This window comes from Mucilaginibacter sp. P2_D11 (genome assembly GCF_056404435.1).
In genome coordinates this window covers 346,030-401,983 of record NZ_JBFUEA010000006.1, presented here as the reverse complement: position 1 = coordinate 401,983, position 55,954 = coordinate 346,030, and the positions used below count along the sequence as shown (strand labels likewise).

Annotated in this window: 54 protein-coding genes (1 of these 54 cut by a window edge); 23 read left to right on the top strand and 31 right to left on the bottom strand. The window is 48.0% G+C overall.

Annotated elements, in window-relative coordinates:
• Positions 1-271 precede the first annotated feature (271 nt).
• From AC1DXC_RS12165 to AC1DXC_RS12145, 5 genes are all read right to left on the bottom strand, one after another.
• On the bottom strand, positions 272-1,936 hold the full coding sequence (locus AC1DXC_RS12165; RefSeq protein ID WP_477459425.1) for an ATP-binding protein: 1,665 nt from the start codon (positions 1,934-1,936) through the stop codon (positions 272-274).
• A 5-nt stretch (positions 1,937-1,941) separates the two neighbouring features.
• Positions 1,942-2,268 carry a circadian clock KaiB family protein gene (locus tag AC1DXC_RS12160; protein ID WP_477459424.1) on the bottom strand — a complete coding sequence of 109 codons (327 nt, stop codon included), beginning with the start codon at positions 2,266-2,268 and terminating at the stop codon, positions 1,942-1,944.
• A gap of 17 nt (positions 2,269-2,285) precedes the next feature.
• A complete protein-coding gene (locus AC1DXC_RS12155) occupies positions 2,286-2,585 on the bottom strand; it encodes a circadian clock KaiB family protein (RefSeq protein WP_477459423.1) in 300 nt (99 codons plus the stop codon).
• Position 2,586: 1 nt separating this feature from the next.
• Positions 2,587-4,323, bottom strand: coding sequence for a circadian clock protein KaiC (gene kaiC / locus AC1DXC_RS12150; RefSeq protein ID WP_477459422.1), 1,737 nt, complete (start codon positions 4,321-4,323; stop codon positions 2,587-2,589).
• Between the two features lie 613 nt (positions 4,324-4,936).
• Positions 4,937-6,139: a GAF domain-containing sensor histidine kinase gene (locus AC1DXC_RS12145; RefSeq protein ID WP_477459421.1), complete on the bottom strand. Its 1,203-nt coding sequence runs from the start codon at positions 6,137-6,139 to the stop codon at positions 4,937-4,939.
• Positions 6,140-6,339: 200 nt separating this feature from the next.
• Here AC1DXC_RS12145 and AC1DXC_RS12140 point away from each other — a divergent pair, with 200 nt between their 5' ends.
• Both AC1DXC_RS12140 and AC1DXC_RS12135 read left to right on the top strand, forming a co-directional pair.
• On the top strand, positions 6,340-8,985 hold the full coding sequence (locus AC1DXC_RS12140; protein ID WP_477459420.1) for a PAS domain-containing sensor histidine kinase: 2,646 nt from the start codon (positions 6,340-6,342) through the stop codon (positions 8,983-8,985).
• A gap of 57 nt (positions 8,986-9,042) precedes the next feature.
• Positions 9,043-9,402 carry a response regulator transcription factor gene (locus AC1DXC_RS12135; protein ID WP_477459419.1) on the top strand — a complete coding sequence of 120 codons (360 nt, stop codon included), beginning with the start codon at positions 9,043-9,045 and terminating at the stop codon, positions 9,400-9,402.
• 139 nt (positions 9,403-9,541) lie between these two features.
• Here the strand turns inward: AC1DXC_RS12135 and AC1DXC_RS12130 are convergent, their stop codons facing one another.
• A complete protein-coding gene (locus AC1DXC_RS12130) occupies positions 9,542-9,985 on the bottom strand; it encodes a DUF983 domain-containing protein (protein WP_477459418.1) in 444 nt (147 codons plus the stop codon).
• Positions 9,975-10,856: an AraC family transcriptional regulator gene (locus tag AC1DXC_RS12125; RefSeq protein WP_477459417.1), complete on the bottom strand. Its 882-nt coding sequence runs from the start codon at positions 10,854-10,856 to the stop codon at positions 9,975-9,977. The genes AC1DXC_RS12130 and AC1DXC_RS12125 overlap by 11 nt, the downstream gene beginning before the upstream one ends.
• 296 nt (positions 10,857-11,152) lie before the next feature.
• On the opposite strand from AC1DXC_RS12125, the gene AC1DXC_RS12120 reads away from it, so the two are divergent.
• The 3 genes from AC1DXC_RS12120 (at position 11,153) to AC1DXC_RS12110 (ending at position 13,019) form a co-directional block, all read left to right on the top strand.
• On the top strand, positions 11,153-11,788 hold the full coding sequence (locus AC1DXC_RS12120) for an HAD family hydrolase (protein ID WP_477459416.1): 636 nt from the start codon (positions 11,153-11,155) through the stop codon (positions 11,786-11,788).
• Between the two features lie 42 nt (positions 11,789-11,830).
• On the top strand, positions 11,831-12,223 hold the full coding sequence (locus AC1DXC_RS12115; protein ID WP_477459415.1) for a hypothetical protein: 393 nt from the start codon (positions 11,831-11,833) through the stop codon (positions 12,221-12,223).
• Positions 12,224-12,341: 118 nt separating this feature from the next.
• On the top strand, positions 12,342-13,019 hold the full coding sequence (locus tag AC1DXC_RS12110) for a YoaK family protein (RefSeq protein WP_477459414.1): 678 nt from the start codon (positions 12,342-12,344) through the stop codon (positions 13,017-13,019).
• On the opposite strand, the gene AC1DXC_RS12105 is transcribed toward AC1DXC_RS12110, so the two are convergent.
• The 4 genes from AC1DXC_RS12105 to AC1DXC_RS12090 form a co-directional block, all read right to left on the bottom strand.
• Complete coding sequence (locus tag AC1DXC_RS12105; protein ID WP_477459413.1) at positions 13,020-13,340, bottom strand: hypothetical protein; 321 nt, start codon at positions 13,338-13,340, stop codon at positions 13,020-13,022.
• Between the two features lie 2 nt (positions 13,341-13,342).
• On the bottom strand, positions 13,343-13,831 hold the full coding sequence (locus AC1DXC_RS12100) for a ferritin-like domain-containing protein (RefSeq protein ID WP_477459412.1): 489 nt from the start codon (positions 13,829-13,831) through the stop codon (positions 13,343-13,345).
• Positions 13,832-13,893: 62 nt separating this feature from the next.
• Positions 13,894-14,163 (bottom strand): hypothetical protein, encoded by a 270-nt coding sequence (locus tag AC1DXC_RS12095; RefSeq protein ID WP_477459411.1) that lies wholly within the window; start codon positions 14,161-14,163, stop codon positions 13,894-13,896.
• Positions 14,164-14,243: 80 nt separating this feature from the next.
• Positions 14,244-15,020 carry a DNA-formamidopyrimidine glycosylase family protein gene (locus AC1DXC_RS12090; RefSeq protein WP_477459410.1) on the bottom strand — a complete coding sequence of 259 codons (777 nt, stop codon included), beginning with the start codon at positions 15,018-15,020 and terminating at the stop codon, positions 14,244-14,246.
• Positions 15,021-15,094: 74 nt separating this feature from the next.
• Here AC1DXC_RS12090 and AC1DXC_RS12085 point away from each other — a divergent pair, with 74 nt between their 5' ends.
• From AC1DXC_RS12085 to AC1DXC_RS12055, 7 genes are all read left to right on the top strand, one after another.
• The gene (locus AC1DXC_RS12085) at positions 15,095-15,664 is read left to right on the top strand and encodes a hypothetical protein (protein ID WP_477459409.1); all 570 of its coding nucleotides are present in this window, start codon (positions 15,095-15,097) and stop codon (positions 15,662-15,664) included.
• Between the two features lie 67 nt (positions 15,665-15,731).
• Entirely contained in the window at positions 15,732-17,345 is a 1,614-nt protein-coding gene (locus AC1DXC_RS12080; RefSeq protein ID WP_477459408.1) for an amidase, read from the top strand.
• Positions 17,346-17,457: 112 nt separating this feature from the next.
• Positions 17,458-17,853 carry a helix-turn-helix domain-containing protein gene (locus tag AC1DXC_RS12075; RefSeq protein ID WP_477459407.1) on the top strand — a complete coding sequence of 132 codons (396 nt, stop codon included), beginning with the start codon at positions 17,458-17,460 and terminating at the stop codon, positions 17,851-17,853.
• Between the two features lie 193 nt (positions 17,854-18,046).
• Entirely contained in the window at positions 18,047-18,811 is a 765-nt protein-coding gene (locus AC1DXC_RS12070; RefSeq protein ID WP_477459406.1) for an SDR family oxidoreductase, read from the top strand.
• A gap of 106 nt (positions 18,812-18,917) precedes the next feature.
• On the top strand, positions 18,918-20,039 hold the full coding sequence (locus AC1DXC_RS12065) for a sulfotransferase family protein (protein WP_477459405.1): 1,122 nt from the start codon (positions 18,918-18,920) through the stop codon (positions 20,037-20,039).
• A gap of 13 nt (positions 20,040-20,052) precedes the next feature.
• The gene (cysC, locus tag AC1DXC_RS12060) at positions 20,053-20,574 is read left to right on the top strand and encodes an adenylyl-sulfate kinase (protein ID WP_477459404.1); all 522 of its coding nucleotides are present in this window, start codon (positions 20,053-20,055) and stop codon (positions 20,572-20,574) included.
• A gap of 46 nt (positions 20,575-20,620) precedes the next feature.
• The gene (locus tag AC1DXC_RS12055) at positions 20,621-21,553 is read left to right on the top strand and encodes a DUF72 domain-containing protein (protein WP_477459403.1); all 933 of its coding nucleotides are present in this window, start codon (positions 20,621-20,623) and stop codon (positions 21,551-21,553) included.
• Here the strand turns inward: AC1DXC_RS12055 and AC1DXC_RS12050 are convergent.
• From AC1DXC_RS12050 to AC1DXC_RS12040, 3 genes are all read right to left on the bottom strand, one after another.
• Entirely contained in the window at positions 21,550-23,274 is a 1,725-nt protein-coding gene (locus AC1DXC_RS12050) for a tetratricopeptide repeat protein (RefSeq protein WP_477459402.1), read from the bottom strand. The genes AC1DXC_RS12055 and AC1DXC_RS12050 overlap by 4 nt on opposite strands.
• Before the next feature lie 272 nt (positions 23,275-23,546).
• Complete coding sequence (locus AC1DXC_RS12045; protein WP_133236895.1) at positions 23,547-23,768, bottom strand: PspC domain-containing protein; 222 nt, start codon at positions 23,766-23,768, stop codon at positions 23,547-23,549.
• A gap of 1 nt (position 23,769) precedes the next feature.
• Positions 23,770-25,056, bottom strand: a complete 1,287-nt coding sequence (locus AC1DXC_RS12040) for a DUF2851 family protein (protein ID WP_477459401.1) — start codon at positions 25,054-25,056, stop codon at positions 23,770-23,772.
• 332 nt (positions 25,057-25,388) lie between these two features.
• Between AC1DXC_RS12040 and AC1DXC_RS12035 the strand changes: the two genes are divergently transcribed.
• From AC1DXC_RS12035 to AC1DXC_RS12020, 4 genes are all read left to right on the top strand, one after another.
• Complete coding sequence (locus AC1DXC_RS12035) at positions 25,389-26,018, top strand: hypothetical protein (RefSeq protein ID WP_477459400.1); 630 nt, start codon at positions 25,389-25,391, stop codon at positions 26,016-26,018.
• Between the two features lie 207 nt (positions 26,019-26,225).
• Positions 26,226-27,545 (top strand): MFS transporter, encoded by a 1,320-nt coding sequence (locus tag AC1DXC_RS12030; RefSeq protein ID WP_477459399.1) that lies wholly within the window; start codon positions 26,226-26,228, stop codon positions 27,543-27,545.
• Positions 27,546-27,809: 264 nt separating this feature from the next.
• Positions 27,810-28,706, top strand: coding sequence for an NmrA family NAD(P)-binding protein (locus AC1DXC_RS12025; RefSeq protein ID WP_477459398.1), 897 nt, complete (start codon positions 27,810-27,812; stop codon positions 28,704-28,706).
• A 196-nt stretch (positions 28,707-28,902) separates the two neighbouring features.
• The gene (locus AC1DXC_RS12020) at positions 28,903-29,820 is read left to right on the top strand and encodes a helix-turn-helix domain-containing protein (protein ID WP_477459397.1); all 918 of its coding nucleotides are present in this window, start codon (positions 28,903-28,905) and stop codon (positions 29,818-29,820) included.
• 172 nt (positions 29,821-29,992) lie between these two features.
• Here the strand turns inward: AC1DXC_RS12020 and AC1DXC_RS12015 are convergent, their stop codons facing one another.
• From AC1DXC_RS12015 to AC1DXC_RS11970, 10 genes are all read right to left on the bottom strand, one after another.
• Positions 29,993-30,682: a DUF1345 domain-containing protein gene (locus tag AC1DXC_RS12015; protein ID WP_477459396.1), complete on the bottom strand. Its 690-nt coding sequence runs from the start codon at positions 30,680-30,682 to the stop codon at positions 29,993-29,995.
• Positions 30,683-30,720: 38 nt separating this feature from the next.
• Positions 30,721-30,924 (bottom strand): YwbE family protein, encoded by a 204-nt coding sequence (locus AC1DXC_RS12010; protein WP_191191717.1) that lies wholly within the window; start codon positions 30,922-30,924, stop codon positions 30,721-30,723.
• A gap of 90 nt (positions 30,925-31,014) precedes the next feature.
• Positions 31,015-32,361, bottom strand: coding sequence for an argininosuccinate lyase (argH, locus tag AC1DXC_RS12005; protein WP_477459395.1), 1,347 nt, complete (start codon positions 32,359-32,361; stop codon positions 31,015-31,017).
• Positions 32,362-32,420: 59 nt separating this feature from the next.
• On the bottom strand, positions 32,421-32,771 hold the full coding sequence (locus tag AC1DXC_RS12000) for a four helix bundle protein (RefSeq protein ID WP_294944749.1): 351 nt from the start codon (positions 32,769-32,771) through the stop codon (positions 32,421-32,423).
• Between the two features lie 128 nt (positions 32,772-32,899).
• The gene (locus AC1DXC_RS11995; RefSeq protein ID WP_477459394.1) at positions 32,900-33,964 is read right to left on the bottom strand and encodes a M20 family metallo-hydrolase; all 1,065 of its coding nucleotides are present in this window, start codon (positions 33,962-33,964) and stop codon (positions 32,900-32,902) included.
• A 74-nt stretch (positions 33,965-34,038) separates the two neighbouring features.
• Positions 34,039-34,395, bottom strand: coding sequence for a single-stranded DNA-binding protein (locus AC1DXC_RS11990; RefSeq protein ID WP_477459393.1), 357 nt, complete (start codon positions 34,393-34,395; stop codon positions 34,039-34,041).
• Positions 34,396-34,581: 186 nt separating this feature from the next.
• Positions 34,582-35,232, bottom strand: a complete 651-nt coding sequence (locus tag AC1DXC_RS11985; protein WP_477459392.1) for a response regulator — start codon at positions 35,230-35,232, stop codon at positions 34,582-34,584.
• Between the two features lie 515 nt (positions 35,233-35,747).
• The gene (locus AC1DXC_RS11980; RefSeq protein ID WP_477459391.1) at positions 35,748-36,998 is read right to left on the bottom strand and encodes a DUF2130 domain-containing protein; all 1,251 of its coding nucleotides are present in this window, start codon (positions 36,996-36,998) and stop codon (positions 35,748-35,750) included.
• Positions 36,999-37,200: 202 nt separating this feature from the next.
• Positions 37,201-37,809: a hypothetical protein gene (locus AC1DXC_RS11975; protein ID WP_477459390.1), complete on the bottom strand. Its 609-nt coding sequence runs from the start codon at positions 37,807-37,809 to the stop codon at positions 37,201-37,203.
• Between the two features lie 11 nt (positions 37,810-37,820).
• Entirely contained in the window at positions 37,821-39,461 is a 1,641-nt protein-coding gene (locus AC1DXC_RS11970; RefSeq protein WP_477459389.1) for a gliding motility protein RemB, read from the bottom strand.
• A 273-nt stretch (positions 39,462-39,734) separates the two neighbouring features.
• On the opposite strand from AC1DXC_RS11970, the gene AC1DXC_RS11965 reads away from it, so the two are divergent.
• The gene (locus AC1DXC_RS11965; protein WP_477459388.1) at positions 39,735-42,872 is read left to right on the top strand and encodes a glycosyltransferase family 117 protein; all 3,138 of its coding nucleotides are present in this window, start codon (positions 39,735-39,737) and stop codon (positions 42,870-42,872) included.
• Positions 42,873-42,967: 95 nt separating this feature from the next.
• Here AC1DXC_RS11965 and AC1DXC_RS11960 read toward each other — a convergent pair whose 3' ends face one another.
• Positions 42,968-43,459: a hypothetical protein gene (locus tag AC1DXC_RS11960; protein ID WP_477459387.1), complete on the bottom strand. Its 492-nt coding sequence runs from the start codon at positions 43,457-43,459 to the stop codon at positions 42,968-42,970.
• Positions 43,443-44,756 (bottom strand): alkaline phosphatase family protein, encoded by a 1,314-nt coding sequence (locus AC1DXC_RS11955; RefSeq protein ID WP_477459386.1) that lies wholly within the window; start codon positions 44,754-44,756, stop codon positions 43,443-43,445. Before AC1DXC_RS11955 ends, AC1DXC_RS11960 begins: the two co-directional genes overlap by 17 nt.
• A 191-nt stretch (positions 44,757-44,947) precedes the next feature.
• Between AC1DXC_RS11955 and AC1DXC_RS11950 the strand changes: the two genes are divergently transcribed.
• Both AC1DXC_RS11950 and AC1DXC_RS11945 read left to right on the top strand, forming a co-directional pair.
• Complete coding sequence (locus tag AC1DXC_RS11950) at positions 44,948-45,928, top strand: glycoside hydrolase family 5 protein (protein ID WP_477459385.1); 981 nt, start codon at positions 44,948-44,950, stop codon at positions 45,926-45,928.
• A gap of 63 nt (positions 45,929-45,991) precedes the next feature.
• A complete protein-coding gene (locus AC1DXC_RS11945; protein ID WP_477459384.1) occupies positions 45,992-46,447 on the top strand; it encodes a hypothetical protein in 456 nt (151 codons plus the stop codon).
• 134 nt (positions 46,448-46,581) lie between these two features.
• Here AC1DXC_RS11945 and AC1DXC_RS11940 read toward each other — a convergent pair whose 3' ends face one another.
• Positions 46,582-47,343 (bottom strand): MBL fold metallo-hydrolase, encoded by a 762-nt coding sequence (locus tag AC1DXC_RS11940; protein WP_477459383.1) that lies wholly within the window; start codon positions 47,341-47,343, stop codon positions 46,582-46,584.
• On the bottom strand, positions 47,340-47,612 hold the full coding sequence (locus AC1DXC_RS11935; protein WP_477459382.1) for a hypothetical protein: 273 nt from the start codon (positions 47,610-47,612) through the stop codon (positions 47,340-47,342). Before AC1DXC_RS11935 ends, AC1DXC_RS11940 begins: the two co-directional genes overlap by 4 nt.
• Positions 47,613-47,823: 211 nt before the next feature.
• Between AC1DXC_RS11935 and AC1DXC_RS11930 the strand changes: the two genes are divergently transcribed.
• Together AC1DXC_RS11930 and AC1DXC_RS11925 are read left to right on the top strand one after the other, a co-directional pair.
• Positions 47,824-48,957 (top strand): acyltransferase family protein, encoded by a 1,134-nt coding sequence (locus AC1DXC_RS11930; RefSeq protein WP_477459381.1) that lies wholly within the window; start codon positions 47,824-47,826, stop codon positions 48,955-48,957.
• A 406-nt stretch (positions 48,958-49,363) separates the two neighbouring features.
• Entirely contained in the window at positions 49,364-49,597 is a 234-nt protein-coding gene (locus AC1DXC_RS11925) for a hypothetical protein (RefSeq protein ID WP_477459380.1), read from the top strand.
• Position 49,598: 1 nt separating this feature from the next.
• Here the strand turns inward: AC1DXC_RS11925 and AC1DXC_RS11920 are convergent, their stop codons facing one another.
• The 3 genes from AC1DXC_RS11920 to AC1DXC_RS11910 form a co-directional block, all read right to left on the bottom strand.
• Positions 49,599-50,477 (bottom strand): diiron oxygenase, encoded by an 879-nt coding sequence (locus tag AC1DXC_RS11920; RefSeq protein WP_477459379.1) that lies wholly within the window; start codon positions 50,475-50,477, stop codon positions 49,599-49,601.
• Positions 50,478-50,674: 197 nt separating this feature from the next.
• On the bottom strand, positions 50,675-51,343 hold the full coding sequence (gene lolA1, locus AC1DXC_RS11915) for an outer membrane lipoprotein periplasmic chaperone LolA1 (protein ID WP_477459378.1): 669 nt from the start codon (positions 51,341-51,343) through the stop codon (positions 50,675-50,677).
• 169 nt (positions 51,344-51,512) lie between these two features.
• Entirely contained in the window at positions 51,513-54,086 is a 2,574-nt protein-coding gene (locus AC1DXC_RS11910) for an FtsK/SpoIIIE family DNA translocase (RefSeq protein WP_477459377.1), read from the bottom strand.
• A 334-nt stretch (positions 54,087-54,420) separates the two neighbouring features.
• On the opposite strand from AC1DXC_RS11910, the gene AC1DXC_RS11905 reads away from it, so the two are divergent.
• Both AC1DXC_RS11905 and AC1DXC_RS11900 read left to right on the top strand, forming a co-directional pair.
• Entirely contained in the window at positions 54,421-54,879 is a 459-nt protein-coding gene (locus tag AC1DXC_RS11905) for a SecDF P1 head subdomain-containing protein (RefSeq protein WP_477459376.1), read from the top strand.
• Positions 54,880-54,955: 76 nt separating this feature from the next.
• Positions 54,956-55,954 carry the 5' portion of a serine hydrolase domain-containing protein gene (locus AC1DXC_RS11900; RefSeq protein ID WP_477459375.1) on the top strand. The gene runs 324 nt beyond the window's last position, so 999 of the gene's 1,323 nt are visible here — the first part of the coding sequence; the start codon lies at positions 54,956-54,958; its stop codon lies beyond the right edge, outside the window.

Sequence of the window (55,954 nt, the reverse complement as noted above, 5' to 3'; positions counted from 1 at the left end):
AAAAGTGGACCTCAACCAAGGCATAGTCAGTGTGTGCACCAGGCCTGGGCAACTCTTTTACAGTTACTATCAAGGAATGATCAATAATAATATTGAACACCTTTCTATATTGAACCGGATAAAAAACGTTTTGCTAAAGATTGTATTCAAACTTATTCATTCGGACACCCTGTTTAACCAGGAAATCTTCATGAAAAACAAAGTCTCATGGCAAAAACATTTGCATATGTCATAGTAATCAGGATGACGGTTCTGTTAATGCGTGGAGAGCTTACTCCTCCGCCAGCGGCAGTTCTATATAAAAGGTGGATCCTTTGCCGGGTTCACTCTCTACGCCGATGCGGCCGTTGTGGTTTTGGATAATTTCGTGGGAGATATACAGGCCCATGCCCAGCCCGCTGGCCATGTTCTTTTTATCCTCTACGCGGTAAAAGCGTTCGAATATTCGGTTTTTTTGGTCGTGGGAGAGGCCGATGCCTTTGTCGATAACAGAAATGCGCACGTAGTCGCCATGCCGTGCGGTATCTATCTCAACAGTTTTGATTACGTGCGAGTATTTAACGGCATTATTCACCAGGTTCATCAGCACCTGCTCCAGCCGCTCCTGGTTGCCGCGGATGGTGTAGTGTTGGCCGGCATGGCTGCTGAATGTGAAATGCGGGTACATCAGTTGGGCGTTTTCCATGCAGAGTGCAATCAGGTCGTCTACGTCAACGTCGGCAATATTATATTCCAGCCCGCCGGCCTTTATCTTGCTTACGTCGAGCAAATCGTTTATCAGCGATTGCAGCTTGTTTAAAGATCCGCCTGCTTTGGTAATATAATTTTTTATAGCCGCCGGCAATTCCTCCTTGTTGTAGGCCGCCATTAATTGCAGGTAGCCCTTAAGGCTGGTGAGCGGCGTCTTAAGTTCGTGGCTGGCAATGCCTATAAACTCGTCCTTACGCTCCATTTCGCGCTTCTGGTCCTCAATATCGGTAGCGGTGCCCACCCAAAATATAATTTCTCCCTTATCATTACGCAAGGGTTGCGCGCGGTTTAAGTGCCAGCGGTAAATACCATCGTGGCGGCGGTACCGATTCTCTACCTCAAACATCTCGCCCGATTGCAACGCCGCTGCGTATTTTGCGTTAGTTTCTTCCAGGTCATCGGGGTGTATGAGTGTTTTCCAGCCAAAGCCGCCTGTCGTGGCAAAATCGAGGCCTGTATAGTCGTACCAGCGCTGGTTGTACGAGCTTATATTGCCATCAGGCAAGCTGGTCCAGGTCATCTGCACAATGGTATTGGTAAGTAGCTTAAAGTGCTCGCGGCTGATGGTAAGATCGTGCGTGCGTTCTTTAACCGTTACTTCCAATGATTCGTTAAGCGACTCGGTAGCCGAACGGGCCTCTTCCAACTGCTGGTTACGCAGTTTTAATTCTTTCTCGGTGGCTTTTAATATGGTGAGGTCTGTAATGATCAGGCTAAGCGCAATGCCGCCGTCCAACTCAATGGTGGTGCAGCTGAACAGGCAATGCATATCTTTGTCGCCACCGTCTTTTATGGTGATTTCTTCTTTACAATCTTCGTCCCAGCTACCGTTGATTACTGCCTGTAATTTTTCTTTCGCTTTATCGGGTACAAAGGATAGTATCGGCATGCCTATCACCTCCTCTAAGGGCGTATCAACCATAATGGCAAACCTGGTATTGCAGTATAAAACTATGCCTTCGCGGTTTATGGTGGCCGCGCCTTCGTTCATCTTTTCTATGAATACACGATAGGTTTGATCGGCAGTTTTTAGCGTGTATAGTTGGTGGCCTTCGGTATCTTTTACCACCAAAGCATCCACCTGGCCGGTGCGGATAGCCTGTATGGTATCGGTAGCTTCCTCCAGTTGCTGGCGCAGCTCTTCAATTTCGGCTAATAAGCTGTTATTTGAATGGTTTTGCTCCATGTATGTTAATTGATTTCGGGCAGGCCAAGCCCTTTTAAAACTTTATTGGTATTGCTCATGTCGCCAATCATGCGGCGCTCTTTGCCGGGGGCTTTTTTGATGAGCAGGGGCAGGGCTACGATATCTTCGTCCTGCGCCAGTTCGGGTTGCTGGTGTATGTCTATAATTTTTAATTCGTATTGCCCCGGGATATACTTTTCGCAAAGCGCATTCAGGTTTTCTACCGCGCGGATAGAGTTGGGCGATGCCCCGGTTATAAACAAACGCAAAACGTAGGCCGTAGCTTCCTCATTACCCTCGTAATCTGTAAATCCTTTATCCTGGTGGGCCATAATTATGATAGGTACAATTAAGCGGGGCGAATGTTCAGTCCAACAAGCACCTTTTCTTCGTTACTTAAGTCGCCAATGATTTTGCGGATAGGCTCCGGTACTTTGCGCACCAGGGTTGGGATGGCCAGTATCTGGTCGCCCTCGGCTAACTGCGGTTGCACCAGCAGGTCTATTACCTCTATGCGGTATTGCCCTTTCAGGTACTCCTCGCAGTACTTTTTAAGGTTGGCGAGTGCCGTTACCGATTTTGGGGTTTTACCGGCCACGTATAGCCGCAGTTCCCATTTTTTATCTTCTGTTATTTCGTCAATTTCCATTTTATTTTCCTCCGGTGGGTTTGGCGGTGGCTGCTTCGCCTCTCCGTATCTTTGTTATCTCTTCCCGGTTTTTTTCTAATATCTGTTTCTTCAGTTCTTCTTCCAGGTAAACTTTGTTCAGTTCTTCCTCTACCGACTCGTATTCGCTGTTCAGGCTGGCAATTTTTGCCTCCAGCACCTTGCGCTTGCGGGCAATCTCGCGGTCTTTACGGCCTATAGAATGGGTATGAATAGCGTCACCGGTTTGCTCCAGCAGTATTTGTTGTTTGCGCGCCGAGCCGGTAAGTACGCCATCCGGCCCCAGGTAAACATCTATCAAGTTTAAGCCTTCGTCGGATATCACGAACTCGCGCACCTGGTTGCTGTGCTTCATGCCGCGTGCTTTCATTACGTACAGGCCACGGTTGCGTTCGCCGTTGAATTCGATATCGCGTACCAACAGCCAGGAATCAACCAGCGACGATACGCCCTCATCGGTTTGCTCGTTTACGATGGTATTGAGCGATAGTGCGGTAAACATTACGGTTATCTGCTCGTCCTGCAAAAAATCTATCAGGCGCACCAGCATGTTCTTCACCTCGCTTACCGAGCCCACATTAATGAAGTTGGTAATAGGGTCCATGATAACCACGGCTGGTTTAAACTTTTTGATAACCTTGTGTATAGCTACCAAATGCATCTCCAGCCCGTACATATTTGGCCGTGTAGCGTTAAACTGCAGCAGCCCGGCATCAATATGTTTTTTAAGGTCTACGCCTATCGAGCGCATATTGCGCATAATTTGGTTTGGAGATTCCTCCATCGCGAAATAGACACACCGCTCTTTGCGGTTGCAGGCTTCATTGGCAAAATACGCAGCAATACTGGTTTTACCGGTACCTGCTGTGCCCGATACCAGCACGCTGCCGCCACGGTAAAAACCTTTGCCGCCCAACATTTCGTCTAAAGCGGGTATCCCGGTAGATACCCTGTCTGCTGATACCTGTTTTGCAAGTTTTAAAGAAGTTACCGGTAAAACCGAAATGCCATCCTCATCTATCAGGAAAGGGTATTCATTGGTGCCATGCACCGTACCACGGTATTTGATAATGCGCAGTCTGCGAGTTGATATCTGGTTGATAACCCGATGATCCAGCAGGATAACGCAATCTGATACGTATTCTTCCAGCCCCTGACGGGTAAGCGCGGCGCCATCGCCGCGTTCGCCGGTGATAATGGCGGTTACGCCTTTTTCTTTAAGCCAGCTAAACAGCCGGCGGATTTCTGCGCGCAAAACGCCTTGGTTACTAAGCCCCGAGAACAGGTTCTCCAATGTATCTAATACAACACGTTTGGCACCAATGCTATCTATAGCATATCCCAGGCGTATGAATAATCCTTCCAGGTCATACTCGCCCGTTTCTTCAATCTCACTGCGATCGATGTGTACATGATCTACGCGCAGCATTTTATCTTCCTGCAGTTTTTGAAGATCGAAGCCCAGGGAAGCTACGTTCATGGCCAATTCGTCGCTCTTTTCTTCAAAGGCCACAAAAACGCCGGGTTCGTTAAATTCAATGGCCCCGCGTACGATAAACTCTATCGACATGAGGGTTTTGCCGCAACCAGCCTCGCCGCATATCAGCGTGGGCCTGCCCGTTGGCAACCCGCCTTCGGTAATTTCATCCAGTCCGGTTATACCTGTTGGGGTTTTGGGCAGGGTTGGGTAGGCGGGTTTGTTTTGTTTGGTAATGCTCATTTAAGGATAATATAAATTCAAATGTGTCTCGTAAGAGTATAAATATAAGTTAGTACGCAACTTTGTTGCTTGTTTACGCCCTTTTGCTTATCCTGTTACGTTGTAAGTTGCTTATAAAAACATGCCGAATAAACTTATGTGGCTTATTAATGTTTGGTTTATCACATTTTATTTACAATATCCCGCTTAATTTAACTACCGATAAAATATGTTACATGAAGGTTGAGGAGGAGTGTACCCTATGGCTTTTAGTGCGAGTGGGGGTGTATATTTTTTGATACACATTAGGCTTTTTTTGCGCCTGTAAATGCTCTCTATACTTTAAATTCATTAAGCTGGCGCAGCCAGATTGACCGGCTTTTTAAATACCCCCCGGCAAAGCCCGCGCTCCGAATCATAAAGTGTTACTACTTGATTGGAGTTTCATCATAGGTAAACGGGGCGTTGTGCTAAGACCTTAATTGGTCAAGGGAATCAAGCCTAACCGCGGCGGGCAGTGCGCCTGAAACCCACAACAGTGCATGAGGATATCCGCAGGGAAGGGCGAGTCCTGATAGCTATCGGGATTGCCTGGTAAAATCTGACACGGAGGAGCCGCCCCAAAACGACGGCCCTATTTCTGCAACAGCGGGAGCGATACAAAAAAGGAAGCGCCCATATTTTTCCCTTCGCTTTTGGCCCAAATTTTACCGTTGTGGAGTTCTACTAAAATTTTGGCGATGGATAGACCCAGTCCATTGCTGATCTCTTTATTGGTGGGGACAGCACTCAAACGCGCAAATTTGGTAAACAGAATTTGCATATCCTTATCAGTAAGGCCTTGCCCCTGGTCTCTAAACTCAACAATGAGGTTGCCATTCTCTTCACTGGTACAAATGGTTATCCAGGTATTTGCATTGGCATATTTGATGGCATTGCTTAGCAGGTTTTCAAAAACTTCCTGTATGCGGCCCTTATCTATCCTGGCGGTACTTGTGCAATTAAGTTGCTGCAATATCTTTTGATGCTTTTGTTCGGCCATTACCTGCAGGTTGCCAACCACTTTTTCTATCAGGCTATTTGGTTCCACGTCTTCAAAGTTAAGCATCATCACACCGTTATCTATTTTGGCCAGGTTAAGTAGTTCGTTCAAATCATCCAGTATGCGTTTGCTGGCATGGGTAATTTTCCCGGCCATTGCTTTTACGGCCTCTTCTGTGGATTTTTGTTCGATCAGTTTGGCGTAAAGCGATATGGCGGTTAGGGGGTTTTTAATATCGTGTACCGCTATGTTCATCAGGTCGGTTTGCACGCGTACAATGTTGCGGGTGGTTTGGCGCAGCTCCAGTTCGTCGATAATAATTTCCGATAGGTTCTTCAGCATTTCCAGCTGTTTTTCTGTTGCTGCACGCGGAACTGCATCCACCACGCTTATGGTGCCCAACTGGTGGCCATCCAGCGTTTTAATTGGCGCGCCGGCATAAAAGCGTACTACGTTATCCGGTACAACCAGAGGGGTATGCTTCAGTGCAGGTTCCTGGTGTATATCAGTAAAAACGGTAGTATTGGCGCTTAGTACGGCAAGGGTAGCCATGGTGGCTTCGGGCAGTTCGGGCAGGCCGGCTACAGTGCCAACTTTAGCTTTAAAAAATACGCGGTCCTGGTCTACAAAGCTTACGAAAGCGCTGGGGGTATCAAAAATTTGGGCAGCAAGTGTTGCTATCTTGTCGAAGGTTTTATCAGCTGGCGTATCAAGTATCTCGTACTTATACAGTTTCCTTAAGCGCTCTTCGTCATTTAGCGGTATAAGGGATACCTGTTTTAAAAACGTATCCATATGGTATGTCAAAGAGTATCTAAGTGAAATTAATAAGGCAGATAAATGTACTGTTAATAAAATTGATATTGGTGCAATTATTTTTTGTTAAATAAATAACAATTTAAGTGTTGGTTTGTAGGTGTATCGGCATCTGTTTTTTAAAAAATAGCTTGCCCTTACACATAGCCGATTTTTAAGCCGATTTTTTTGTACTGATAATGGACCAACACAGCTACCAACAATGCCTGCCAGCCGAAAATATCTTTAAAACCCTGGTAGAGGAATCGCCCGGTCCGGTTGGCTTATATGTAGGGCGGCAGATGGTAATCCAACTGGCCAATAAAGCTATTTTAAAGGTTTGGGACAAGGATGAATCCGTCATCGGCAAAACTTTTCGCGATGCCCTGCCCGAGTTAGAGGGGCAGCCCTTTTTTCAATTGCTTGATGATGTGTACACCACTGGCGTTGCTTACGACGCTTACGGTGAAAGGGTAGACCTGTTTGTTGACGGGCGCATACAAACCTATTATTTCAACTTTACTTACCAGCCCTTAAAGAACCAACAAGGCGAGGTTTGGGGTATAATGAACACCGCATCAGATGTTACCGAACTGGTGCTTACCCGCCAAAAACTGGCCGAAAACCAGGAACGTACCCGCTTTGCGCTGGAATCGGCAGAGTTAGGCACCTGGGACCTGGACCTCGTAAACGATATTGTTACCTGGGATGCCAAATGCAAACAATTGTACGGCTTTGCGGATGGTGAGGAAGTTTTATCCTATAAAGAAGTTTTAAAATATATACATCCTGATGACAGGGAGCGGATAGATAAAACCGTGCAGGATTCGCTGATACCCGAGCGGGGTGGTTTTTATGATAGCGAGTTCCGCACCGTTGGTGCCGGTGATGGTGTTATCCGTTGGCTGCGCTGCCGTGGTAAGGCTTACTTTAATGAAGAGGGCCGCTGTATCCGCTTTGCGGGGACTGCCTTAGATATTACCAACGAGATAAAAGATAAAGAAGAGCAGCGTAAGCTGTTAACGCTGATTGACCATAGTTCGGACTTTATAAGCTTGAGCGATATGGACGGCAATGTTTATTATGTAAATGCTGCCGGCCGCGAAATGGTGGGGCTGGAGCAGGATACGCCCATATTTATGAGCAGCCTGGATTTTGTGGTGCCCGAGGAAACGGGCAGGGTTCAAAATTCTGTTTACAGATCGGTAGCAGAAGAAGGTCGTTGGAGCGGGGAGGTGCTTTACCGCCATTTTAAAACAGGGGAGGCTATCCCGGTATTCGGCACTTCTATCTTAATACACGACCCCATTACCGGTCAGCCGCAGGGAAGAGCCACCGTATCGCGTGATCTGCGCCGCGAAATTGCCGATAAGCAAGCCCTAATAAACAGCGAGCAATTGCTGCAGAATATTACCAGCGCCGCCCCCGCCGCGCTATGGATGAGCAATGCAGAGGGGATGATAACCTACGCCAACCACACCTGGACAGCATGGACAGGGCAAGCCAATGAAGAGGTTTTAGGAACAGGCTGGCTGGAAGTTATACTACCGGAGGATCGCATCCGTACGGCAGAGAAATTTCTCAGGGATTTAGAATCAAGACAGGCGTACGAAGTAGATTTCAGGCTTTTGTTTAAAGATGGCAGCATCCATTGGTGTATTGCAACGGGTAACCCGCAGTACGATGAGCGCGGGGAGTTTGTGGGCTATATTGGTGCCTGTATAGATGTTACCGAAAAAAAGATAATTGATATTGAGCTGGAGCAAAGCAATGCCGAGCTAAATGCGCAGATAAAGCAATTCGAATTCGTTACTGATTTTATGCCCGTGCAATTATGGACGGCCAAGACAACCGGCGAACTGGATTATGTAAACAAGCGCGCTTTAGACTTTTTTGGCTTGCCCGCAGAACAAATTACTGGCCCCAACTGGCTGGATCAATTACACCCCGAAGACCGGGATGGTTGTATAGCCACCTGGACGGCAGCACTGGAAAGCGGCAGGCTGTACCAGTTCGAGTTCCGCCTGCGCGATAAGGAAGGCAACTACCGTTGGCACCTGGCGCGTGCCCTGCCGTTCATGAGGGATGGAGTCATCGTAAAATGGTTTGGCACCAATACCGATATACACGAGCAAAAACAGATGCAGCGCCAAAAAGACGACTTTTTGGGTATAGCCAGCCACGAACTAAAAACCCCTGTTACCAGCATAAAAGCCTACGCGCAAGTGCTTGGCGCCATGCTTGCCAAAGAAGGCGACGATAGAAAGGCTGCCATGGTAGAGAAGATGGATTCGCAGCTGAACAGGTTGACCAATTTGATAGGCGATCTGCTGGATGTTACCAAGATAAACTCGGGCAAGATACAGTTCAACAAAACATGGTTCAACTTTAACGATGTTGTGCGCGAGAATGTGCTGGATTTGCAACATACCACCAATAAGCACACGCTGGAAATGGAGTTTGTGGAGACAGGCGAGGTGTATTCTGACAAGGACCGTATTGGGCAGGTAATCACCAATTTAATTACCAATGCCATCAAGTATTCGCCTCATGCAGACAAGATTGTCATAAGTACCAAATTGCAAGGCGAAAATGTGTCGGTTTGCGTGCAGGATTTCGGCATCGGCATCCCCGACGATAAAAAGGACAGGGTGTTTGAACAGTTTTACCGTGTTAGTGGCGACAAGCAACACACTTTCCCCGGTTTGGGGCTTGGATTGTACATTTCTTCGGAAATAATTAAGCGTGAGGGCGGTAAAATGTGGGTTAACAGCGTAGAAGGAAAAGGGTCCACTTTTTGCTTCTCGTTACCGGTAGACGGCCACAGTACAACAGAGACAAAATAAACCAGAGAGATTCAATAGAACTTCAGATATATAGCCGAAAAATTTTTACACACTGAGATGAAGCAAAAAAGGATAATGATTGCAGACGATGACCCGGGGATTGTGGATGCTGTGGAGATGCTGCTTGAGTTTGAAGGGTACCAGGTAACCAGTACTGTAGACGGTTCTACCGTGCTGGATATGAAAGACGAGCTGCCCGATTTGCTACTGCTGGATATATGGATGAGCGGCGAAGACGGCCGCGATATATGCAAAAAACTAAAAAGCCTCAGCGCTACCAAAAATATACCGGTAATCATGATATCCGCCAGCCGCGATATCAAAGAATCGGCACTTGCGGCCGGTGCCGATGATTTCCTGGCCAAACCTTTCGAAATGGATGAATTGCTGAAGAAGATTGAGCAATTGACGAATTAAGGGAGGGCTTTTTGTCACCGCGTCTTTGCGAGGAACGAAGCAATCTCCCTATAAGCAGGTCGGATTTGCAAGGCGGCTTTGCTTGCGTAGAGGTTGCTTCGTGCCTCGGCAATGACGCGGTGGTTAGTAACTGCTAAACTTACACCCCCGGCTCCCTCGTCAACCCTTTATTCTTATCCTCGCTGCGCCATGCTTCATAATTCAGTCCCGGCGTTAACCAGTACAGCAGCACCACCCTCGAGTACCTGTAATTGAACGGCGATAATAGGAAAATCACCCCCATTAAAATACCCACATACAGCCAGGGCGAATCGGAATGCGTAAGCATGTAAGTGCCTACCGCGAAGGTTACCATCTGCGCAACGTTGAAGGCATAACTTACGAACATGGCTACGTACCAGTACCCCGGTTCGCGTTCATAGTGCAGGCCGCAGTGTGAGCAGTCATCATACATTTTTTGGCCGGCAAACTGATAGGTGCTGGTAGAGAATATATCGCCGCGACGGCAACGGGGGCATTTGGCTTTTATGCAGCCCTCTAAGGCCGATATAGGTTTTGCGGGCATCAGGTTTTTAGTGTCCATGGCTAAGGGTTTGTTTGCGGAATTCTTCGGGTGTTTGCCCGGTGTATTTTTTAAAGAATTTTGTGAAGTACGAGTTATCGGCAAAGTTTAGCTTATCGGCAATGCCGGCAATATTCATATCCAGGTTTACCAGCAGGCGTTTGGCTTCCAGTATCACGCGGTTGCGTATCACTTCGCCTGCAGATATGCCCAGCATATCGTTGCATAAGGCGTTCAGATGGTTGGGCGTAATGTAAAGCAGGGCGGCATAATCCTTCGGTAGCCGCAGGGTAGCAAAATGCATATCGGTAAGCTTGCGGAAGCTTTGCAGCAACGTGTAGTTATAATTGGGTGCAAGTACAGGATTTTTGCTTTCGCTTTGGCGGGCCACTACAATAAATAGCTGCAGCATCAGCGCTTTTATCATATCCATGCCCAGGCGGCTGGTCTGGCTGCTTTCGTGCAGCAATTGCTCAAATAAAACTACGGTGGCTTGTTGGGCATCGCCGGTTAAATTTATGACTTCATCATCAATGTTACCGCTAAAGAAGGGCAGGTTATCCAGGTAATCGGGCCTCAGCAAAAATGATTGGAAAAACGAGGCAGAAAAGTTGACGATAAAACCATCCACCGGCCCCTCAAAACTCCAGCTGTGTACCTGGCCCGGCACCATAAAGTATATCTGGTAAGGCTTTACCGGGAAGCTTTTAAAATCGATAGCGTGCGTGCCGCCGCCTTCGGTAAAAAACACCACATGGTAAAAGCTGTGTTTATGCGGCAGGCTAAGGTTTTGATGCTTCTGCAGGTAAGGCGCAAACCGGCTGATGAGCAAGTCATCGTGCTGATGGTCGCTCAGCGCGCAGATGTCATAAACCGGGAATGCCTTTTTCATGTTACAAAGATACCTAAGCAAGGCAAACCTTAATGGTGATATATATCACTATTATGGTATTATTTACTGATAAGTAAATTGTGCCAATTGATTGAGTTTATCTTACCGCAAAGAACACAGAGATTAGCATGTTGCTTAGCGCAAAGAACGCAAAGAACTTGCAACGTTTTAAGAGTACACTATTTCTTTTTATCATAAAATGCAGGCTTTGCGCACTTTGCGTTCTTTCTTTGCGTTCTTTGCGGTTATAAAAAGCTACTTATTTCAATTGAGATATATTTTTAAATTACACCGCTATGCTTACAAAACCCGATAGCCTTATTTTTGATATGGATGGCACCCTTTGGGATGCCGTGGATACCTACGCGCACTCCTGGAACGTAATGTTTGCCGAACTGGGTCTCGACAAAAAAATAGACCGCGCACAGCTCGCCGGTATGGTAGGCTGGGAGGGTAAAAAGGTGATAGAAGTAATACTGCCCGAGTTTGAGCCGGATAAGCGCTGGGAGATATATGCGCAGGTAAACGAGAAACGCAAAGTGCTGATACCACAGATGGGCGGCATTTTATATGATGGCGTGAAGGAGGGCCTGCAGCAGTTGGCGCAGCAATACCAGCTGTTTATATTGAGCAATTGCGCAGCGGGCGTTATACGGCAGTTTATTGATTGGGCCGGCATTGATGCGCATATTAAAGACGAGATTGCCTACGGCGTAAACTTTATGCCCAAACAGCACAACATCAAACTGCTTACCGATAAATACGATCTAAAGAATCCCTTTTACGTGGGCGACACCGAGGGCGATGGGCATCAGACGCGCCTGGCGGGCATCCCCTTCGTATTCGTAAGCTACGGCTTTGGCCAAACCGATGATTACGATTTAAAATTCGATGATTTTAACGCGCTCAGCCATCATTTTTTAAACTTATAGGCTGCAATTGCGTTAGCTTTACGCATACAAACACAAACTACTATGAAACGCCGCATATTCACCATTATTAGTTTAGTAATTGTCCTCGTTTTAATTGGGGTGGTTTTCTTCCGTTATTATTATGTTTTTGGTGAAGGCGTAAAGGCCGGTACGCTAAACTATTTCGTAAAAAAGGGCTACGTTTTTAAGACTTACGAGGGCCGCCTTATACAAAACGGTATCCGCACGCCAACACAGGGTGGCGGCATACAATCCAACGAATTTATGTTTTCGGTTACAGACGAAAAAGTGGCCGATAAGCTTAACCACAGCGCAGGCGCCACAATGGATCTGCATTACAAAGAGTACATCCACGCCCTGCCTTGGCGCGGCGTGAGTGAGTTTGTGGTAGATAGCGTGATGTCGGTAACGCCAGTCACCCCAACCGCACCGTAATCGAAAGCATTTCGCCAGGGCAGGCATTCCAATATTAAGTTTGTGTTAAGTTTGGTGGCGTATGCATGCCTGTTGCCATATTTTGTGGACTTTTAGCATTTGCCATTTTAAGTCCCTAATGCTCCGCCACACCAAACACCACCGTACACTCAGGCAAAACCTTGCGCTGGCATCGTCCAGCGCATTCGTATCAGGTATCGTAAACGTGGCGGGGTTGGTATCGTTCTTCGCTTTTACATCAAGCATTAGCGGGCACATGGCCAATATGGCCAAAAACCTGGTTACCCAAAACTGGTACGAGATTGTGCTGTTCATGGGCTGGCTACTGCTGTTTTTTATAGGTTCATTCTTGTCTAGTTTTTCGGTAAAATCATTCGCGAAGCATAACGCATACCGGGCGCACGCCATACCTGTGGTGGCAGAGATATTGTTGCTGCTTTTCGTAGCGGTTTATGGCAACCATTTTTACGAGGAAACAAAAATAGAGCGGGAGATTGTAATCAGCTGTACCATATTTGCTATGGGTTTGCAAACAGGGCTGGTAGCTATCGTTTCGGGTGGGCTCATCAAATCTACCAGCCTGGCCAGCTTATTTACAGATTTAGGTGCCGAGGTTGCCGACTATTACTACATCGGCACAAAAAGAGACCGGCATGTGCGTAACCGCATTTACGTGCGCCTTACGGTGTTGGGCTTTTATGCACTGGGCGGCATAGCGGGCGGTTTCTTTTTTAATAAATATGAATTTGGGATATTTTATTTCGTGCCCGCCATTTTGCTATTGATGTTGCTGTAATTAATACAGCGGATCTGCCTTGCCCGAGTTTTGTACCAATATCTTGCTCAGGTTATATTGCCGTTCGGCCTCGTCGTCGCCTTTTATCAAGCCTTTATCAAAAAGGTGCGTAAGCACTTCTTCCGCGTTTTTTTGATGCGTTGCCAAATCAGTTTGCGGGTTGTGCTGCCAAAGTTTTTGGGCAACCTGCGGGGCGGTGGCATATTCCAGTTGCGCAAGGGCATATACCACATTATCTTGCAGAGAAGCCGCTGCATTGTACTTGTGCGGTACGTGCAGCGGCTTGTATTCTTGATAAAAATCCGGGTCGGGGCTGTCCATGGCTATGCTTCCTGTTTTTCTTTAAGGGCCACAGAATCGCGAAGGGCCTTTATGGCATCGTGGGCCATCTTAAGCCCGGCAATATGATTGCTTAATAAAGATACCACTTTCTCGTCTTCCCAAATCAGTTCCTTATCGTCAATTGCCTTGCGGTATGAGCCTCTGGCAATGTCTTCGCCATATTCGCAATCTGATAGTACTGAGTGATCGTCGCGTTTGCTGAAAGCAGCCCTTACGTCTATCCAGGCATGGTAAAACTTGCCTGATAGCGTGGTACCCTCGGCGGGCGATCCGCCCAGCACATGTATATAATCGTTCAGCTCGGTAACGTAGCCTTTGCTTTGGTCGGCATAACCCTCAAAAACCGACTTCAGGCTAGGGTCGTCGGTACCCTCTATGGCTTTTTGATAACCGGCTACGCGGTCGTTATTAACTTTTATCAGGTCATTCAACGCTGATATCTGGTGGAGGATATGCTGTAATGTTCCCATGGGTATGTTATTTTGGTTAAATAACATAACACTTTGGTTAATTGTTTTTACTTGTAACGAATTTATGCCACGTTTCCCACCACATAAATATTGGCTTTCTTGTTAACCTTGCGTGCACGGTAAGGGGTTAAGTTTTGGTGTTCGGCCTGGCCCCTGGCCAGCCGAGCCTGGCGTGCCTTATTGCGTATAAGGCGGCTGCGGCGTGCCTTTAAAACATAGCGGTTACCCCAATAGTCGTAGGATCCGGTGAGGGCGGTTATGCAGCCTACGATAAACGCAGCCATCATAACAACAACGAAGAAGTGGAGGGCGATTGTAAGGAATTGTTCCATAGCGTTAATTAATTTATTCTATGGTTAAACGCAATGCCTGTGCCAAATAGTGCCACAAGCCTGGCTAAATAACATTCCTGTTAGCTATAAAGCTCCTGCTCTTCGGTATAATAGGTTTTGCGGCCCGCTTCTTTTACCAGGATAGGCGCGCCGGTTGGGCTGTTTTTCTTCTTGGAATTGTGTATCAGCATAAAATCACGTACCTCGCCGTTGATGATATCCGGGTTCGATGCCAGTATTTTTTCTTCTGCATCTTTCAATACCGAACGGATGGCCTGGGCGAGGTCTTTTATCTTGTCGGCAGGGATTTTGTTTCCCGCAGAGAAGGGCGAGATCCCCGCATGCCATAGTATCTCATCGGCATAAGCGTTGCCGATGCCGCGGATGATCTTCTGGTCTAAAAGCACTGTTTTTACCGCAGTTTTTGTTTTACCCAGCTTTGCAGTTAAGTAATCTGCGCCGGCTTTATCGTCCGCTGCATCCGGAGCCTCTTTTTCCTCGGGATTGAGGGTGGGGGTGGCAATGCCCTGAAAATCGGTAAGCGCGAGCCCGCTGTTATCGGTAAACAACAATTCGATAATGCTGTATTTGTTGGTATTTTCTCCCTCGAACAGGAACAGCTTGCCATGCAGCATCAGGTGCAGGGCCAATACATCGCCATCGCTGAATTTGATGTAAAGCTCTTTACCATCGCGGTAAACCTTTTGCAGGGTTTGGCCTGTCAGTTTGCTTTGCAAAGCATCGGCACTTACGTTGAGTTTTTTAGGATTATGTACGATAACCCCTTTAAGGGTTTTACCGTGTAGCTTTTTATGGAGCGTATAGCTGAAGGCTTGCAGATCGGGTAGTTCGGGCATGGCGATGATTTTTTATGTTACAAACGTACTTAGGCTTAAGATGATTTGCTAATTTTAAAATCGATAATAAAAAAATGAGTGGAATAGTGAATTGTTTGGTAGATAGGTTATTGTTTAAGATGTGGCCGACAAAAACAAAATTGCCTGGCATATTATTGGTACTGTTATTCCCCTTCAGCACGCTCCATGCTCAGGATACCGCCATCGTAAAGCATCAGGCTAACCTCATAGCTGAGGCGACTTTCAAGGAGGATTATCAAACAGTTGTTGCATACACTCATCCAAGCCTTATTGCTATATGGGGCGGTAAGGACAAGCTATACCAAATTATTGTAGAACGCATGCAGGAACTGAAAGGCCAGGGCATCACCAGTATTAATGGTTCGATAGGCAGCCCGGGTAAATTTTACCGATCGGGCAACGAGCTTTTCTGCTTGCTGCCCGAAGATATTATCATTACCGCATCCGCAGGGCGCTACCATGGTAAATCGTACCTGTTGGGCATCAGCAGCGATGAAGGAAAAAACTGGACATTTTTAGACGTAGGTAATATATCTGCGGACGTGTTGCATCGTTTACTTCCTAATTTCAATGATGACTTAAAGATACCCCCGCCCGTTAAACCGGAGTTTTTACCCAATTAACGCCTGGAGCTTTAACCGGCAATAATTTTTGCTAAATTGGGATGGATTTTAATACCACCGCCCCAATATGCAACGCAGGAATTTTTTAAAAACAGGCACTTTAGCAGGGTTAACCCTAACTACCCTCAGCGCGGTATCGTGCAACAGTCCCGCTACCGATACCAAAACAGGAACGGACACACCATCTGCCGATGATTTCGAATTGAATGAGGCTACTGTAGACCAACTGCAGAAGTTGATGCAGGATGGCAAACATACCGCCCGCTCTATTGCCGAACTGTACTTAAAGCGGATAGATGCCATAGACAAAAGCGGACCGAAACTTAACGCCGTTATCGAACTGAATAAAAGCGCGCTGGATATAGCCGACGGCCTGGATAAAGAACGCAAGGCAGGCAAGGTGCGCGGCCCATTGCACGGCATCCCGGTGCTGATTAAAGACAATATTGATACCGGCGATAACATGCACACCACGGCAGGCTCCCTGGCCTTGGCCGACCATTTTGCCAAGCAGGATGCCTTCATTGTACACAAACTTCGTGAAGCAGGCGCAGTGATACTGGGAAAAACCAACCTTAGCGAATGGGCAAACTTCCGATCCTCGCGCTCTACCAGCGGCTGGAGCAGCAGGGGGCGGCAAACCAAAAATCCTTATGTTTTAGACAGGGGGCCAAGCGGGTCTAGTTCGGGCTCCGGCTCGGCAACCTCGGCAAACTTATGCGCTATTGCTATCGGTACCGAAACGGATGGCTCGGTAGTGTCGCCTGCCTCTGTAAGCGGTTTGGTGGGCATTAAGCCAACGGTAGGTTTGCTGAGTCGAAGCGGCATCATCCCTATCTCTGCCACGCAGGATACTGCCGGCCCTATGGCCCGCACCGTGCGCGATGCAGCCATTTTGCTGGGTGCCCTGGCCGGCGCCGACCCGAACGATAGCGCTACCCTCAAAGCCAAACCGGAAAAGGACTATACTACTTTTTTGCACGCCGATGGCCTCAAAGGCAAACGCATCGGCTTCGAGAAAATAGAACATGCTAACGATGGTACGCTTGCCCTCATCAAAGAAGCAAAGGAAACCCTGATAAAGCAAGGAGCGACCATTATAGAGGTAGAGGTTAACAGAGCGCTGGAACCAGCGGGCCGGTCGGAGTTCCAGGTGTTGCTGTACGAGTTTAAAGACGGCGTAAATAAATACCTGGCCAATGCCAATGCCAAAGTGAAAACTCTTGCCGATGTGATAGCCTTCAACAAGGCAAACGAAGCCACCGCAATGCCCTTTTTTAAACAAGAAGACATGATGCTGGCCGAAACCAAAGGCGACCTGAAGAGCAAGGAATACATAGATGCCCTGGCAAAATCTACCGGCGTGAGCCGCACGGCTATAGATAAAATCCTTACCGATAATAAGCTGGACGCCATCTGCGGCCCCACAAACGGCTTCGCCAGCTGCATCGATATCATCAACGGCGATTACGATAACGGCTTCTCCTTTTCTACCCCGGCGGCAATGGCAGGTTACCCGCACATCACGGTACCGATGGGTGCCTGGCACGATTTGCCGATGGGGCTATCCTTCTTTAGCACCGCATGGAAAGAGGGCGAGTTGTTAACGCTAGCCTACGCCTACGAGCAGGCATCTAAAAAACGAAAGAAACCGGAATTTAAGGCAACTTTGCAAGCATAGCTTTTACGGCACTATACAAACCACGTCATTTATATGGCATGGTTTGTTATTGGTTTTCTTATTAGCTTTGTTCAAAGCAAAATTACGACTGCCAACTGAAAACTGCCAACTGATGCCGCCCATCCCCAAAAAGATATTAGCCCGCCAACACGAAATCACAGCCGATTTCCTGAAGCAGATTGATAAGCATCTGGACGATGTGCTGCACGAAAAGCGGACGGACATGTTCGAGATACGCGATTTTGCCGAGATACTGCATATACACCCTACGCATTTAAGCAATACCATCAAGCTAACCACGGGCAAGGCTCCCTGTTTCTTCTTCGAGAAACGTATCATGGAAATTGCCAAAGGCATGCTACAACAGAATATGCCTATCAAAGAAATAGCCTACATCCTCACCTTCGATGCATCCAACTTCACCAAATTCTTCAAACGCTTCGAGGGCGTTACGCCCAAGCAGTATAAGGAGCAACTGGTGTCTGAATCAGAATTCTCTGAATTTTAGAATTTGCAGGATGCTTAGTCATCCCCGTTATAGACAACATGGGTTGAAGGGAAACCATTAGTAATCGGTGTAATCACCTAAATCGGTGAAATCCAACATAAAAAAGGAAACTATCACCATTTATTCTGAAGCTGTCACCATTTTTTAGCGCGGATTTTGCTGCAACTTTGCATCATCATCTAAAAACAAAAAAATGGAACCGACAAACAAAATTGCATTAATAACAGGCGGAAGCAGGGGCCTTGGTAAAAACACTGCATTGAAACTGGCCTCAAAAGGTAACGACGTTATCATCACCTACCGCAGCAAAAAAGAAGAAGCCGACGAAGTAGTGGCCGAGATAGAATCGCTTGGCTTAAGGGCCGCCGCCCTGCAGATAGATACCGGGGTGGTATCATCGTTCGAGGCATTCAAAATTGCCTTAACAGCAGTATTACGAGAAAAATGGAGCCGTGATACTTTCGATTTCCTCATCAACAATGCCGGTATTGATGCTGCATCGCCATTTGCCAAAACTACCGAGGAGGATTTCGATAATCTGTTCAACGTACATTTCAAAGGCGTTTACTTTTTAACCCAAACGCTGCTTAGTACCATTGCTGATGGTGGCCGCATCATCAACTTGTCTACCGGGCTTACCCGTTTTGCTACGCCGGGTTATGCTGCTTATGCATCTATGAAGGGCGCAATAGAGGTGTTTACCAAGTATCTTGCCAAAGAGTTGGGCAGCCGTGGGATTGCCGCCAATTTGGTTGCGCCAGGTATCATCGAAACGGATTTCACCAAAAGGGCTTTCGATAGTCACCCGGGCATGCACGATTTTATCTCGTCGATAACCGCACTTGGCCGCCCCGGCCAGCCCGACGATATCGGCGGTGTGATCGCTTTCCTGTGTTCAGATGATGCTCGCTGGATAAACGCGCAAAGGATAGAAGCTTCTGGCGGTATGTTCTTGTAAGCAGGGTTTACGCATAAGATAAAGGGTTACGCAAAGGCAAAATAATGGCCCTCGCGCAACCCTTTTTACGTTTTTAGAGTATTGCCTATAAATCCCAACCTCCGCAATGCTCGCCCAAATTATAGCAGCCGAAGAGAAGCTTAATACCCTGTTGCCCCCAAAACGGCTGACAGGCAGCCCGCCGACGACTTTGCTGGAGGCGGCTAAGGGCTGGTCAGGCCTCGTATGGGCAGAAGCCGAACGTTTGGGCCCTATGCCGCTTTGCAAGCAACAGGTGGAGGATGGACTCAACCTGGCCACCCAACCTGTATTTATTTGTGGGGTGCACCGCAGTGGCACTACGCTGGTACGCAATCTGTTGGATGGGCACCCCAGCCTTAATGTATTACCGTCCGAGGGCACATTTTACACCAATCTGGAACAACAGCTAAAACAATTGCCTGCCGATAAATGGGCGGCCCACCTCGGCACCGAATGGCTGCGGCGGCTGGCGAACCCCATCAACCAGCCGCCTTATTGGCTTTTGGGCCGCAGCAAGGGCGAAGCGTCGCCGTATGTGGATTTTGCACGCTACCTGCTTAGCTGGTGGCGGGCGCTGGAGCAAAAGCCGGGCACGCAATGGCCCCATGTGGCGATTGCGATGGCTTATGCGGCTTGCAACAACGCACTTTCGGCGGCTTATTGGGTGGATAAAACACCTACCAATGAGCGTTTCCTTGCCCGCATTCGGCAGGAAGCACCCGATGCGCGCATTATCCACGTTGTGCGCCATCCGCTGGGTACCATCGCCTCGCGCAAAGTAATGGAACCGGGGGCGGCGCTCAGCAGCGCCCTGCGCGATTTGAAGGCGTCTTACCGTATCGCGCATCGCGAAGCTGCCTTAAACAACCCTGCTTATTTGCTGGTGCAATACGAGGAATTATGCGATGAGCCGGAAAAGGCAATGGCCCGTATGGCGGCGTTCCTGGGTATCAAAAACCTGTCCATTTTACAACAGACCACGGTAGCGGGAGTACCTGCGGATGCCAATAGTTCTTTTACGGAGGGGGCCGCACCGGGGCAGATACGAAAGGCCGATGGCCCGGTCCGCGAGGTGCTGAACGGCGACGAACAACAATTGATTGCCGCTTACCTGGGCAGGCAGGTCGCTAAGCTGGGCTACCAATTGCCCGAGGTAAGTTTATTCCGCAAGGTATGGCTTAGGATGAAGTACAAATTATTTATTTAAACCATCGGCTAAAATGATTATTCAGTTTTGCGGATTATCGGGCGCGGGGAAAACCACCATAGCCAATAAGGTTAAAAGTTTGTTGATGGAACGTGGCCTGAAATGCGAAGTAATAGATGGCGATACGTACCGCAAAAAGCTCTGTGCCGACCTCGACTTCTCCCGTGCAGGTCGCAACGAGAATATCCGTAGGCTCGCTTTCGTGGCTGATGTGCTTGCGCGGAACGGCGTTATCCCTATCATTTGCGCCATTAATCCCTACGAGGATATCCGGCAGGAAATTGACGCCACCTACAGCAACGTTATGACCGTACACATCAGCTGCAACTTAAACGTATTAATACAGCGCGATACTAAGCAATTATATCATAAAGCCATGCTCCCGGCGGGCCATCCGGATAAAATAAACAACCTCAGCGGCGTGGACGACCCCTTCGAAGCACCTGCAAATCCACATTTAATTATCCACACCGATAGCGAAACGGAAGATGCATCGGCGCAAAAGCTGCTGGCGTTTATTCTTTCGATTAAATAAGCCGTCGAATTCTAAATCTGCTTATCTTGCCAAAAATTATAGCAATATGGAATTTGGCCGCGTACCCGAAGAGCAACTTAACCTGGTAGATTTTACCCTGCCGCCCAATCCGGATTTCACGTTGGAAACCCTGCGCAACGCCGGCACAACCCAGCCCTTGCAAGTACGCGCGGGCTGCGCCAAATGGGGCCGTAAAGAATGGGTAGGCAAAATTTATCCGCCCAAAACCAAGGACGCGAACTTTTTAGATGAGTACGTAAAGCACTTCAACTGCATAGAGCTTAATGCTACTTTTTACCAAACCTACGGCCCCGCCACCATCAGTAAATGGAAGGAGAAAGCCGATGCCAGTCCCGATTTTAAATTCTGCCCCAAGTTTTCGCAAAGCATCAGCCACATACGCAGGCTGAAGAATGCCGAGGAGATTACCACTGCTTATTACGAAGGTATTATGGCCTTCGGCGATAAGCTGGGACCGCTGTTTTTGCAACTGAGCGATAATTATACGCCCAAAAGCCTGCCCGAGTTGACTGCCTACCTGGAAAGCCTGCCTACTGATGTGCCCGTATTTGTGGAACTTAGGCATAAAGACTGGTTTGCCGTTCCCGAGAACAAAGAAGCCGTTTTCAGTATGTTCAGGCGGCTAAATATCGGCAGCATACTAACCGATGCCAGCGGCCGCCGCGATTGCCTGCACATGATGCTACCCACGCCGCATGCTTTTATCCGCTTTGTGGGTAACAGCCTGCACCCAACCGATTACAGCCGTTGCGACGAGTGGGTAGACCGCATTATGGAATGGAAAGAACTGGGCCTGCAATCCGTTTGGTTCTTTATGCATCAGCACGATGAACGCTACAGCCCCGAACTATGCGATTATGTGATAGATAAGCTGAACCAACGATTGGGCACTAACCTGTTACGGCCAACGTTTATCAGTAAAGACGACGGCCTTTCAGGCGCACCTCAGCTATTTTAAAAAACTGGTCGGGTTATCTCGGTGTCTTTTATGTCCCAGGCCTTTTTTAGCTTCTTGTTGGTTTTGGCCAACGCTACCGTATTACCGGTGTTTTGGTAAGCTATCTGCAATCCCGTTAAGGCCCAACCGTTGTTGGGGTTTATCACCAAATCTTTGTTGAGTACTGTGATTGCTTCGGGGTAACGCCTGGCTTTCAACAGCGCGTTGGCCAGGTACTGCCTTGCAGGGAGGGGCCAGTCGCGCGGCTCGTTGTAAATAAGTTTATCCTCGGTAGCTACAGCGTTTCGGAGCAGGGTAAAAGCGCTGGTATAGTTGCCCTGCGTTTGCGCTATTATGCCTTGCAGTATCAGTTTGCCAACCCCGGCAGCCTCAAAAGCGGTACTGAAGTTATCTACGGGTATCTTTAAAGTGGCATCCTGCATTTTTGCTTCCATCTTTAATAGTTCGGCAGTTGCTTTTTTAGCATCGCCTTTGCTGCACCAGGCCAGGCCCTTTGCAAAATGGAGCAAGGCATCGGCATAAGCCAGCGTATCGGCAGGTTTTTGCTTCAATACGTCGTCCCAGCGGCCAAAGCGTACATCGGTAATGGCGGGCTGCATGTAAACGTATTGTATGAAATTTTCTTTTGCCCCTAAAAAGGGCTTTACCAGTGCTTGCAGCGAATCGGAACTTGTGCTCGACGTATGATAGTCGCCGCCCATTTGCGCACAGTTTATTTTAAGGTGTGTATTATGGAATTCGTACAGCACCACCCAACCAGTAGCCGGGCTGTATTGTTTAGCATAGTTATGGTAACCGTTCACTGCGGCGATGTTATCTTTTATCCCCCGGCTGTAATCGCCGGTGCGGATGTAAATGTGCGATGGCATGTGCGTAACATGAGAGACCAACGGCATCAAGGTATCCAGCACGTGCGCGCTTTTTAAGGCCAGCTGTGGCGTTGCAGATGCCTCCATGGTATGGATGTAGTAGTGGTTTGCGCCGGGGTGGTTCGGCGAAAGGGCCAGTGCTTTTTCAAGCAGTCCACGTATTTCTGCGGTCCACTGTTTTGGGCTGAGGTCGTGATTGTAGAGGTCCCATGGATGCAATAGCAGCAGGGCATCGGCATATAAGGTTACCACATCGGCATTACCCGGGTATTTGGCGTAAACCTGTTTCATGGCAGCGGCATAGTTTATCCTCAGCTGCCTTACGCTGATGCTGGTATCGCTGCTGTAGCGTTGCTGCATGGCGGTTATCAGGTCTTTTTCCAGCGGGGTGCAGGCAGCCATCAAAAGCTTACTTTTTACCGATGCCTCGTAGGCACCGGTTGGTGGCGCATAGCCATTTGGGTAATTGATGGTTGGACCCATAGCCAGCGATTTGCCGTACCAGGCCATTGCGCAATTGGGGTCTAAGCGGGTTGCCTTTTCGAAGGAGGCGATTGCCTCTACCGAATGGAAGGCATAGTACATGTTGATGCCCTGGTTAAAGTAGAACTGCGCACTGTCCGTCGCCTGGCTTACGTTCCATTTATAATTGCCCCAGCCCTTCAGTGCGGGGATATTTACAGCAGTATCGGCGTCGGTAAATAAGGGCATGCAAACGCTTGCACGCACCTGGGGGTATCTGTACCACTTGATTGGTGCATTTTTCTGTTGACGACCAGGGTAGAAGGATTGCCCTGTGATAAAAGCAGTTGCCAATGCAGCGCTTAGGATCAGCATGTATTTAAGTTTCATTGCGGCGACGTTTTAAGGCACTGCAATTTAAGCTTTTAAGTTTGGATTGGAGGGGAGGTGAATAATCAAATCTTTCCCTATTTGTCATCGATAGAGCAGGGGGAGGGAAGCGCGATGGGGCGACAGAGAAACCTTGTTGTTGATGCAAAGCTCATTTTGCGAAGTTGATACCTTGCATGTCTAAAAGATTTTTTCACTGCGTTCAAGAGAGAGCCATTCCTCGTTATCGCTTGGTTCGAAATAACAAAATGAAATCATCTGCACATCCGGCTTTACATATCCGCAGCACGTGTACGGCTGCGTTTGATGTAGTTGCGGAAATCTAATACGATGCCGGCGAAGAAGTAGAATATCAATGGGAAACCTACCGCCAGGAAGGACGAGTAGATAAAGAATAATCTTATTTTGGCGATAGACACGTTGAAACGTTCGCCCAGGTAAGTGCATACCCCGAAAGAGTAGCGCTCGAAAAAGGTGATGATCCGTTGTAACATATCAGACTGGTTTTAATATTTTTATTCCAACGCCGCAGTGCAGGCATTTCTTATAATCGCAATAATTGTTTTTTAGCTCCAGCAGCGCCTGCGATTCGAATGCGGTGAATATATTTACCCCTAAGGTAGCAAATTCTTGCGTAACATGGTTATTCTCAGCGGGAATATTTTCTAAAAGCTTTAAAGCCCGGCTAATGTAATATTGCTGTTGCATGTGCTTGCCGTAACTGAACAGGAATAAAGCCACCGTATTAAGCAATACGGTATCTACCGATGCCTGCCCAAAATGCTTGGCCGCAGGCGGCGATTCCTTATCAAAACGGTAATGATTCTCCCAATAGGGGTTTACTTCTATCCCGGCAAATAACTTGCGCAGGTCTTTCACTTCTTTTATCTCTAATATTTTGGAGAACAGGTGGCTGCTTTGCACCACCAACGCGGCAAACTGCGCCAGCCTAACGGTAGGGAAGTTTTGCGGGCGCATCCGCAGGAATTTCCAAAGGTGGTTTTCCACAGGTGCAAGGCTGAATTTCTTGCGCAGGTAATCGTATTCCTTTTTCAGGTTGCGCGGGTATTCGTCTGCGGGTTCGGTTTCCAGAAATCCGGCCTGGCCGAATATCAGCGCCTCTATTTGCAGCGGGTTGCTTTTATGCTTCGCGAGGATATTCTGCGGCAGAGATTTTGCCAGCAACTCGAAGGGTAACGCATTGGTTTTAAAGCCGAAGTTTGCCGCCAGGTATTGGTAAAAGGTCTCCTCCCAATCGCCACGGTTGAGGGCTAAAGTAGCATCTACCGTTTCTGCGCGTTTTTCCAGGCGTTCTACCAGCACGCGGGTGAGCCAGTTTTGCATGGTGAGCGGATCTACCCGGCCAATGCTGGCCTCGCAGGGGATGATAGTTTGGTTACCGAAAACAAGGTTATGGTAACGCTGGTAAAGATCCGCACTGATGCGGTTTTTTAATTCCAGCGTGGGCACACGGCGACCGTTTTCAAGCGTAACAGGCTGGTCATCAATATAAACTACATGCAGGATTACATTGTCGTAGGCACCATCGGTGGTGTGCCCGTGGCGTTGCCAGTCGGACGAGCTGATGTGTAGTTCGGCGTTGCCGGCCCAGGTAGTATCTCCAATGCGGATGCGGGCGTTCTGGAAGTCGGGGCCGGCGTGGGTATTATGCTGCCCTGCCGAAAAAATCTCCAGCTCTTCGCCCTCGGTGGTACGCAAATCCAGCCTGTCGAACAGGCGGAACTTCCAAACGTAGTGCAGAAAATCTTCGGTGAAAAGCATGTGACAAGGTAATTAACAATACCGCCGAATGCAAATCCGCGTCGGAGATTTTATGCTGGTTTTTGCCAAAAATACTGTCGAAAATTTCCGTGTTTTTGCCACAATAGCCATAAAAAAGGGTCAATTTTACAGCTTCGGCAATTTTTTTCGGACGGTATTATCGCAGGCCGCCGAAACCTATTGCACAGGTGCGGCCCGGATGCAAAAACGTATTCGGTGATAGGAGTGGGTGTAGGCAATTTGCCCCTTGTTTTTTCGCCAACAAAATAAGCTGTAACAATGCAGCATGAATTTACTCTCATTGACACCATAAAACCCAACACGATTAGCAAATGATTAAGAAGTACTCCGTCCTGATAGGTATTGTAATATCTTCTATCGTCGCGGCGATAGCCGTATCAGTTTACCCCGGCGGTTCCCGGGTGGACCAAGACTCCATTGGGTTTAGCTGGGCACACAACTTTATCAGTAACCTGTTCGCAGCAAAAGCGTTGAACGGTGCCGACAACACATCAAGGCTTTGGGCATGCCTGGCGATGGTGCTTTTCCCTATCAGTTATGCCATCTTCTTCATCAATATGGCGAAGAAAATACCGGATAAAATTGCCGGCTACATCCTGACGTATGCCGGATTGGCTAATATTCTTTTCACCTTTTTGACCGTAATACCTTCCCTGCACGATTCCATGTTGATTGTTTCGACCACTCTGTTTTGGACCGGCATCATCGTTATTACGGCTATCATCCTGAAAACAAAACTTCGTTTTTTTAAATTCCTCTGCGTAACCGCTGTTTTGGTTTTTTACTACGGCGTGTACTTATGGGGTACCAGTAATTGGGAGTTGTTGCCGGGCATCCAAAAGGTGAACTTTATCGCGCCTACGTTATTGATTCTAGCGTTGGAATACTTTACAAAGGCGGCGGATTTTGCTCATATAAAAATGCGAAAAGCAAAAGCGTAGGCCTGCTTCTGAACCATGATTTGCCTGATTGAAGGATTAAAGGATTTCCTTATCGTCCTTATCATGGTCATCCTCTAATCCCACAAATCATGGTTCAGAAGGATTTAAAGATTCCATGGAGTCCTCCTCATGGTCATCCGTGAATCCCGCAAATCATGGTTCAGAATTAAATTTATATCTTGCCTGTGAAATCACTGCTTTACCAACATGACATCACCAGCCACCGCACATACGCCAATCACCACCGCAGGCCGCATCAAATCTATCGTAGGCGGTTCGCTCGGCAATTTGGTGGAGTGGTACGATTGGTATGTGTACTCTGCGTTCTCGCTTTACTTTGCTGATGCATTCTTCCCGAAGGCGAACCAAACCGTACAGCTTTTGAATACCGCCGGCATATTCGCCATCGGTTTTTTGATGCGGCCCCTTGGCGGCTGGCTGATGGGCACCTTTGCCGATAAGCATGGCCGGAAGGCAGCACTCACCTGGTCGGTTTTGCTGATGAGCGCGGGTTCGCTCATTATCGCTGTAACACCCGATTTTAACCACATCGGCATCGCCGCACCCGTATTGCTGGTATTTGCCCGTATTATTCAGGGCCTTAGCGTGGGCGGCGAATACGGCACCAGCGCCACCTACCTCAGCGAAATGGCCGCCAAAAAGCACCGCGGTTTTTATTCCAGCTTCCAGTACGTTACGCTCATTATGGGGCAGCTGATTGCCCTGGGCGTGCTGGTGCTGCTGCAGCGCGTTTTCCTGACCGATGACCAATTGAAGCTATGGGGCTGGCGCATCCCTTTCGGCATAGGTGCCGCGCTGGCTATCATTACCATGTACCTGCGCCGCAGCCTACACGAACCTGCTGCGTTTACCCATAAATCGACCACCGAAGCGCACCGTAGCAACCGCGGTACCATCAAAGCGCTGATGCAGCACCCAAAAGCTGTGCTTACCGTTATTGGCCTTACGCTTGGCGGCACGGTGGCTTTTTATACTTTCACCACTTACATGCAGAAATTTTTGGTGAACACCAGCGGTTTCAGCAAGAACACGGCAACGCTGGTATCAACCCTCACGCTGTTTGTTTTTATGCTGGTGCAGCCGCTGTATGGCTACATCTCCGACAGGATTGGCCGCAAGCCGATGCTGAGGCTGTTCGGCATATTGGGTACGCTGACCACTATCCCTATCATGATGGCCCTCGGCCATACCAAAAACGAGTGGACGGCCTTTGCGCTTATCATGGCGGCCCTGCTCATCGTAAGCAATTACACTTCTATCAATGCCGTAGTAAAAGCCGAGCTTTTCCCCGCGCACGTGCGGGCCCTGGGCGTTGGCTTCCCTTACGCCATTGCGGTATCGGCCTTCGGCGGCACGGCGGAGTACGTTGCCCTGCTGTTTAAGAACGCCGGCCACCAGGAGTGGTTCTACTGGTATGTTACGCTTTGCATAGCGGTATCGCTGGCGATTTATATCACCATGGTTGATACGCAGAAGCATTCGAAGATAGAGGAGGACGACCGCTGATTTTAATGATTAAATGATTCCGTTGATTATTTTCTGAACCTTGATTTTCTTGATTTTAGGATGGGCTTGATTATTGAAGATTCTTAAAAATCCTTTAATCCCTTAATCGAGTAAATCAAGGTTCAGACAATCAGCGAAATCCAAAAATCATTAAAATCAGCGGTTCAGACAAAATCAGCGGTTCTGGCTACAACATCAGCAGATTCGGCTACGCCCACTCTTTGGCCAGTGCCCACCTTTGTGTTATCAAAAACACTTAGGAAAATGAAAATCATCGTTACAGGTTCGCTGGGCCACATCAGCAGGCCGCTTACTCAAGAATTAGTAATACAGGGCCATGCCGTTACCGTTATCAGCAGCAAGGCCGATAAGCAGGCGGAAATCGAAGCCCTCGGCGCAAGCGCAGCCATCGGCTCGCTGGAAGATACCGGTTTCCTTGCCGAAACTTTCGCAGGTGCCGATGCCGTGTACACCATGGTGCCCCCGGCCAACTATTTCGACCACAGCCTCGATCTGCTTGCGCATTATCAAGGCATCGGGCACAATTATGCTGCTGCTATAAAACAAGCCGGGGTAAAGCATGTAGTAAACCTGAGCACCATCGGCGCGCATTTGCTGAAAGGCTCGGGCATACTCATCGGCGCGCACGATGTAGAGGGGATACTGAACGCCCTGCCCGCCGGTGTAAGCATCACCCATATGCGCCCTACGTCGTTTTACTATAACCTGTTTGCCCATACGCATAGCATCAAAACGCAGGACCGCATATTTGCCAATTACGGCGTGGGCGATATGATACCCTGGGTTTCGCCGGTTGATATTGCAGCCGCCGTTGCCGAAGAATTGACGGCACACGCCACGGGTCGCAAGATACGTTATGTAGCCAGCGAAGAACTTACCGGCGCGCAAACAGCAAGCATCATTGGTGCAGCTATGGGTAAACCCGATTTGCAATGGGTGCTCATCAGCAGTGAAGAAATGCTGAACGGCTTAAAGGCAGCGGGCATGAACCCGACTATCGCGGCAGGCCTGGTAGAAATGTTCGGTAGCCTGCATACCGGCTTGTTAGCAGAAGATTACGTGCGTAACAGGCCGGCTGTAATGGGTAAAGTAAAAATGGCCGATTATGCGAAAGAATTTGCGGCGGCGTTTAAAGAGTAAATAAAACACCGTCGTCATGTTGATTACTTGTTTCAACCCCCCCACACGGCAGGTCAACGGTAAGCAAATCGGCTAAGCACGGTGGCTACTTTTATGATGGGGTCTTGAAACAAGTTCAAGATGACGTTACCTTTCTAAGCCCTTCTCCTTTGGAGAAGGGTTGGGATGAGGCTTAAATTTAACCCTATATTGTACCATGCCAACCCCGCAACCCATCAGGTTTAAAACCATCAGCGAATTCCACCAGTTTAGGGGCTTGCCCAAGCCCGAGCACCCGCTGATCAGCGTGATAGATGTTTCACTGATGCAGCAGCTGCCGGCCAACGAGGCGGGTATCGTCAAAGATTTTTATTCGATGGCGTTGAAACGAGGCTTCAATGCGCGGGTGAAATACGGGCAGCAGGACTTTGATTTTGATGCTGGGGTGATGTTTTTTATGTCGCCGGGGCAGGTGCTGAAGATAGAGGTGGAGGCGGATACGGTGATAAACCAGTCGGGCTGGATGCTGCTGGTGCACCCCGATTTTTTGTGGAACACTCCGCTGGCCAAAAGCATCAAAAAGTATGCTTATTTCGATTATTCGGTGTACGAGGCGCTGTTCCTGTCGGAAAAGGAGGAGGGCATCATCAATGGCATCATCCAAAACATTCAGCAGGAGTACCATTCCAATATCGATAAATTCAGCCAGGATATAATCGTTGCCCAATTGGAGGTACTGTTGAACTATGCTGACCGCTTTTACCATCGCCAGTTTATCACCCGCAAAATTGACAACCACAACACGCTTAACCATTTGGAAGAACTGCTTGCCGCCTGGTTCGGCAACGATGCCCTGGCTAAGGAGGGTTTGCCTACGGTGCAATACATTGCCGATAGCCTGAACGTATCGCCCGGTTACTTAAGTGGCATGCTCAAGAGCCTGACGGGCCAAAGCACCCAGCAGCACATACATGATTATCTGATAGAGCGGGCGAAGGAAAAGTTATCGACCACCAATTTATCCGTCAGCGAAATTGCCTATGCGCTGGGCTTCGAGCATCCGCAATCGTTCAGTAAGCTGTTCAAAACAAAAACAAGCCAGTCGCCATTGGAGTTTAGGCAGGCGTTTAATTGATGCTCTGAACCGTTGATTTCAATGATTAAATGATTTCGTTGATGGTTTGTCTGAACCATGATTTATAGGATTCGGAGATTCTCTTGATTCCGAAAATCAAGTCATCCTATAATCAAGTCAATCAAGGTCCAGACAATCAGCGGCATCTGCGTAGTCATTAAAATCAACGGTCCTACTTAGATACCAGCCCCGATATCACATTGATACTCAATGCCACAATAGCCGTGTTGAATGCAAATGCGATGAGCCCGTGCGCCCACACGATGCGGCGGATACGGCGCGAGGTGATCACCACATCAGATACCTGGAAAGTCATGCCTATAACGAAGGCGAAGTACACAAAATCGAGGTAATCGGGGTCTTTCATATCTGCGGGGAATTCCAGGCCGCCAAGTGGAGCTTTTTTTCCTCCGTCTGTAGTATAATAAAGGTGGGCATAGCGCATGGTGTAAACGGTATGCACCAGCCACCACGATATTACTACCGCGCTCATCGCTAAAACAATATAACCGCTCACGGTTTCATCGGATTGCCCTTTTGTCGACTTGAGCAGCAGATACATGGCTACCAGGCTCACCAGCGAGGCCGTCATCACGAAGATGAAGATAAGGTAACGGCTGCTATCTTCCAGGCTGGCTATACGGCGTATCTCGCGCGGGTGCGCCCATAGGATGATTATCCAATCGAGAATGATGATACTTAGGGCCACCGCTATCCAAACGATAAGCGTAATAGCCGGCACCGATTGGATATGCCGCGCAAAAAAGAACGCCACGAGGCCTATCAGCAAGGAGATATATAGCCTGTAATGCGCATCAAGCCGAAGCAGGAAATATTTTTGGGGTTCTTTTACCGGTTGCATTGTTTAGTGAGTGGTGAGTAGTTGGCTTCGGTTACAAATTAAAAATCCTCTTCAATTATCTCTGCAACGCGGCCAACCTGGCCGTCTTCCAAACGTACTTTTATGCCGCGGGAATGGAAAGCCGAACTGGTAAGCAGTTTTTCTACTATGCCACGGGTAAGCTTGCCGCTGCGCTGGTCTTTCTTTAGTATGATATCTACTTCGAGGCCGGGGTAAATGTCTGCCCTGTTTTGTCCGTTCATTGTTTTTTCACCGATTAAAATGATTTTTTTGATTTTTCGCTTGTGTATGTTTTCAACGGTGCTCAAGAGGGCTTCGCCGTTTCACCGATTTCATCTTTCGGACTTTCCGACTAATTTCTCTATCGCCTCTTCCACCTTCTCAAACCCAAAGCTACCCAGCACTTTATCCATTGCGGCGCTTATCTGTGCGTTTTGCAGGTTGCCGATGCTGCCTTCGTGGGTGTGGTGGATGTTCATATCGGGGTTAAAATCGCCCTGCTCTATGGCTAAACCTACTTGCTTGTATGCATCGCGGAAAGGGGTGCCGTTCAATACCGCACGGTTTACTTCTTCTACGCTGAAGAGGTAGGCGTACTTGGGGTCATCTAATATATTGGTGTTTACTTTGATGTTCTGCAGCATAAAGGTGGCCATGTGCAGGCAGTTAAGCAAATCGGCAAAGGCGGGGAATAGCAGCTCTTTCAGCAATTGTAGTTCGCGGTGGTAGCCCGATGGCAGGTTGGTGGTCATCATGGCTACATCGTTTGGCAGGGCCTGCAGACGGTTGCATTTACCGCGCATAATTTCCCACACGTCCGGGTTCTTTTTATGCGGCATGATGCTGCTGCCGGTAGTCAAATTCTCGGGGTAGCTTACGAATGCGAAGTTCTGGCTCAGGTACAGGCACTGGTCCATAGCCATTTTAGCCAGGGTTGCCGCTACCGACGATAAGGCCTGTGCGATGATACGCTCGGTTTTGCCTCGGCCCATCTGGGCGTAAACTACGTTATGGTTAAGGCTTTCGAAGCCTAAAAGCTCGGTGGTCATGGTCCTGTTCAAAGGGAACGAAGAGCCATAGCCGGCGGCAGAGCCTAACGGGTTTTTATTGGTGATCTTCCAGGCGGCAAGCACCAATTCCAGGTCGTCGGCAAGGCTTTCGGCGTAAGCGCCAAACCAAAGGCCGAAGGATGATGGCATAGCTACCTGCAAATGCGTATAGCCGGGCAGCAAAACATCTTTGTGCTGTTCGCTGAGTGTTATCAGCTGGCGGAAGAGTTTATCTACCTCCTCAACCACTTCCTGTATCTTATGGCGGAAAAAAAGCTTTAGGTCTACCAGCACCTGGTCGTTACGCGAGCGGCCGCTGTGTATCTTTTTGCCGGCATCGCCAATGCGCTGAGTAAGCAGCATCTCTACCTGCGAATGCACATCCTCTACGCCATCCTCAATGGTAAAATTATTGTTTTGGATATCGGCATAAATAGCTTTCAGTTCCTGTTGTGCAAGGACTAAATCCTCCGCACTCATCAGTCCGATACTCTCGAGCATAGTGGTATGAGCAAGGGAACCAAGCACATCAAAAGCGGCCATTTCGCGGTCGAGCTCGCGGTCGCGGCCGACGGTGAAATTTTCTACTAGTTGGTTTACGTTGGTGGTTTTTTGCCAGAGCTTACTCATTCGATTTACGATTTTAGATTTACGATTTTAGATTTATAGCAACCAAAAATCTTATTCAATTACTTCCCACGCAACGTATTTATTGCAGCTACAATTATAGAAAGAAGTTCGTTGCCTTCCCTGTATATAGGTGTTATTTTTTCTTTGAGTTCCGGATTTAACTCTACAAGTAGTTCAAGGAAGAACATACTCTCGTCCAATTCCTCTTCAACAATTTTGAGTTTATTTATAAAGTCCGCTTTAGATTTTGCACGACATGCGGCCCGATAGTTTGCGCCTGTAGAACTTGCACTTCTGGCCAATTGATCGCAATAATTGCGATTTACAATGTTAAAAGGAACGCTTAGTACAAGCCTGGCATTGGCTATAGAATACTGTTTAGTGCGGGAAAGCATTTGTTGTTTGTCCATTTTGATAAGGTTTTCAACAAATCTAAAATTGTAAATCTGAATTTCAAACAAGAACCTCCTCAAGCTTTTCTTGATATCGCCAACTTTGCAACAAATCTAAAATCGTAATTCGTAAATCTAAAATTCTCTTAAACTATCTTATCCAGCATCTCCACATACAGCGCTATCCCTTTGCCAATCTCGTCCACATAAATAAACTCATCTGCCATGTGCGAACGTGCGCTATCGCCGGGGCCGACTTTGATGGATTGGATATCCAGCAGTGATTGATCGGATGTAGTAGGGGAGCCGTATGGTGTGCGGCCTAAGCTGATGCCGGCCTGTACGAACGGATGGTTCTTATCTATCTTAGATGGTTTTAAACGGATGGAGCGCGGCTTAACGTCGCAAGCAACATGCTCGCGGATAATCTCCAGCACTTCCTCGTTGCGGTAAGCATCGGTTACGCGTACATCTACCGTAAAGGTGCAGGTAGCGGGCACCACGTTATGCTGCGAGCCTGCGTTGATGATGGTTACCGACATCTTTATCGGCCCGAACACTTCCGATTCTTTAGGGAACTTGTAGTTGCGGAACCACTCGATATCCGCCAGTGCCTTATAAATGGCGTTCTCGCCTTCTTCGCGGGCGGCGTGGCCGGCTTTGCCATGGGCGGTGCAATCCAGTACCATCAGGCCGCGCTCGGCAACGGCAAGGTCCATGAGGGTGGGTTCGCCTACTATGCCGAAATCAAGCTCGCCCAGATCGGGGATGATGAGCTCCAATCCGTTTACGCCGGATATTTCTTCCTCGGCGGTGGTAGCCAGGCAGAAGTTGTATTTTAGATCCGCTGCGTCGAAGTAATATAAAAACACCGCGATGAGCGATACCAGGCAACCGCCGGCATCATTGCTGCCCAGGCCAAAAAGTTTATCACCTTCTATTTTGGCATCGTAAGGGTCGCGGGTGTAGCCGGAGTTTGGTTTAACGGTATCGTGGTGCGAGTTGAGCAGGATAGTGGGTTTTGCAGCATCGAAATGTTTGTTCCAGGCCCATATGTTGTTGAGCTTGCGGTGGGTTTGTACGCCGTGTTGCTGCAGGGTTTGTTCTATAAGGTCGGCCGTGCGGTCTTCCTCTTTACTAAAAGAGGGTATCGAAATCAGTTGCTGGAGCAGGGTGACTGCCTGTTGCTGAAGGGTTGCTATATCTGCCATAGATGCCGGGAATATTCCCGATGATGCCGGCAAAATTACTGCTTTTTTACGGAAAGGTAAATAGCTTTGTGGGTTTATGATTTTATCAGGCTCACGTCAACCATGCCTAAAACATCTATTTTGCTGGCAACGATATCTAAATTATAACGTTTTATCCGTTGGTCGTCTATGTACGATGTGGTGCTGATGCGGCCCTCTATAAACAAGGTAATGCCATTGGCTAAACCCATTACCTCGGGCGTGAATAATTTTTCCGGAATCCGTATCCGGTGGGATTCGCGATGCTCGACGTAATTAGTGCCCTTTTTCATTTGCTCTGCCGTCATTATACTAAAACATAAAAACCGCAGGCCGCCTACCATTTTTTGTTCGAATGGCCCTTCTGCTATACCCAATAAAATTACTTTGTTTACTCCCGAATTACTAAGCATCCTGTAGGCCCATCCTTTGCAAAACAAAATTTCGGGTTTGTAAAAAACTTACGGCTAGTATAAATACTTATTTAGTTGGTAATAAATACCTATTTATGGGGGCAGGGCGTATTGAGGCCAGCGCGCGAGTTATGCGGTATGCTTTGCCTGACAGCCGCGCTTAGCTATTGGTGGGGGGGAGCCTTGTTATCCGATGATTTGATTTAATACGGCATAACGCACCAACGCTGCTGTATTACGGGTGCCTGTTTTGTTGATAAGACTTTGGCGGTGGCTTTCGATAGTGCGCTTGCTGGTAAACAGCTTGCCGGCAACTTCTTCGTTTGTAAAGCCTTGCGATATCAGTACCAGCACCTCTATCTCACGTTTGGAAAGGTCTGTAGGTAATCCAACACCATCTGCTGTTGGGGTTAATTGCAATAATTTATCCAGCAGTTTAAGGGCTATTTCATTGCATAGATAACGTTGATTGGTATTTGCCACATGGCGTATGCCAAAAATGAGCTCATCGGCGTTCACGCTTTTTAGTAAGTAACCCATAGCACCAGCCCTGAAGGCTTGCAGTATGTATTTTTCTTCGTCGATACGGGACAGTATTACCACTTTTACGGCCGGGTATGCCCGCTTTATTTCGGCAGTAAGCTGGATGCCATTCAGCAGGGGGAAAGTTATGGCGGTAATAACAACATCCGGTGCAGGGTTTTCTTTGAGCCAATGCAAAGCAGATTCCGCGTCTCCAACCTCAGCAATAACGGCTATATCTGTTTCTTTTTCTAAAAGGGATTTAATACCATTACGTACTACCGTATGACCTTCGGCCAGCAGAATTTTTATCATTAAAGAAATACTAAGAATTATGTAATGAAAAGGTACCGGGAAGTATACTGGTGGAAATAGCAAAGAATAAGTAAAACTACGGATAAAGCCTTGCATTAACGCCATACATTGGGAATAAACCGAAACAGGCGTATTAAAACACAATGGGGACCTTAAGTCCCCTCAGCCAAGCGTTGGTTAATAGCCTATAAACAAGAGTAATATCCCATGAAAAGGCATACCCATCGCAATGCGCGGGGGCCAAGTGATTTGCGTGGATGATTTGCATGCGGGAGACGCAAAATATTGCGTCTCTACGTGTCGGCAACCCTACCAGATTTTTTGATTTTTCGCCGTAGAGACGCAATATTTTGCGTCTCTCATTTTGCAATGCCGATTTGCATTCCTGAGGTGCTGCCTATTCATGTGCTATTACCTGGGCCAGGGGCCTTACCGTTAGTAAAACAACCTTATCTCCGCCCCACACATTAAAAAATCAATAAAGTTTTTGCGTTTACGCTGTAAAACGCCTGCCATTATTCAAGCAACAACGGGTCGTCGTCGTCGCTGAGGCTCAAATGTATCATATCGCTGCCGGCTATGCCCTCTACCGAACCTTTGATATGCGCCGCGTTCAGCAACACCTTATCCAGCTGTTTTTCGCGTGCTTTCCACATTTTCTCCATGGCATCGCGTTCTTTTTGTATCGATAGGCGCATACTCATGTAGCCCTCGCGGATAGCCTTCCATTGCTCCGAAAACTCAGCACTGGTGAGGTAATCATACAGCAGGTGCATCTTATCGCCTTTGTTGTCCTGTGCTTTGGCCAGATTAGACAGCTTTATCACGCCATCGCGCAGGATGTAGCTTACGGCCTTTACCTCATCAAAGCTGCATATCCATACCCCATCGCGCTCGCCGAAGCAGTCCATGCCTTTTGGGTAGCATTGGGTTACTATTACGGCAACATCAACGCCCTGGGCACGCATATCTTTCTTCAGTTTGTCTATCCAATCGCCGCCGAAGGCGGTGGTGCGTTTGCTTTCGTATATAATTTTGCCGCATTCCTGCCCAAACTGGTTGCGCACGGTTTGTACACAGTCGGCCCCGCGAACGCCTTTGCCCACCTCGCTTATCACATCGAAGGGGAAATAAGTGCGCAGCAATTCTTCCAGTATCAGCTCCTGCGCTTCGCCCTGCAGTTGCATGGAGCCTTGTTCGGCACGGCGTTTCATCTCATCTACCAGGCGTTTCTGGTCTTCCAGTTGCTTTTCCATCTCCTTTACCTTTAGCTGATGCTCGGTATCTTTAATGGAGTATTTTTCGGTTTCCTGTTTGCGTATCTGTTCGCTCAGTTCGGCGCGCTGCTCCTGCAATTTGCGTTGGGTAGACAGCTCCAGCTCTTCTTCTTTTTGCCTGAGGCTTTGCTCGCGCTGTAAAAACTCCAGCTCTTTCTGGCGCGATTCTTTGAGTTTTTCGGCGCTGGCGTTTACTGAGTTTTGGAGCATCAGCAGCTGGTTCTCAAAATCGGAGGCGATATCTTTGCGCAGGTTTTCTTCCAGCGTAAGCTGCAAGGCCTTTTTTTCGGTGCTGAGGCGTTGCTCAAACTCCTGTTGCTGCAGTTTTTGGCGGCTGGCGAACTCGTCGTCTTTTTTGCGGTATTCTTCTTCTTTCTGGCGGGTATAATCCTGCATCTTCAGCCTTAGCTGCTGCTTGTATTCCTCGGCCATAACTTCCTCAATAGGGAAGCCATGTCCGCAGCTGGGGCACTTAACTTCTGTAGCCATAATAATTATTGAACACTAATTTCAAGAATTGAGTGAACACGAATTTCACTAATTCAATCGAATTACACGAATTAAAAAAGGGTTTGTGGAGAAAATGCTCAAAATATTAGCCAGGATTTTTTTTAACACAGAGAACGCAGAGGAGACGCAGAGGTTCACAGAGTTTTTACAACTTATTTGTTGTAGCAGGTTTGTAACGAATTTAAAAATTGCCTTTAAGTCGGAGCATCATCACTTTTAAACTATCCAGGGCTTGTTCATCTGTAAGGTTGTCGTCCGTATCCAACGTAAAGGGAGGGCGCTTGCGCTTGCTTGGGCTATACCTTTTATTACTGTTAGATAGGTTAAGCATAAAATACGGCGTTTGGATGCCACCTTGCCATACTGTAGTAAGTTCCACGTCTAATTTGTTTTTATCCGAATGCCATAGGAGTTCTTTGCCTTTTCGGGTGTATTCACTGCCGGGCTTATCGTATTTGGCGATTAAGGATGCTTTTTGTTTTTCGACCACGGGGATACCAGGCTCGGGAAGCGCATACATTGCTTTATACTTAAAGCAAGTGTCTCCGGCCATATAAATCATCATCCAAACGAGTGGAGTGCTTTCTTTTACAGCGTTGGGGAATTTGCACATTAATATGGTAACGGGGAAATCAAACTCTCCTGACAATGGCATTTCCCTCTTATCTATTACCCCGCCATTGAGATCTGCGTAGGCATTTACTTCCTGCCTTGTTTTACCGATAAGTTCCTGGCAAAAAGCTTTTGAAAACGCAAGTAAGCATAATAAAAGCAAAGGCAAGCGTTTCATCTCCAATTTGCTTAAAAATCGTGGTATAAATTACGGAACGTTGTGCGCACACCAAAGGTAATAACGGCGTTCTTGCGTTCGCCTAGTGCGTTCTTTTCGGCACGGTAAACGCCGCCCAATTCAAAACGGAGGTTGTATTTAGGGTTCACTAAAAAGGATACAGTACCCTCGCCGTAATAAAGGTTGGTAGTTAGGCCTTGACCCACGGTGGGCGTAAGGTTTGGTGTTGCAGGGTATGGCGCATTGATGTTTTTGCCATTGTTATCGCCTGCATTATCAAGCCCGTATTTGGCGTAGTTAAGCTGCCCCTGGAAATCGAAACGGCCGATAGAATAGTTAACCAAACCCACAAACTCTCTGAAATTTGCGCCCAGCGGGTGTGCAAGCGGGTCGCCGTAGAAGGTATAGCTGGCCAGCATGTTGGCATCCGAGTAGGTGTAAGGCTTCACGGTGTTGAACTCTACTAAATAGCTCAGGTTCTTTACACCGGCCACGTCTCCGCCGCGCAGGCCAATTTGGTAGCCATTGCTGCTTTTGCTGGCGCCGGCTGCCGTTTTTTGGTTGTCGAGTATAACCTGGGCATACAAGGCGTTTTTATCGAACACTTTATACTTACCGGTAAAACCGAACAATACGTTATTTGGCGTAGCCGAATTGTTGCCTGCCGTAAAGAACAGCGGGTTGATGTAGTTTACATCGAAACCGTGGCGGTTGTCCTGGTCGTCTGCCTCGGGAGTGATAACTGCGTTGAAGAAACCTAAGGACAGGCTCTTGGTAGCGTTCCAGTCCAGGTAATGGTACAGGGCATATTTACGGCGGTTGCTGCCAAAATCGTCGAATTTAGGGGCCTTAATATCCTGTAGGTAAGTCCACATCATCATATACTGCACCGGGCCTATGTTGGCTGTCATCCGCAACAGCGGGTAATTGGCCGAAAAGTCTGACAGCAGCAACGAGCGGTAGCCATCGCCGATAAAGGTTTTATCCTGCCCCAGGGCAACGTTGAAATACTTAGAAGGCGTGTAAGACAACAGGGCCGTTACATACGACCAATCCTTTTGCGCCTTGCCGAAGCTACGATCATAAGCCATGCCGGGCACAAAGCCGCTGGCATTTACGTAGTCGTTGTAGTACGTGGGGAATATCGCCTGGTTTTCGTAAGCGCTGGTGTAGAAAGAGAATTTTTTGCCAATGGTGCCGCCTACCTGGAAACCGCGGGTATTAATGCCCAAAGGCGTTTTTAAAGCGTAGCCAAAAGGTTTAAAATTACTGGGTGCATCTTTACCGTCCTTAAAATCTTTCCCGAAGATGTTATCGATCAATATATCGGCGTAGAAAGTATAATCTTTGGTTTGCACGTCTATCAGGTGCTCGTTCAGCAGCTTGCGGCCAAACCAGTTTTTGCGGTCGGTTTTTACGCCAACGTTCATCAATTCGTCATATCTGGCGGTAAGCGAGCTATCTATCAAAAAAGGGCGTAGCGAGGTGTGCATGCCATTGCTTTTTGAATAAACCTGGGCATTAAATTTTTGGTACAGCTGGTAAGATTGGGGCAGGTAAACCGACTGAGCCTTAGCTATTCCCGAAAAAAATAGTACGCAAGCGGCTATCGTTATGATTTTGCGTGGTAACAGGGGCAGGTTTTTTTGCATCGCAACAAAATAAGTATTATTTATCGTAACATTAAAGTACGAAATTGAATTAAATATCAATACTTACGCAGCCTCACCTATATCCTCTCCAAAGGAGAGGACTTTTTTGCAATTTTAGCATATTTCAACCGTTTAGAGCCCTTCTCCTTTGGAGAAGGGTTGGGATGAGGCTTCGTGTTAATTTGTGTTAAAATTATTAACGTAAGCCGCTTTTTCTTAATATAACTTATAAAAATACTGATATTTGCCGCGCCCACTAGCTATCCGTAGTACATGCAATACAATAAAATCAACAACCTTTTAGGCTGGCTTTGCTTTATTATAGCCTCTACCACTTACATCTTAACCTTAGAACCATCCGTAAGCTTTTGGGATTGCGGCGAGTTTATCTCCTGCGCCTATCGCCTGCAGGTATCGCACCAGCCGGGCTACCCTATGTTTGCCATGCTGGGCAAGGTGTTCTCCTTACTATCATTTGGCAATAACGCCAAGGTGCCTTTCTTTACCAATATGGGTTCGGCAATTGCCAGCGGCGCTACGGTAATGTTTTTGTTTTGGACGATAACCGCTATGGCCAGAAAGCTGGCAGCCGGGCGCGAAAAGGATTTTGGCAACGCGCAAACGTACCTTATTATGGGCTCGGGCCTGGTGGGTGCTCTGGCTTTTACCTATACCGATACGTTCTGGTTCTCGGCGGTAGAAACCATTGTGTTCGCGCTATCGTCGCTTTGTATCGCTGTGGTATTTTGGGCTATATTGAAATGGGAGGCCCACGCCGATGAACCCGGAGCCGACAGATGGATTGTTTTCATTGCCTATGTAATGGGTCTTTCAATCGGTATCCACCTCTTGAATTTACTCACCATCCCGGCCATCGCGCTGGTTTATTACTTCCGCAGGTCAAAAAATATTACTACCAAAAGCACTATCATTGCCTTTTTGGTGGGCGTGGTTGTTTTGGGCGTGGTGCAATATGGCATACGCGGCTACACGGTAAAGTTTGCTGCTTATTTCGACCTTTATTTCGTAAACACCCTCGGCTTCGGTTTCGGCACCGGCGCCTTGTTCTTTTTGCTGCTGCTGATAGGGGCCATCGTTTTTGGGATATGGTACAGCATCCGGCACAAAAAGCCGGTGCTTAATTTGATATTGCTCTGCGTAGCGTTTATATACTTCGGTTACGGCTCGTTTGCGTATATCCCCATCCGTGCCATTGCCAACCCAAACCTCAACAACTCGCACCCCGATAATGCCTTTACGATGTATGGTTACCTAAACCGCGAGCAATACGGCGATAACCCACTCCTCATTGGCCCTTATTTCGATGCTGGCGTTACCGACAGAGTAGAGGGGAGCATCATTTACCGCAAAGGTAAAAGCCAATACGAAATGGCCGACAGGAAGTTAGAATACAAGTACGATCATAATACGCTTTTCCCCCGCATGTACAGCACGGACCCTAACGACGTTGGGTTTTACAAGCAATGGCTGCAAATTCCCGACGGGCAAGCACCCAATTTTATAGATAACCTAAGCTGGCTGGGTAGCTGGCAAATATACCAGATGTACGTAAGGTACTTCTTATGGAATTTTGTGGGGCGTTATAATGATGAGGACGGCCAGCAAAGCACCGAATGGTACGACGGCAACTGGACCAGCGGCATCTTCGATGGCGGCAAGCATCTGCCAAAATCAATACTGAACAACCCTACTTACACTCCGCTTTATGCTTTGCCCTTAGTGATGGGGTTGGTGGGCATGGGGTATCAGCTCAGCCGCAAAAAACGCGATGCGCTTATTGTTGCCTTGCTTTGGTTTTTTACCGGTATAGCGGTGGTGCTTTACGTAAACCAGCCATCGGTGCAGCCGCGGGAGCGGGACTACTCGTACGTGGGTTCCTTTTATGCCTTTGCCATATGGATAGGGCTGGCAGTAATGGGCTTGGGCGATATCAGGAAGGGGATAATTTCCTGGCTTATTGATAGTTTTGCTCAATTTTTTGCCATGATAGTTGGATGGGTAGCCGCTCCGTTCAGTAAAAAAATAGAGGGTTTTGCCATTAAGCTGCAAACATCCTTCAACAAGGTTAGCCCAAAGGCATTCGGCATACTGGTTACGCTTTTATGCCTGGCCGGCGGGCCGGTGCTTATTGGGTGCAAGGAGTGGCGGGCGCACGACAGGTCGACCAAAATGACCCCGCACGATATGGCCTACAACTACCTCATCTCTTGCCCGCCAAACGCTATTTTGTTTACCTATGGCGATAACGATACGTACAGCCTTTGGTACGATCAGGAAGTAGAGGGTGTACGCCCCGATGTGCGCCTGGTGAACCTGAGCCTGTTTACTGCCGATTGGTACATCCGCCAGATGCAGAAAACCATGAACAAAAGCGCGCCGCTGCCTATTACTATGCCATTTGATAAGTATAAGGAGGGCATCCGCGATGCTATTCACTACACCGAGAGCGGTATAAAAGGTTATACAACCATACAGGAGGTCTTCAATTTCATTACTTCTGATGACCGCAACGCGCAAGCCCAAACCAGTTCTGGCGCTTATGTTAATTATTTGCCAACCCAAAATTTAAAACTGAATATTAATGCCGATGATGTATTAAAGAACAAGGTGATTACGCCCGGGCAGAAGGGCCGGTTGGATAGCGTGATGAAATGGCGATACCCTGCCGAATGGGTAACTAAAGAGGACCTGGCCCTGTTTGATATACTGGCCCATAATAACTGGAAACGCCCGATCTGTTTCACTACCACTATAGGCGCCAGTAATACGGTTGGCCTGATGCCTTACCTTTACAAAGAAGGGTTTGCTTACCACCTGATACCCTTTAAGGTCGATACCGCTAACCACAATCAGGATAGTAAAACCAACACGCTGGTGATGTATGAAAACGTGATGAACAAATTCAGGTTCGGCAATTTCAAAAAGGCTAAGTACCTGGATCACGAATCGGTTACGATGTTTTACCCGGCTATGATGACCACCTTCCTGGATCTGGCTACCAATTTGGCAGCCGAGGGCCACGGCGACCTTGCGTTGAAGGCCTTGCATAAATTTGATGAGGAAATGCCGGAGGATCTTTACCCTTATGTGGATATTGCGAAGCGTAAATCGTACCTGGCCGAAATTGCCTACCGCCTTGGCGATATAAACCTGGGCAATAAGTTTACCAATAGCATACACGATTATATTAAAGACCTGCTGCAGTTTAATTACTACAACCTGCAACACCACCAATCATGGCTAAACCCGCGCGATGTGCGTATCTCACTGGGGATGCTTGAAGATCTTTCCGGCGCAGCGCAGCAGCAGCACCAGGATGCGCTTTATAAATCGCTGAGTGCCGACTTAGAAAACTATCGCACCAAGCTGCAGGTAGTGTTTAATATGTAGCATTAGGCAATACATACCGATATGTAAAGGCCTCCGCGCGATTATCGTGCGGAGGCCTTTTTTATTACCTGATCTTTTTGATGCGCCGTTGTAGCTTACTGTTTCGGCTCAGGCAGTTTAAGGTCCTTATTAAAGTTTGGGAACATTTTGGGTACCATTGGTATGGTGTTTTTGTTGAGGTCCACAAATTTCCAGTTTTTGCCTTTATCGGCACTTATGGCTAATAAGTTGCTTGTACCTTTCACTGTGCTGGTGCCAAACTTCATATTGATATACTCAGGTACCAGGCAGTGTATTTCGGTTCCGGCTTTATAAAATTTGCCCGGAATGCCTATGGTAACACTCTCGAAACTAACGCCCTGCGTTTTCATCTGCTGCATACCTTTGTCCATCATTTGTCGCATTTTTTGTTTACCGCCACCCATTTCTAATGCCTTGGGATAGGTGTAGTTTAAAACGGTTGCGAAATCGCCTTTTACCAAAGCATCGGCAACAACGGTGGCTTGTTTTTTTACCACTTCGGGGTCTTGGGCGTAAACGACTGCAGGCAACAGCAGCAGCACTAGTAGTTTAATTGATTGTTTCATTTCTTCTTTTAAGTACTTTTTTTACCAGTATTTTTTTTGCGAGGGCACGGGTGCCATCCACTTTGTCGGTTATTTTTAGGCCGAGTAACTCGCTTACCATATTATAAACATCTACGTTAGGGAAACTTTTGATGGTTATGCGCTTGCGGAACGCTGGTCCCCAGGCGTAAAACGTGGCGTGCATATCCTTCACAACGGTGGGGTCGAAACCGTGCCAGCCGGGGTGCAGGTTTGGGCGGTTGGCCAGGTTAAATACCTTTGGCCACTCGGGTATCAGCAATATATCGCCTATGCGGTTGTGCCAATCGTCTGTCGCACCGTAATGGAATTTGGCTGGCATATTGGTTTTTAGGTACACTTTATAATAACCTTGTGCATCTTTGGTCAACTGGTCGAAAGTGCTTTGGATAGCCGTTTTATCCTTTGCGTAAAGCTCTACCAAAGTACCATCGCCCGATATCCTGAACTTAGCGGTATCTATAGCAGCAGGTATGCCCAGCGGACTTTGGTTTTCAACCTGGGTCATCCCGTGGTCGGCCACGAAGACGAAGTTTACATCCAGCCCGGTAGTTTTAACTGCCTTGTACAACTCGTTCACCGCCGAATCTACATAGAGCACCTCGCGGCCTGTTTCGGGTGCGTCGGGTCCGTAGGTATGCCCGGCATGATCTACCTGGGGCAGGTAAAAAGTGATGAAATGCGGGCGCTCTTCGGCTGGGAGCTTAAGCCAGTTTACAACAGCGCCTATGCGGCGGGTCATGTCTATCTGTTCGTTGTAGATGTAATAATAAGTTGGGCGGGTGTTTTTTATGGCCGCTTCTGATGCTACCCAGTAAAAACTTGCGGCCAGCATGTTCTGCTGCTCGGCCAGTACCCAAAGCGGGGTGCCGCCATACCAGGTGCCATCTGCCACCTTGGCTTTATTGCTCATGCTGTAGCTGTCGTTGCGGTCGCGGTCGTAAAAAGAGTTGTTCACCAGGCCCGAGTGTGAGGGGTAAAGCCCGCTTACCAGCGCATAATGGTTGGGGAAAGTAACCGAAGGGTAGGAGGGTACCATCGATTTTGCGTGCACCCCATCGCGGCGGAACTTTTTGAGGTTGGGGGCGTTGTATTTATCCACATAATCCCAACGGAAACCATCGGCAGAAATCAATATTACGTAGGGCTTTTTTTGCTGGGCCAGGCTGTTTTTACGGCCCGCGACGATTTTTTGGGTGGTATCTGCAGGCTGCTGCTTTTGGCAGATGCCCGCAAAGCAAAGCATCATTAAAGCCGCTAATATGCTGTATTTTTTCATTTGGGGATACTATGGCTTCAAAAGTATATAAATACAGTTAACAAATTGATACTATAACATTAATGTTGCAGCCCTGGCCAAGTCCATCCAGCAGGAACGCCCATTGGCGGGGTATGTTGCATTTTCAGCATTCTCTTCTCAATTTTTGGCAAATTCGGCCAAATCATGAAGCTTAGCCTTATCTTGCACTAATGATGAAGAAATACGCTTTGTTGGTATTGGGCCTGGTTATGACGGGTGCCGCTTTTGCCCAACCCGAGGGCTCGCCGGTGGCGGTTAACGGTGCTTTAACTGTTAAAAATGGCACCATCGTAAATAGCAATGGCGTACCTCCCGCATTGCGTGGCGTAAGCTTATCGTGGAGCCTATGGGCAGGGCGCAAATATTATAGCCCGGTAGTTGTTGATTGGCTGGCTTCGGATTTTAAGGTGTCGCTGATCCGCGCCGCTATGGGCGTACAGCCACGGCATGGCTACCTGCAAGAGCCCGGCCTGCAAAAACAACTGATGTTTTCTGTGATAGATGCGGCCATTAAAAACGGTATCTATGTGCTGATAGACTGGCACGACCATAACGGTAACCTGCATATCCCGCAGGCCAAGGCTTTTTTTGCCGGGATGGCGCAACGCTACAAAGGCGTGCCCAACGTAATCTATGAGATATGGAACGAGCCCGAGCGTGTATCCTGGGACACAGTGAAGAACTACGCCATGCAGGTAATCCCCGAGATACGCCGGTACGATGCCGATAACCTGATCATTGTAGGCAGCCCGCATTGGGACCAAGATGTGGATATAGCCGCCGCAAGCCCCATTACCGGTTTTGCCAATATTGCTTATTCCTTCCATTTTTACGCATCGGATAAAAGCCACCAGGAATCGCTGCGGGCCAGGGCAGATAAAGCTATACAGATGGGCCTGCCGCTTATGGTTACCGAGTGGGGCGTAGGCGAGGCCAACGGCAACGGCAAATTCGACCGGGGCAAAACAAAGGCCTGGCTGGATTGGATGGAAGCCAACCACCTGAGCTGGGCCAATTGGAATTTAACGGACAAGGACGAGACCACCGCCATTTTAGCACCCGGTGCGCCGGTTGCAGGCGGATGGACGGAGGAACAGCTTACACCGGCGGGCAGTTACATTCGCAAGGTACTGCGCGGGTTGAATAAATAATATTGCTGTAAAACATTGTGTTGATGCCTCTTTTGTTGTTTGCCATGCGTAAATTGTGTGAGAATGCAAAAAACTTGTTTTTTTACCCTGATGATGGCAATGGCCGTATGCCTGGGCTGCGCGCATAGCAAACGCCTTTATACCAGCGATTGCGCCGAAGGCATCGTTTTTAAGAAAGTGAGCTATGCAAACCTGGTGGATAGCATCAAGTATTATAACCTGCAATACGTGGAGGTATCCGGCCGATACACCGAAGGTAAGGACCTATCGGCTCTGGTAAACGATAGCCTTTTTTCTGCACGTGGAAATAGCCATGCCCTTTGGGTAAACTTTACGCAGGATTGCCCTTTATACCTGGCTGGCACGCAAAAAGGTTTTTTTGATGCCGAAGATGGCAGTTATACGCATATGAACAATAGGATGGTAACCCTGCGCGGCCGCGTAGATGTTAAGATGAAAGGCCACCTAAAAGAATATCGCGGCGCTATAGACCAGGTAAGCTTTGTTGAGCTGCATTAACGGGTTGGGTTGCTGCCAATTAATGGTTTATTACCAGATGATTGTTTTCTATAAAAACCTTAAGCATGGCTACGGAGGTTTGGTTGCCGCTTTTTGCCGGGATATGGCTTGTGGTAGCCGTTTTTTACGGAAATTTAAATTTCCAGCTTCAGGCCATCGTAAGCCAGGCGGATGCCATCCGGCAGTTCTGCGGCGATGTCCTGGTGCTTGCCCAGCCGATGGCTGATGTGGGTAAAGTAGGTTGTATCTGCACCAATATCCTGCGCGAAAGCTATCGCCTCCTCCAGCGTAAAATGCGATATATGTTTTTCTTTTTGAAGGGCGTTTACCACCAGTATCTTGCTGCCGCGTATCTTCTGCTTTTCGGCATCTGATACGGTTTTGGCATCGGTGATGTAAGTGAAATCGTTTATGCGGAAGCCCAGCACAGGTAGTTTGTAGTGCATCACCTCCAGGGGTACGAGGTGTATGCTGCCGATATCGAAAGGCTGCAAGCCAATAGTATGTAAGTCAATCTGCGGTATGCCGGGGTAGCCCTTATCATCAAAAATATAGGGGAACTCTCTGCGTAGGGCCAATTGCACGCGGGTATCTGCATAGATATCTACCGGGCCCTGTTGCTTGTAATTGAAGGCGCGGATATCGTCCATACCTGCCACATGATCTTTATGCTCATGTGTAAAAACAATGGCGTCCAGGTGTTGAACACCGGCGCGCAGCATCTGATACCTAAAATCGGGCCCGGAATCAATTACCACGGTTTTATCGCCGGCTTCTATCAATATAGAGGTGCGCAGGCGCTTATCCTGTGCGTTGGCAGAGGTGCATACTTCGCAGTTGCAGGCTATCACAGGCACGCCCTGCGAGGTTCCGGTTCCTAAGAAGGTAATGATCACAGCTGCAGGGTGGTTTGTTTTAATTGGTGCAAAAATGCAGCCTGCTTTTCATCCAGCAGGTGCTGGTCTATCTCCAGCGTGCGGGCCAGATCGGCCACGGCAGCTATCTTGCTCTCGAGGTTGGCAAATTTGTTTACCACAATCATGCGGCTATTTTGCAGCAGGCAGGCACCGGTTTTAAAGTTGCCTTTCTCGTACCGCACGCGGTAGCCGGCTGTTTTTAACAGCAGCTCCATTTTTTCCAGCGTATGGTTGGTAGGCGTAAGCATGAGGTTCAAAAATAGGATAATTACCCATTACAAATGCGTCGCGAACGTCCTTTTTCCATTTTTTTAAGGTGGGTAAAATGGCTTATTAAATTATTTTAAAAACTATCCATGCTTTTTGCAAATCAATGGCGCAGTACTATTTTTAATTTCGATTTATTTATATCTTGTGCTTGAATTTCTCCCTTAACCATTTTAGCCCTTTTATTGATATATGAGCCAAAAGCCTGAAAGGTTCCTCTCGCTGGATGTATTCCGTGGAATGACCATTTGTTTTATGATTATCGTGAATACGCCCGGCAGCGGCGCGGCACCCTTCGCCCCGCTGGAACATGCCGCCTGGTTCGGCTTTACGCCAACCGACCTGGTGTTCCCTTCCTTCCTTTTTGCTGTGGGTAATGCCATGAGCTTCACGTCGGGCAAGTTTGCGCAGATGGGTACGGGCGCGGTGCTGGGCAAGATATTTAAACGTACGGTTATTATTTTCCTGCTTGGATATTTGATGTACTGGTTCCCCTTTGTAGATCATACTGATGCCGGCTGGGCGTTCAGGCCCATCAGCAACACCCGCATCATGGGTGTATTGCAGCGTATCGCGCTTTGCTATCTGTTCGCGTCGCTCATCGTGTATTTCATCAAATCGAAAAGGGTGGTTATCGTCATCAGCGTTGTATTATTAGTGGGCTATCAGTTATTGCTGCTGGCCTTTGGCGATCCGGCTGCCCCTTACGGCATGCTCACCAACGCCGGTACTTACCTGGATAAATTTATCCTGGGCGATAGTCATCTTTACCACGGTGAAGGCGTAGCCTTCGACCCGGAGGGCATACTGAGCACGCTGCCCGCCATTGTAAACGTTGTCTGTGGCTATTATGCCGGCAAATTCATACAGGAAAAAGGCAAAAGCTACGAAACCATTTCGCAACTGATGCTTACTGGCGCACTGTTCCTGTTCATCGCCCTTTTCTGGAACATGAATTTCCCGATAGGCAAAAAACTGTGGACAAGCCCTTTCACCCTATTAACGGTTGGGCTGGATTTGCTTATCATATCCTCGCTTATATATATTGTGGAGGTACGCAGATGGAACAAAGGCAACTGGACCGGTTTCTTTACCACCGCAGGCAAAAACCCGCTGCCGATTTATATCCTCTCGGAGATACTCATCATCGCCTTTTGGATGGTGCCGGTTGGGAAAGTAAGCTTTTTCGATTGGATAAACACCTCGTTTTACCAGGTAATAGCACCTGGGGCCATAGGCTCGCTGCTGTTTGCCATCAGCTACATGCTGATATGCTGGGTGGTAGGGAAGATATTGGATAAGAGGGGGATATATATTAGGGTGTAGAGAGGTTGTCTGAACTCGAATTTTAAAGAATTTTAAGAAAGTACAGAATTTAATAAGCGAGGTCGACGCATTCTGTTAATTCGAAAAATTCCTTAAAATTCGAGTTCAGACATTTTGCGGTAGGAACAGAAGCGATACCAGCCAAAGAGCGTAAAGGCGACTTACTGGCGATGTTGGACCCGAGGCTGAAAGTATTTTTAAAAAAGACAGGATTTATATTGACTACGTGGCGGGAAGTGATGGAAAGAAGGACACGATTAAAGGATTAAACACGATGGGACACGATTAAGGATTTAGAAATTAAACAGGATGAAAATTAACCACCGCGTGATTGCCGATATACTTCAGCGTAATATTGTTTTTACCTTTAATCTACCTTACTTTTACACAACCAACATATTTACTCATGAATTCATTAATAATTTTCGCAGCATTGACCTGGATATTAGCTTTCACGTTAATCGTTCGCTTTAGTAGGAATAAATACAAATTTGGTGAATATGAAGCAATCCAGGAAAGGGTCGCTGTTAAAAATTGGATAACACAAGGTGGACGCGTAGCTTATTATCGTTTGGCAGTTGCTTCCAGTGCCCTTATCACAATGCTCGTTGCTGTTGTTGTTAAAGTTGTATTTTATTAATTTATATTTTTGCCCCCAACAACCACCGCCACGCCCAGCGGGTTGCGGTATTTAAACCGCCGAAACCATCTACAAATTCGATAATATGCCCGAGGCAATTTTGGGTGAATTTGCTACGGTAATTTTTGGTGGCTTCTTTAAAAACGGCATCGGCATTGGGAATGCCAATACGCTCGTATATGACCTTACGCACATACATGGTGCGCACGAAGTAAATGTTCATCAATATCACAAAGCTGTATAGCGTGCGCCTGATATAGCCCGCTTTTTTGGTGTAATTCTCCAATAAGCCCTTCGTAAAATGGATATGACGGCCCTCTTCGATGTTGTGCAATTCGAATACTTTGCGTAGCACTATATAAATTTCGGGTGCGCGGCGGGCGTGGTTGCCGTACATATCGGTGATTAATTCTACAGCGAGGCTACCCATAAACAGAAAATCGGCCGGCAGGTAATTGGTGCTGACCTTCCCAACCAAGGCATGCATTTTGGTAGGGGGCAAGGCTTGCCCCCTCAGCTGCGTGATGGTTTGGGCAAACATTTCCTGGTGGCGATACTCTTCAATAATCTCGCGGATGAGGAAGCGATGCTCCGGTCCGTCGGGCGGGAGGGTAAGCAGGTAACGCGTCATAAATACGCAGAAGAGCGCTTCGCCCCAGCCGTAAGAGTATAGCACTTGCACGACTTCGTGGCGACCAAGATCGGTTTTTTGTTGTTGGGTAAGGGTATCGTAAATAGGGAGGCCCTCTAAAGTGGTCAGGAATTCGGGCAGGTATAAATCGGTAGGGGTAGGCTCCTCTGCCCAGGGCACGTAGGTCTCGGGCATCAGCGGGTGCTCCTTGCTTATCTTTACCAGTCTTTCTATTTCTTCTGCGCGCATATTGTTAAGATAACGGAAAAAAGAGGTTGGGGGTTTGCTTGGGGGAACAATTCAAATCCACATACGGTCATTTTGAACTTGTTTCAAAACCCCACACGGCAAGTAACCGATATGGAAAGTGGCCAAGCACAATGGCCACTTTTATGATGGGGTGTTGAAATTAATCAACATGACAGCAGGATAACTATCCCGCCTCACTACCTCAAATCCACAAACTCCGCACCCGGGTGGGCTTTTTTATCATAACTAAAAACAGCATCGGCTATGCCGGTAACCGGGGCAAATGTGTTTAACGTATAAGTATAACGACTGCCATTCTTATCGAATATCATTGCGCTATACAGCTGATTTTTAACTTTATCCACCATCAAACGCACTTTAAAAAAGCTGGCCTTTTCATTCTCGGGGGTAAGGTCTATCACCTGGTAGGTTTTGCCGCCGGCTTTCTGCAGTCCCACGTACACGTATTTATAGCCTTTCTCGTACATGGTGAATATTTTGGCCGGGTTAAAGCCTTCATCGCTGTTATCGGCATCGGCTGCCTGTACTTCGTTGGCATCCTTGAGGTAGGTCCACTGGTTTTTGCCATCGCTGATGATTTCCTGCGATACCGATTTGCCTGTACCGTAAATGGTTACCTTATACTTGTTAGCTTTTGATTTGGCCAGCAACGTGCCGCTTTGGGTTTGCTTTACATTGGCCTGCACATTATCAACCAGCAGGGTGAAGTCCGTCTTTACGGCATCGTAGCTGCGGTATTGCTTGCTTAATTTGTTTAGAATAAGCTTGGCATCCTTATCTTTTTGGGCAAAGGCACTCACAAAAGTAAGTGCCGACGCGAGTATCATTAGGGTTAGTTTTTTCATGTTGGTATTAATATGGAGTGACCCGAATTAGAAGCCACGAACTCACAAATCTAACGACGCGAATTTTCTATAATTGTTTTCTTTTAATTCGTGGCATTCGCCTCAATTAGAAAAATTCGTGTTCACTCAATTCATGTTTATTGATTAGAGCAATTACCACGTCATTGGTTTAATCCTTTGGTTTTTGCAGGGTTTCCAGGTGGCGTTCCAGGCTGTATTCGTCGGGGTAAAGCACGTCACGGGCTTTGCTGCCTTCGAACGGACCAACTATGCCGGCGGCCTCCAATTGATCAATGATGCGGCCTGCGCGGTTATAGCCCAGTTTCATTTTACGTTGGATGAGCGAAGTTGAGCCTTGCTGGTGCAGCACGATGAGGCGGGCAGCTTCTTCAAACATCGGGTCGCGTGTTTCCGCGTCGTATTCTTTGGTGCTGCTGCTGGCTTCGCCGTCGCCAACGTATTCGGGCAGCATCATGGCCGATGCATAGCCGCGCTGGTTGCCAATATAATCAGAAATCCTTTCTACCTCGGGTGTATCTACGAATGCGCACTGCAGGCGTATGAGGTCGCTTCCGGTAGAGAGGAGCATATCCCCGCGACCGATAAGCTGGTCGGCACCGCCGGCATCCAATATCGTGCGCGAATCTATCTTAGATAACACCCTGAAGGCCAAACGTGCCGGGAAGTTGGCCTTGATGGTACCCGTAATTACGTTTACCGATGGGCGTTGCGTTGCAATAACTAAGTGAATACCCACCGCACGCGCCAGCTGTGCAATACGCGCTATAGGCTGCTCTACTTCTTTGCCGGCGGTCATCATCAAATCGGCAAACTCATCTATTACCAGCACAATAAAGGGCAGATAGCGGTGGATTTCCGGGTTGCTTATCTTACGGTTTACGTATTTGGTATTGTACTCTTTCAGGTTACGTACCTGGGCATCTTTCAGCAAGTCGTAACGCTGGTCCATCTCAATACAAAGCGAGTTGAGGGTGTTTACCACCTTTTTGGTATCAGTGATAATGGCGTCGGCCTCATCAGGCAGCTTGGCCAGAAAGTGCCGCTCTATTTTGCGGAAAAGCGTGAGCTCCACCTTTTTAGGATCCACCAGTACGAATTTTAGTTCTGCAGGGTGCTTTTTGTATAGCAAGGATACCAATATGGCGTTGATACCTACCGATTTACCCTGGCCCGTAGCACCTGCAACCAGCAAGTGGGGCATCTTGGCCAGGTCGGCTATAAATACTTCGTTGCTGATGGTTTTACCCAGGGCTATAGGCAGATCCATGGTGTTGTTTTGCCATTTCTCGGTAGCCAATATCGAGCGCATCGATACCATCTCGGGGTGCTGGTTAGGCACTTCGATACCTATGGTACCCTTACCCGGCATGGGGGCGATGATACGGATGCCCAGCGCGGCCAGGTTCAGCGCGATATCGTCTTCGAGGTTCTTTATCTTGGAGATACGCACGCCCGGTGCGGGGACTATTTCGTAAAGCGTAACCGTTGGGCCAATTGTGGCCTTTATCTTGTCAATCTCTATGTTATAGTGGTTCAGCGTTTCTACGATCTTGTTTTTGTTGGCTTCCAGTTCGTCGCTGTTTACGGGTATCTTGTTGTTGCCGTAGTTCTCCAGCAGATCCAAAGTGGGGTATTTGTACGATGCCAGTTCAAGCGTGTGGTCGTACATGCCAAACTGATCCACCAGCGATTTTGCCTTGTCATCGTCGCTTTTCTCGATAGCCAGGATTGGTGTAGGGCGCGCTACATCAATGGTCAGGGGTATTTCGTCGTCCTCTTCAGGTTCGCTGGGGGTATAGGGCTCCGGCGTTAAAACTACAGGTTCGTGCGTTATGGTGTTTTGCACCAGCGGTACCTGCTGTAATTTCTCTGCATTGCCGGCCAGCGTTTCATTTACTGTTGACCTTGCGCGGTTGCCCCTGGGCCATTCTACAGGCAGAGAAATATCCTCGTCCACCAGGTCGATGTCCTCTGAATCAGCATCTACATCGCCGGCGGCTACCGGCACGGCGGTACGTTCTTTACGGGCGGGCAGCTTAAAATCGATATTGTAAGCAATAACCAGCACGGCAAGCCCTGAAAAAACCAACACACATCCTGTACCGGCCGAACCTATCTGCACGCCGAGCAAACGATTGCTCCAGTAGCCGAAGCCGCCCTCCAGGAAGTGTGGGTAATCTGCCACCATGGCGTGTATAAAACCGATGGATACCGATATAAACACGATGCCGAAAAGGCTATAAGCCAGCATTTTGCTAATAGAAAAAAGCCTTATTTTGAACACCAGCCTGAAACCTATCACAAAAAAGATGAATACGAAGAGGAACGAAGCCACGCCGAACCATTGGTATATGAATTGGTTGGCCAGCAGCGCGCCGAAAACGCCCAGCCAGTTTTCTATAGGGTTGGTAATGCCGCTTTCAATAAGTTCCTTTGGCGATTTGAACAGGTTAGCCCAACCGCCGTTTGATGGCGCTACCCAGCTTTGGTCCTGCTGCCAGCTAAACATGTACGAGGTGAATGCAATGAGGAAAAACGCAGAAAGCACTAAAAACAACAGCCCGGTAATTTTGAGCAGCCGCCCATCGCGCAGGTTGAATATGGGCAGGCGCTCGCCCTGTTGCTTTATCGGTTTCGGCCTTTCGGCTTTCGCCCCCGGCTTGCGCGGGGCATCATCATCCTTAAAACTATTAGTCCTGAACTGGTTTCCTTTTACTGGCATCCTGCTATCTCCGCACGTTTAGTTGCAAATATAAAGTTATTAGAATTAATTCGGATTACGGGGATGGGGGAGAATTTTTTGAGAGGGGGGATTGGAGGGCATGGTTGATGGTTCATAGTGATGAGGGGAAGGGTGAGGTGTCAATACTGCAGACTGCCAACTGTTGGCTACAAAATGGATCAGGGCATTGCCTTCGGCCCGGGTATTCCGATCATAAGCGCACAGGGTCTTATTCACAGGCTCCCCACAGCTGTGGGGACTTCACCCCCTAATGCGGAACGCCTTCTTCATGAAATGATAAATTCACTACCTTGTAGCCAAAACCCCTCCTCTCATGAAAATACTCTGCACCCTGATCGTTTTTGCCGCCTTGCTTTTTTCAGGGGCAGGCTTTGCGCAGCAAAGCCGCTTGAAAACCGGCTGGTATTTCATAAGTGCCGACACTACCGGCTATAAACGGCAGTTGGATAAAAGCGGAGATATTTATTACATCGATCCTGCCCCAATCCTATTGGCCAACCATTTTAAAATGGTTGAGGTACAGGAAGGTACTTACCAGGGCAAGCAGCGGCTTTCACTTTTTTTTAGGTTCGACGAAGTCGGCACAAAAGCATGGAGCGATGGTACGCTCAAAGCGATGGACGGCAGGATAGCTTTTGTTGTGGACGACGTGCTGATGTGCGCCCCGATGGTACGTTCGCAGATAACATCCGGCGTAAGCGTGATGGACCGCGGGAACGAAACCCGGGAAGGCTTAGAGGCAATCGCCGCGCAAATAAGAAAATCCATGTGAGCTGAAATAATCCTTAACTTTGGTAACATCCCCGCTGGTACCCCGTCCAAACGATATCCTCTAAAAATCTACCCCAATGTTAAAAAAATTACTCGCCCTCGCATTGCTGGCATTATCTGTAGGTACTGCCGTTAACGCCCAAAGCCTCAACAAAGCCAAACTCGATAGCCTGTTGGATGTGCTGGCGGCCAACAATAAAACCATGGGCAGCCTGGCTATATCGGTAGACGGCAAGATCATCTACCAAAAATCGGTAGGCTATATTGCAGCCGATGCCAAAACGCCGGCAGATGCGCATACCAAATACCGCATCGGTTCTATCAGTAAAGTATTCACCGGCGTTATTACTTTTGAGTTGATAGAAGAAAAAAAGCTTACGCTGGAAACCACGCTGGATAAGTTTTATCCGCAGATGCCTAACGCGGCGAAAATCACCATCGGGCAATTGCTTAACCATCACAGCGGACTGTTCAATATCACTAACGACCCGGCCTTTGGTACCTACATGACCACGCCTACCACGCACGAGCAACTGCTCACAAAAATGGCTTCCTTTAAGCCCGACTTTGAGCCCGGTGCTAAATATGCATACAGCAATACCAACTTTATCCTGTTGAGTTACATCATCGAAAAAATTACCGGCAAGCCTTATGCGGAAGTAGTTAGAAAACGCATCATCGATAAAATTGGCTTGAAAGATACCTATTACGGCAGCAAAATAAATGTTGCCGAAAACGAGGCTTTGTCTTATAACTATAACGGCAGCTGGAAACTATTGCCCGAAAGCGATATGAGCATACCCACGGGCGCAGGCGGTATGGTGTCTACACCTTCCGACCTCGATAAATTCATCGAGGCGCTTTTTGCAGGTAAGCTAATAAGCGCGGGCAGCCTTGCACAAATGAAACCCACCATAGAAAAATATGGCATGGCCATGCATAAAATGCTATTTAAAGACAAAACAGGTTACGGCCATGGCGGCGCTATCGATGGCTTCCTGTCGTCGTTGGCCTATTTCCCCGAGGATAAGCTGGCTATATCGTACACTAAAAATGGGGGTGGCTATTCGCCGGAT

Bases quoted from the DNA above. Each gene is read 5' to 3' on its own strand.
- AC1DXC_RS12080 (WP_477459408.1), top strand. From the start codon at position 15,732: ATGCAACGCAGGAATTTTTTAAAAACAGGCACTTTAGCAGGGTTAACC.
- AC1DXC_RS12095 (WP_477459411.1), bottom strand. From the start codon at position 14,163: ATGGAACAATTCCTTACAATCGCCCTCCACTTCTTCGTTGTTGTTATG.
- AC1DXC_RS12130 (WP_477459418.1), bottom strand. From the start codon at position 9,985: ATGGACACTAAAAACCTGATGCCCGCAAAACCTATATCGGCCTTAGAG.
- AC1DXC_RS12025 (WP_477459398.1), top strand. From the start codon at position 27,810: ATGAAAATCATCGTTACAGGTTCGCTGGGCCACATCAGCAGGCCGCTT.
- AC1DXC_RS12155 (WP_477459423.1), bottom strand. From the start codon at position 2,585: ATGGAAATTGACGAAATAACAGAAGATAAAAAATGGGAACTGCGGCTA.
- AC1DXC_RS12065 (WP_477459405.1), top strand. From the start codon at position 18,918: ATGCTCGCCCAAATTATAGCAGCCGAAGAGAAGCTTAATACCCTGTTG.
- AC1DXC_RS11905 (WP_477459376.1), top strand. From the start codon at position 54,421: ATGAAAATACTCTGCACCCTGATCGTTTTTGCCGCCTTGCTTTTTTCA.
- AC1DXC_RS12030 (WP_477459399.1), top strand. From the start codon at position 26,226: ATGACATCACCAGCCACCGCACATACGCCAATCACCACCGCAGGCCGC.
- AC1DXC_RS12050 (WP_477459402.1), bottom strand. From the start codon at position 23,274: ATGAAACTTAAATACATGCTGATCCTAAGCGCTGCATTGGCAACTGCT.
- AC1DXC_RS12125 (WP_477459417.1), bottom strand. From the start codon at position 10,856: ATGAAAAAGGCATTCCCGGTTTATGACATCTGCGCGCTGAGCGACCAT.
- AC1DXC_RS12110 (WP_477459414.1), top strand. From the start codon at position 12,342: ATGCTCCGCCACACCAAACACCACCGTACACTCAGGCAAAACCTTGCG.
- AC1DXC_RS11965 (WP_477459388.1), top strand. From the start codon at position 39,735: ATGCAATACAATAAAATCAACAACCTTTTAGGCTGGCTTTGCTTTATT.
- AC1DXC_RS11910 (WP_477459377.1), bottom strand. From the start codon at position 54,086: ATGCCAGTAAAAGGAAACCAGTTCAGGACTAATAGTTTTAAGGATGAT.
- AC1DXC_RS12000 (WP_294944749.1), bottom strand. From the start codon at position 32,771: ATGGACAAACAACAAATGCTTTCCCGCACTAAACAGTATTCTATAGCC.
- AC1DXC_RS12140 (WP_477459420.1), top strand. From the start codon at position 6,340: ATGGACCAACACAGCTACCAACAATGCCTGCCAGCCGAAAATATCTTT.
- argH (WP_477459395.1), bottom strand. From the start codon at position 32,361: ATGAGTAAGCTCTGGCAAAAAACCACCAACGTAAACCAACTAGTAGAA.
- AC1DXC_RS11955 (WP_477459386.1), bottom strand. From the start codon at position 44,756: ATGAAAAAATACAGCATATTAGCGGCTTTAATGATGCTTTGCTTTGCG.
- AC1DXC_RS12035 (WP_477459400.1), top strand. From the start codon at position 25,389: ATGATTAAGAAGTACTCCGTCCTGATAGGTATTGTAATATCTTCTATC.
- AC1DXC_RS12085 (WP_477459409.1), top strand. From the start codon at position 15,095: ATGAGTGGAATAGTGAATTGTTTGGTAGATAGGTTATTGTTTAAGATG.
- AC1DXC_RS12135 (WP_477459419.1), top strand. From the start codon at position 9,043: ATGAAGCAAAAAAGGATAATGATTGCAGACGATGACCCGGGGATTGTG.
- AC1DXC_RS12070 (WP_477459406.1), top strand. From the start codon at position 18,047: ATGGAACCGACAAACAAAATTGCATTAATAACAGGCGGAAGCAGGGGC.
- AC1DXC_RS12075 (WP_477459407.1), top strand. From the start codon at position 17,458: ATGCCGCCCATCCCCAAAAAGATATTAGCCCGCCAACACGAAATCACA.
- AC1DXC_RS12115 (WP_477459415.1), top strand. From the start codon at position 11,831: ATGAAACGCCGCATATTCACCATTATTAGTTTAGTAATTGTCCTCGTT.
- AC1DXC_RS12045 (WP_133236895.1), bottom strand. From the start codon at position 23,768: ATGTTACAACGGATCATCACCTTTTTCGAGCGCTACTCTTTCGGGGTA.
- AC1DXC_RS11945 (WP_477459384.1), top strand. From the start codon at position 45,992: ATGCAAAAAACTTGTTTTTTTACCCTGATGATGGCAATGGCCGTATGC.
- AC1DXC_RS11925 (WP_477459380.1), top strand. From the start codon at position 49,364: ATGAATTCATTAATAATTTTCGCAGCATTGACCTGGATATTAGCTTTC.
- AC1DXC_RS12105 (WP_477459413.1), bottom strand. From the start codon at position 13,340: ATGGACAGCCCCGACCCGGATTTTTATCAAGAATACAAGCCGCTGCAC.
- AC1DXC_RS11970 (WP_477459389.1), bottom strand. From the start codon at position 39,461: ATGCAAAAAAACCTGCCCCTGTTACCACGCAAAATCATAACGATAGCC.
- AC1DXC_RS12015 (WP_477459396.1), bottom strand. From the start codon at position 30,682: ATGCAACCGGTAAAAGAACCCCAAAAATATTTCCTGCTTCGGCTTGAT.
- AC1DXC_RS11930 (WP_477459381.1), top strand. From the start codon at position 47,824: ATGAGCCAAAAGCCTGAAAGGTTCCTCTCGCTGGATGTATTCCGTGGA.
- AC1DXC_RS11950 (WP_477459385.1), top strand. From the start codon at position 44,948: ATGATGAAGAAATACGCTTTGTTGGTATTGGGCCTGGTTATGACGGGT.
- AC1DXC_RS11960 (WP_477459387.1), bottom strand. From the start codon at position 43,459: ATGAAACAATCAATTAAACTACTAGTGCTGCTGCTGTTGCCTGCAGTC.
- AC1DXC_RS11975 (WP_477459390.1), bottom strand. From the start codon at position 37,809: ATGAAACGCTTGCCTTTGCTTTTATTATGCTTACTTGCGTTTTCAAAA.
- lolA1 (WP_477459378.1), bottom strand. From the start codon at position 51,343: ATGAAAAAACTAACCCTAATGATACTCGCGTCGGCACTTACTTTTGTG.
- AC1DXC_RS11935 (WP_477459382.1), bottom strand. From the start codon at position 47,612: ATGCTTACGCCTACCAACCATACGCTGGAAAAAATGGAGCTGCTGTTA.
- AC1DXC_RS12160 (WP_477459424.1), bottom strand. From the start codon at position 2,268: ATGGCCCACCAGGATAAAGGATTTACAGATTACGAGGGTAATGAGGAA.
- AC1DXC_RS12010 (WP_191191717.1), bottom strand. From the start codon at position 30,924: ATGAACGGACAAAACAGGGCAGACATTTACCCCGGCCTCGAAGTAGAT.
- AC1DXC_RS12120 (WP_477459416.1), top strand. From the start codon at position 11,153: ATGCTTACAAAACCCGATAGCCTTATTTTTGATATGGATGGCACCCTT.
- AC1DXC_RS11920 (WP_477459379.1), bottom strand. From the start codon at position 50,477: ATGCGCGCAGAAGAAATAGAAAGACTGGTAAAGATAAGCAAGGAGCAC.
- AC1DXC_RS12100 (WP_477459412.1), bottom strand. From the start codon at position 13,831: ATGGGAACATTACAGCATATCCTCCACCAGATATCAGCGTTGAATGAC.
- AC1DXC_RS12165 (WP_477459425.1), bottom strand. From the start codon at position 1,936: ATGGAGCAAAACCATTCAAATAACAGCTTATTAGCCGAAATTGAAGAG.
- AC1DXC_RS12055 (WP_477459403.1), top strand. From the start codon at position 20,621: ATGGAATTTGGCCGCGTACCCGAAGAGCAACTTAACCTGGTAGATTTT.
- kaiC (WP_477459422.1), bottom strand. From the start codon at position 4,323: ATGAGCATTACCAAACAAAACAAACCCGCCTACCCAACCCTGCCCAAA.
- AC1DXC_RS11980 (WP_477459391.1), bottom strand. From the start codon at position 36,998: ATGGCTACAGAAGTTAAGTGCCCCAGCTGCGGACATGGCTTCCCTATT.
- AC1DXC_RS12020 (WP_477459397.1), top strand. From the start codon at position 28,903: ATGCCAACCCCGCAACCCATCAGGTTTAAAACCATCAGCGAATTCCAC.
- AC1DXC_RS12090 (WP_477459410.1), bottom strand. From the start codon at position 15,020: ATGCCCGAACTACCCGATCTGCAAGCCTTCAGCTATACGCTCCATAAA.
- AC1DXC_RS12145 (WP_477459421.1), bottom strand. From the start codon at position 6,139: ATGGATACGTTTTTAAAACAGGTATCCCTTATACCGCTAAATGACGAA.
- AC1DXC_RS11985 (WP_477459392.1), bottom strand. From the start codon at position 35,232: ATGATAAAAATTCTGCTGGCCGAAGGTCATACGGTAGTACGTAATGGT.
- AC1DXC_RS11995 (WP_477459394.1), bottom strand. From the start codon at position 33,964: ATGGCAGATATAGCAACCCTTCAGCAACAGGCAGTCACCCTGCTCCAG.
- AC1DXC_RS12040 (WP_477459401.1), bottom strand. From the start codon at position 25,056: ATGCTTTTCACCGAAGATTTTCTGCACTACGTTTGGAAGTTCCGCCTG.
- cysC (WP_477459404.1), top strand. From the start codon at position 20,053: ATGATTATTCAGTTTTGCGGATTATCGGGCGCGGGGAAAACCACCATA.
- AC1DXC_RS11990 (WP_477459393.1), bottom strand. From the start codon at position 34,395: ATGCTTAGTAATTCGGGAGTAAACAAAGTAATTTTATTGGGTATAGCA.